Annotated in this window: 52 protein-coding genes and 1 tRNA gene (1 of these 53 running past the window's edge); 35 read left to right on the top strand and 18 right to left on the bottom strand. The window is 70.7% G+C overall.

Going from position 1 to position 57,671, the window contains the following annotated elements; translation table 11 throughout:
* Together topA and E1202_RS16670 are read left to right on the top strand one after the other, a co-directional pair.
* Positions 1-502: the end of a type I DNA topoisomerase gene (topA, locus tag E1202_RS16675; protein WP_456238809.1), read on the top strand. The gene continues 2,378 nt to the left of window position 1, outside the view; 502 of the gene's 2,880 nt are visible here — the last part of the coding sequence; its start codon lies off the left edge, out of view; it ends in the stop codon at positions 500-502.
* Between the two features lie 64 nt (positions 503-566).
* Complete coding sequence (locus tag E1202_RS16670) at positions 567-1,790, top strand: DNA polymerase III subunit delta' (protein WP_132684075.1); 1,224 nt, start codon at positions 567-569, stop codon at positions 1,788-1,790.
* 8 nt (positions 1,791-1,798) lie between these two features.
* On the opposite strand, the gene E1202_RS16665 is transcribed toward E1202_RS16670, so the two are convergent.
* The 6 genes from E1202_RS16665 to E1202_RS16640 all read right to left on the bottom strand — a co-directional run bounded on the left by E1202_RS16665 (position 1,799) and on the right by E1202_RS16640 (position 8,555).
* Positions 1,799-3,163: a hypothetical protein gene (locus tag E1202_RS16665; protein ID WP_132684074.1), complete on the bottom strand. Its 1,365-nt coding sequence runs from the start codon at positions 3,161-3,163 to the stop codon at positions 1,799-1,801.
* Between the two features lie 76 nt (positions 3,164-3,239).
* Positions 3,240-4,262 carry a LacI family DNA-binding transcriptional regulator gene (locus E1202_RS16660; RefSeq protein WP_132684073.1) on the bottom strand — a complete coding sequence of 341 codons (1,023 nt, stop codon included), beginning with the start codon at positions 4,260-4,262 and terminating at the stop codon, positions 3,240-3,242.
* Positions 4,211-4,798, bottom strand: coding sequence for an AAA family ATPase (locus E1202_RS16655; RefSeq protein WP_165943877.1), 588 nt, complete (start codon positions 4,796-4,798; stop codon positions 4,211-4,213). Before E1202_RS16655 ends, E1202_RS16660 begins: the two co-directional genes overlap by 52 nt.
* The gene (locus tag E1202_RS16650) at positions 4,795-6,171 is read right to left on the bottom strand and encodes a sugar porter family MFS transporter (RefSeq protein WP_132684071.1); all 1,377 of its coding nucleotides are present in this window, start codon (positions 6,169-6,171) and stop codon (positions 4,795-4,797) included. The genes E1202_RS16655 and E1202_RS16650 overlap by 4 nt, the downstream gene beginning before the upstream one ends.
* 66 nt (positions 6,172-6,237) lie before the next feature.
* The gene (locus tag E1202_RS16645) at positions 6,238-7,134 is read right to left on the bottom strand and encodes a hypothetical protein (protein ID WP_132684070.1); all 897 of its coding nucleotides are present in this window, start codon (positions 7,132-7,134) and stop codon (positions 6,238-6,240) included.
* On the bottom strand, positions 7,131-8,555 hold the full coding sequence (locus E1202_RS16640; RefSeq protein WP_165943876.1) for an FGGY-family carbohydrate kinase: 1,425 nt from the start codon (positions 8,553-8,555) through the stop codon (positions 7,131-7,133). Before E1202_RS16640 ends, E1202_RS16645 begins: the two co-directional genes overlap by 4 nt.
* A 176-nt stretch (positions 8,556-8,731) precedes the next feature.
* On the opposite strand from E1202_RS16640, the gene E1202_RS16635 reads away from it, so the two are divergent.
* From E1202_RS16635 to E1202_RS16615, 5 genes are all read left to right on the top strand, one after another.
* Positions 8,732-8,805 (top strand) — tRNA-Thr (locus E1202_RS16635).
* Between the two features lie 75 nt (positions 8,806-8,880).
* Positions 8,881-9,519 (top strand): LysE family translocator, encoded by a 639-nt coding sequence (locus E1202_RS16630; protein ID WP_235878487.1) that lies wholly within the window; start codon positions 8,881-8,883, stop codon positions 9,517-9,519.
* A gap of 375 nt (positions 9,520-9,894) precedes the next feature.
* Positions 9,895-10,851 (top strand): threo-3-hydroxy-L-aspartate ammonia-lyase, encoded by a 957-nt coding sequence (locus tag E1202_RS16625; RefSeq protein WP_132684068.1) that lies wholly within the window; start codon positions 9,895-9,897, stop codon positions 10,849-10,851.
* 30 nt (positions 10,852-10,881) lie between these two features.
* Entirely contained in the window at positions 10,882-11,508 is a 627-nt protein-coding gene (locus E1202_RS16620) for a TetR/AcrR family transcriptional regulator (protein WP_132684067.1), read from the top strand.
* 20 nt (positions 11,509-11,528) lie between these two features.
* A complete protein-coding gene (locus E1202_RS16615) occupies positions 11,529-12,695 on the top strand; it encodes an NAD(P)/FAD-dependent oxidoreductase (protein ID WP_207918689.1) in 1,167 nt (388 codons plus the stop codon).
* A 10-nt stretch (positions 12,696-12,705) separates the two neighbouring features.
* On the opposite strand, the gene E1202_RS16610 is transcribed toward E1202_RS16615, so the two are convergent.
* The 3 genes from E1202_RS16610 to E1202_RS16600 all read right to left on the bottom strand — a co-directional run bounded on the left by E1202_RS16610 (position 12,706) and on the right by E1202_RS16600 (position 16,529).
* Positions 12,706-13,821, bottom strand: a complete 1,116-nt coding sequence (locus E1202_RS16610) for a DUF2637 domain-containing protein (protein ID WP_132684065.1) — start codon at positions 13,819-13,821, stop codon at positions 12,706-12,708.
* A 182-nt stretch (positions 13,822-14,003) separates the two neighbouring features.
* Positions 14,004-15,296 carry a DUF1266 domain-containing protein gene (locus E1202_RS16605; protein ID WP_207918687.1) on the bottom strand — a complete coding sequence of 431 codons (1,293 nt, stop codon included), beginning with the start codon at positions 15,294-15,296 and terminating at the stop codon, positions 14,004-14,006.
* 78 nt (positions 15,297-15,374) lie between these two features.
* Entirely contained in the window at positions 15,375-16,529 is a 1,155-nt protein-coding gene (locus tag E1202_RS16600; RefSeq protein ID WP_132684063.1) for a trans-sulfuration enzyme family protein, read from the bottom strand.
* 227 nt (positions 16,530-16,756) lie between these two features.
* Here E1202_RS16600 and E1202_RS16595 point away from each other — a divergent pair, with 227 nt between their 5' ends.
* From E1202_RS16595 to E1202_RS16585, 3 genes are all read left to right on the top strand, one after another.
* A complete protein-coding gene (locus E1202_RS16595; RefSeq protein WP_207918685.1) occupies positions 16,757-17,602 on the top strand; it encodes a M23 family metallopeptidase in 846 nt (281 codons plus the stop codon).
* Between the two features lie 306 nt (positions 17,603-17,908).
* Positions 17,909-18,721 (top strand): SLATT domain-containing protein, encoded by an 813-nt coding sequence (locus E1202_RS16590; RefSeq protein WP_132684062.1) that lies wholly within the window; start codon positions 17,909-17,911, stop codon positions 18,719-18,721.
* A 164-nt stretch (positions 18,722-18,885) separates the two neighbouring features.
* A complete protein-coding gene (locus E1202_RS16585; RefSeq protein WP_132684061.1) occupies positions 18,886-19,770 on the top strand; it encodes a hypothetical protein in 885 nt (294 codons plus the stop codon).
* A gap of 194 nt (positions 19,771-19,964) precedes the next feature.
* On the opposite strand, the gene E1202_RS16580 is transcribed toward E1202_RS16585, so the two are convergent.
* Entirely contained in the window at positions 19,965-22,547 is a 2,583-nt protein-coding gene (locus E1202_RS16580; RefSeq protein WP_235878486.1) for a PEP/pyruvate-binding domain-containing protein, read from the bottom strand.
* Between the two features lie 105 nt (positions 22,548-22,652).
* Here E1202_RS16580 and E1202_RS16575 point away from each other — a divergent pair, with 105 nt between their 5' ends.
* Positions 22,653-22,910: a hypothetical protein gene (locus E1202_RS16575; RefSeq protein ID WP_132684060.1), complete on the top strand. Its 258-nt coding sequence runs from the start codon at positions 22,653-22,655 to the stop codon at positions 22,908-22,910.
* A gap of 136 nt (positions 22,911-23,046) precedes the next feature.
* Here the strand turns inward: E1202_RS16575 and E1202_RS16570 are convergent, their stop codons facing one another.
* Entirely contained in the window at positions 23,047-23,535 is a 489-nt protein-coding gene (locus E1202_RS16570) for an inorganic diphosphatase (protein WP_132674525.1), read from the bottom strand.
* Between the two features lie 147 nt (positions 23,536-23,682).
* On the opposite strand from E1202_RS16570, the gene dacB reads away from it, so the two are divergent.
* The 22 genes from dacB to E1202_RS16460 all read left to right on the top strand — a co-directional run bounded on the left by dacB (position 23,683) and on the right by E1202_RS16460 (position 48,972).
* Entirely contained in the window at positions 23,683-26,457 is a 2,775-nt protein-coding gene (dacB, locus tag E1202_RS16565; RefSeq protein ID WP_132684059.1) for a D-alanyl-D-alanine carboxypeptidase/D-alanyl-D-alanine endopeptidase, read from the top strand.
* 97 nt (positions 26,458-26,554) lie between these two features.
* Positions 26,555-27,661, top strand: coding sequence for a zinc-dependent metalloprotease (locus E1202_RS16560; RefSeq protein WP_132684058.1), 1,107 nt, complete (start codon positions 26,555-26,557; stop codon positions 27,659-27,661).
* A gap of 44 nt (positions 27,662-27,705) precedes the next feature.
* Complete coding sequence (gene tilS, locus E1202_RS16555) at positions 27,706-28,692, top strand: tRNA lysidine(34) synthetase TilS (protein WP_132684057.1); 987 nt, start codon at positions 27,706-27,708, stop codon at positions 28,690-28,692.
* A 76-nt stretch (positions 28,693-28,768) separates the two neighbouring features.
* On the top strand, positions 28,769-29,320 hold the full coding sequence (gene hpt, locus E1202_RS16550; RefSeq protein WP_132684056.1) for a hypoxanthine phosphoribosyltransferase: 552 nt from the start codon (positions 28,769-28,771) through the stop codon (positions 29,318-29,320).
* Between the two features lie 201 nt (positions 29,321-29,521).
* Positions 29,522-31,795: an ATP-dependent zinc metalloprotease FtsH gene (ftsH, locus tag E1202_RS16545; protein ID WP_132684055.1), complete on the top strand. Its 2,274-nt coding sequence runs from the start codon at positions 29,522-29,524 to the stop codon at positions 31,793-31,795.
* A gap of 81 nt (positions 31,796-31,876) precedes the next feature.
* Positions 31,877-32,488, top strand: coding sequence for a GTP cyclohydrolase I FolE (gene folE / locus E1202_RS16540; protein WP_235876739.1), 612 nt, complete (start codon positions 31,877-31,879; stop codon positions 32,486-32,488).
* The gene (folP, locus tag E1202_RS16535) at positions 32,488-33,336 is read left to right on the top strand and encodes a dihydropteroate synthase (RefSeq protein WP_132684054.1); all 849 of its coding nucleotides are present in this window, start codon (positions 32,488-32,490) and stop codon (positions 33,334-33,336) included. The genes folE and folP overlap by 1 nt, the downstream gene beginning before the upstream one ends.
* Positions 33,329-33,718 carry a dihydroneopterin aldolase gene (gene folB, locus E1202_RS16530; protein ID WP_132684053.1) on the top strand — a complete coding sequence of 130 codons (390 nt, stop codon included), beginning with the start codon at positions 33,329-33,331 and terminating at the stop codon, positions 33,716-33,718. The genes folP and folB overlap by 8 nt, the downstream gene beginning before the upstream one ends.
* On the top strand, positions 33,715-34,209 hold the full coding sequence (gene folK / locus E1202_RS16525; RefSeq protein WP_132684052.1) for a 2-amino-4-hydroxy-6-hydroxymethyldihydropteridine diphosphokinase: 495 nt from the start codon (positions 33,715-33,717) through the stop codon (positions 34,207-34,209). Before folB ends, folK begins: the two co-directional genes overlap by 4 nt.
* A 155-nt stretch (positions 34,210-34,364) precedes the next feature.
* Positions 34,365-34,826: a DUF3180 domain-containing protein gene (locus E1202_RS16520; protein WP_132684051.1), complete on the top strand. Its 462-nt coding sequence runs from the start codon at positions 34,365-34,367 to the stop codon at positions 34,824-34,826.
* Between the two features lie 118 nt (positions 34,827-34,944).
* Positions 34,945-35,766 (top strand): DUF6779 domain-containing protein, encoded by an 822-nt coding sequence (locus E1202_RS16515; protein ID WP_235878484.1) that lies wholly within the window; start codon positions 34,945-34,947, stop codon positions 35,764-35,766.
* Positions 35,767-35,847: 81 nt separating this feature from the next.
* Positions 35,848-37,080, top strand: coding sequence for a PrsW family intramembrane metalloprotease (locus tag E1202_RS16510; protein ID WP_132684049.1), 1,233 nt, complete (start codon positions 35,848-35,850; stop codon positions 37,078-37,080).
* 135 nt (positions 37,081-37,215) lie between these two features.
* Positions 37,216-38,109 carry a Rossmann-like and DUF2520 domain-containing protein gene (locus E1202_RS16505; RefSeq protein ID WP_132684048.1) on the top strand — a complete coding sequence of 298 codons (894 nt, stop codon included), beginning with the start codon at positions 37,216-37,218 and terminating at the stop codon, positions 38,107-38,109.
* A 23-nt stretch (positions 38,110-38,132) separates the two neighbouring features.
* On the top strand, positions 38,133-39,017 hold the full coding sequence (panC, locus tag E1202_RS16500; RefSeq protein WP_207918699.1) for a pantoate--beta-alanine ligase: 885 nt from the start codon (positions 38,133-38,135) through the stop codon (positions 39,015-39,017).
* 22 nt (positions 39,018-39,039) lie between these two features.
* A complete protein-coding gene (gene panD / locus E1202_RS16495) occupies positions 39,040-39,504 on the top strand; it encodes an aspartate 1-decarboxylase (protein WP_132684047.1) in 465 nt (154 codons plus the stop codon).
* Between the two features lie 219 nt (positions 39,505-39,723).
* Positions 39,724-40,521 carry a type III pantothenate kinase gene (locus E1202_RS16490; RefSeq protein WP_132674495.1) on the top strand — a complete coding sequence of 266 codons (798 nt, stop codon included), beginning with the start codon at positions 39,724-39,726 and terminating at the stop codon, positions 40,519-40,521.
* Positions 40,522-40,838: 317 nt separating this feature from the next.
* On the top strand, positions 40,839-42,293 hold the full coding sequence (gene lysS, locus E1202_RS16485) for a lysine--tRNA ligase (protein ID WP_132684091.1): 1,455 nt from the start codon (positions 40,839-40,841) through the stop codon (positions 42,291-42,293).
* 208 nt (positions 42,294-42,501) lie between these two features.
* Positions 42,502-42,855, top strand: a complete 354-nt coding sequence (locus E1202_RS16480; protein ID WP_132623387.1) for a histone-like nucleoid-structuring protein Lsr2 — start codon at positions 42,502-42,504, stop codon at positions 42,853-42,855.
* Between the two features lie 294 nt (positions 42,856-43,149).
* On the top strand, positions 43,150-44,223 hold the full coding sequence (locus E1202_RS16475) for a FecCD family ABC transporter permease (protein WP_132684046.1): 1,074 nt from the start codon (positions 43,150-43,152) through the stop codon (positions 44,221-44,223).
* Positions 44,220-45,314, top strand: a complete 1,095-nt coding sequence (locus E1202_RS16470) for a FecCD family ABC transporter permease (RefSeq protein ID WP_132684045.1) — start codon at positions 44,220-44,222, stop codon at positions 45,312-45,314. The genes E1202_RS16475 and E1202_RS16470 overlap by 4 nt, the downstream gene beginning before the upstream one ends.
* A complete protein-coding gene (locus tag E1202_RS16465; RefSeq protein WP_132684044.1) occupies positions 45,311-46,174 on the top strand; it encodes an ABC transporter ATP-binding protein in 864 nt (287 codons plus the stop codon). Before E1202_RS16470 ends, E1202_RS16465 begins: the two co-directional genes overlap by 4 nt.
* Positions 46,175-46,422: 248 nt before the next feature.
* Entirely contained in the window at positions 46,423-48,972 is a 2,550-nt protein-coding gene (locus E1202_RS16460) for an ATP-dependent Clp protease ATP-binding subunit (protein WP_132684043.1), read from the top strand.
* A gap of 85 nt (positions 48,973-49,057) precedes the next feature.
* Here E1202_RS16460 and E1202_RS16455 read toward each other — a convergent pair whose 3' ends face one another.
* Entirely contained in the window at positions 49,058-49,783 is a 726-nt protein-coding gene (locus E1202_RS16455; RefSeq protein WP_132684042.1) for a DedA family protein, read from the bottom strand.
* A 191-nt stretch (positions 49,784-49,974) separates the two neighbouring features.
* Between E1202_RS16455 and E1202_RS16450 the strand changes: the two genes are divergently transcribed.
* Positions 49,975-50,976 (top strand): endonuclease/exonuclease/phosphatase family protein, encoded by a 1,002-nt coding sequence (locus E1202_RS16450; protein ID WP_132684041.1) that lies wholly within the window; start codon positions 49,975-49,977, stop codon positions 50,974-50,976.
* 1 nt (position 50,977) lies between these two features.
* Here E1202_RS16450 and E1202_RS16445 read toward each other — a convergent pair whose 3' ends face one another.
* From E1202_RS16445 to E1202_RS16425, 5 genes are all read right to left on the bottom strand, one after another.
* Complete coding sequence (locus E1202_RS16445; protein ID WP_132623375.1) at positions 50,978-51,286, bottom strand: antibiotic biosynthesis monooxygenase family protein; 309 nt, start codon at positions 51,284-51,286, stop codon at positions 50,978-50,980.
* Positions 51,287-51,350: 64 nt separating this feature from the next.
* Positions 51,351-53,291, bottom strand: coding sequence for a YhgE/Pip family protein (locus tag E1202_RS16440; protein ID WP_132684040.1), 1,941 nt, complete (start codon positions 53,289-53,291; stop codon positions 51,351-51,353).
* Positions 53,288-53,968 carry an ATP-binding cassette domain-containing protein gene (locus E1202_RS16435; RefSeq protein ID WP_132684039.1) on the bottom strand — a complete coding sequence of 227 codons (681 nt, stop codon included), beginning with the start codon at positions 53,966-53,968 and terminating at the stop codon, positions 53,288-53,290. Before E1202_RS16435 ends, E1202_RS16440 begins: the two co-directional genes overlap by 4 nt.
* 85 nt (positions 53,969-54,053) lie before the next feature.
* Positions 54,054-54,566 (bottom strand): 2'-5' RNA ligase family protein, encoded by a 513-nt coding sequence (locus tag E1202_RS16430; protein ID WP_132684038.1) that lies wholly within the window; start codon positions 54,564-54,566, stop codon positions 54,054-54,056.
* A complete protein-coding gene (locus tag E1202_RS16425) occupies positions 54,566-55,468 on the bottom strand; it encodes an HhH-GPD family protein (RefSeq protein ID WP_132684037.1) in 903 nt (300 codons plus the stop codon). The genes E1202_RS16430 and E1202_RS16425 overlap by 1 nt, the downstream gene beginning before the upstream one ends.
* A 137-nt stretch (positions 55,469-55,605) precedes the next feature.
* Between E1202_RS16425 and E1202_RS16420 the strand changes: the two genes are divergently transcribed.
* Positions 55,606-56,205 (top strand): hypothetical protein, encoded by a 600-nt coding sequence (locus E1202_RS16420; RefSeq protein ID WP_132684036.1) that lies wholly within the window; start codon positions 55,606-55,608, stop codon positions 56,203-56,205.
* Here E1202_RS16420 and radA read toward each other — a convergent pair.
* Positions 56,202-57,590 carry a DNA repair protein RadA gene (gene radA / locus E1202_RS16415; RefSeq protein WP_132684035.1) on the bottom strand — a complete coding sequence of 463 codons (1,389 nt, stop codon included), beginning with the start codon at positions 57,588-57,590 and terminating at the stop codon, positions 56,202-56,204. The two genes, E1202_RS16420 and radA, sit on opposite strands and share 4 nt — an antisense overlap.
* Positions 57,591-57,671: the final 81 nt, after the last annotated feature.

The following is a 57,671-nucleotide window of genomic DNA, read 5'->3' as shown; positions in this document are numbered from 1 at the left end:
CGGCCCGTACCTGAAGAAGGGCACGGACTCGCGGTCGCTGGAGACCGAGGACCAGATCTTCTCGATCACCCTCGACGAGGCGCTCAAGATCTACGCGCAGCCCAAGCAGCGGGGCCGCCGTGCCGCCGTGCCGCCGCTGCGCGAGCTGGGCGAGGCCCCGGACACCGGCAAGGCCCTGGTGATCAAGGACGGCCGCTTCGGCCCGTACGTCACCGATGGCGAGACCAACGCGTCGCTGCGCAAGGGCGACGCGGTGGAGGAGCTGTCGATGGACCGCGCCGTGGAACTGCTGGCGGAGCGCAGGGCCAAGGCTCCGGCGAAGAAGAAGGCACCGGCGAAGAAGTCGACGTCGTCGAAGTCGACCGCGTCCAAGAGCACGACGGCGAAGAAGACCACCGCGTCGAAGTCCACCGGCACCAAGACCGCGGCGTCGAAGTCCACTGGCACCAAGACGGCGGCCAAGAAGTCGACGTCGTCGAAGTCGACCACCTCGAAGTCCTGACCGCGGCGTCGGTGCGGCATCGTAGAGTCGTGACCCGATAGCTCGGCACGAGGGAGTTGACGCGATGCGCACCGGCGCTCCGGAGGTACCCGCGACCGGGGTGTGGGCGGAGGTCGTCGGCCAGCCCGACGCCGTCGGCACCCTGCACGCGGCGGCCGACGCGGCGCGTCGGCAGGTCCGGGGTGAGCAGGTCCCGCCGGGTGCGATGACGCACGCGTGGTTGTTCACCGGCCCGCCGGGGTCCGGTCGTTCGATCGCGGCCCGTGCCTTCGCCGCAGCTCTGGAGTGCGAGGACCTCGCGACTCCCGGATGCGGGCAGTGCACCGCCTGCCGCACGGTCCTGCACGGCACCCACGCGGACGTGAAGCTCGTGGTGCCGGAGGGCCTGTCGATCTCGGTGGCGGAGATGCGCGCGCTGGTGCAGGCCGCCGCGCGGCGCCCGAGCACCGGGCAGTGGCGCGTGGTGCTCATCGAGGACTCCGACCGGCTCACCGAGGGCGCGGCGAACGCGCTGCTCAAGGCGGTCGAGGAGCCGCCGCCGCGCACGGTGTTCCTGCTGTGCGCCCCGTCGGACCACCCCGAGGACGTCTCGGTGACGATCCGCTCGCGGTGTCGCGTCCTGCAGCTGCGCACGCCGCTGTCCCGCGCGATCGCCGACGTGCTGCGCGAGCGCGACGACATCGAACCGCAGCTGGCGGAGTGGGCCGCGGAGGTCTGCGGCGGGCACATCGGCCGCGCCCGGCGGCTGGCCACCGACGAGCTGGCCCGCGAGCGCCGCGAGTCCGTCCTGCGCATCCCGCTCGGCCTGCAGCGCTTCGCCGACGTGTTCACCGCGGCGTCCGGGCTGGTCAAGCTGGCCGAGACCGAGGCGGTCACGGCCAACGAGGACCGCAACGAGTCCGAGCGCGAGGAGCTCAAGACCGCGATGGGCGCGGGCGGGACCGGCAAGGGCACGGCGTCGGCGACCCGGGGCGCCAACGCGGCGTTGAAGGAGCTGGAGAAGCGCCAGAAGTCCCGCGCCACCCGCTCCCAGCGGGACGCCCTGGACCTGGCGCTGGTGGACCTGGCCGGTTTCTACCGGGACGTCCTGGTGACCCGCACGGGTTCGCAGGCGGTCCTCAACCACCCGGATTTCGCCCGCGCTTCGGCGAAGGCGGCTGCGGAGTGGACGTCGGAGTCCACCTTGCGCCGCCTGGAAGCGGTCCTGGAATGCCGCACGGCCCTGACGCAGAACGTCAAACCGCTGATCGCCGTCGAGGCCATGCTCGCCACCCTGTTCACCGGGTGATCAGCTGATCAGTGCTTCGCGTGCCTGCGGGGAAGTGCGGCGACGAGGATCGAGCCGAGGAGCAGCAGTCCCGCGCCGGTCCAGAAGATCGGGACCGAGAAGTAGCTGCCGCTGGTCAGCGCGAGCGGTGCGGTGCGCGCCTGCTGGTAGCCGGCCGGTGTGGCCTCGGCTCCGCCCGCGGCGCCGGCGACCGGAGGATCGCAGCGGACGCCGCCCGCGGGAGCCGCGGCGCGCGCGACCTGCTCGCCGAAGGAGATCTGGGCCAGCGCGGTGGGCAGTCCCAGCTCGGTGCCGTCGAGCAGCTTCAGGTCGAAGAGCCTGGTGGTGCCGCGGATCTCGTTGCCCATCGCCTCCTGCTTGAGCTCGCCGAGGCTCAGCCGCAGCACGCCGAGGTCCAGGACCCGCTTGTCCAGGCCGGGAATCGCGGGGATCGGCACGTCCGCGGTCGGGTTCGCCGCGTCGAGCACGGCGATCTCCCGGCCGTCCTGGCTGATGCGCAGCACCGGGGCGGTGTGGTCGACGCGGGTGGTGGCGGGGTCGCCGGTCGCGGTGGCGACCACCACCGGCCGTCCGACGACGTCGACCGAGATCTCCTGCGGCGAACCGCTGAACAGCTTCACCTGCGAGATCTGCAGCTCCGACGTCGAGGTGACGGCCTTGCCGGTCTGCCCGGGGACGTCGGCGAGCCGCACGCTGGAGCGCGCCTCGGCGATCGACGGGACCTCCAGCACGGAACCGCCCAGCCCCGGGATCTGGTTGAGCGCCGAACCGGAGGCCATCGAGTAGCGCGCCTCGGACAGCGGAGCCACCCCGCACGGCCCGGTCTCCTGGTTCCACCGCGCGTGCACGGTGCCGTTCAGCCCGCTGAGCCTGACCAGCTGGTCGGCGGGGGACGACGGCGGCGCCAGTGCGCTGGTGGTGGGCGATTCGTGGTCGGACAGCGCGTTCTGCGAGAGACCGCCGGGGACCTGCGGGACGTGGCCCATGATGCCGACGCCGAACGGTGAGGCCTCGGCGACGGAGTGCTCGTGGGCGAGGTAGGCCTCGGAGTTCACCTGTGCCACGGCACGGCCCATGCCGGCTTCGAGCACGGCCTGCTTGGGCAGCTTGCTCTCGAACTCGGGGTCGTTGAAGAACGCGTCGCCGGGTGCGGTCGCGGGCAGCAGGCGCACGATCCCGAGCATCGTCCCCGCCTCGCCGATGACCGGCCGCGGGATGTCCTCCTGCACGCGCCCGGGAGGTTGGCCCGGGTTCTGCGGCTGCGGCGTCGGCGTCGTGGGGTACGCGCTCTGCGCGAGAGCTGCGGGCATCGACATCCCGGCGATCGCCGTGGTGACCGCCGCGCAGGCGCACAGCCGACGAAAGGCGCGCATCCGACATCCTCCGTGATAGGCGTCACTGCCTCGGTGGATGTATCAACGATCACGACGACGTTCGGTGACGCCTGGGTCACATCCGGCTGACCGCGGCGAGCGGGATCTCGCCGGAACCCCGCGGGACCAGCCGCAACGGCAGGGACAGCGGTGCCTCGGTGGCGGCGGATCCGTCGATCTGCTTGAACAGCTCCTCGGTCGCGGTCCGGGCGACCGCCGCCGGGTCCTGGTCGACTACCGTGACCGCCGGGTAGAGCGAGTCGGCCATCGGGAAGTCGCCGAAGCTGACGAACGCGATGTCGGTCCGGCCGCGAGCGTGCAGCGCGGGCACGACGCCGAGGGAGCAGCGGGCGTTGGAGGACAGCACCGCGGTCGGCGGGTGCTCGGAGCGCAGCAGCTCGTCCAGCGCGCTGCGCGCTTCCGCCGCGCTGGAAATGCCTGTTTTGACGAGGTCTTCGCGCACTCCGACGCGGGATTCGGCCATGGCGCTGCGATATCCGCGGACCCGCTCGGCGGTGGTGTAGACGTCGGGACGGTCGCCGATCAGCGCGATCTCGGTGTGGCCCGAGTGCAGCAGGTGCTTGGTCGCGGCCTGCGCGGCGCCGAAGTCGTTGCCGAGCACGGTGGCGCCGAGCCCGTCGGGCCGGGACGGGCGGTCGACGAACACGACCGGGGTCTGCCCCGCAGCCGCTCGCAGGTAGCTCTGGTCCCCGCTGACCGGAACCATGATCAGGCCGGACACCTGCCGCTGGAGCAGGCTCTGCACCAGCTTGTGCTCGCGTTCCGGGTCGCCGCCGACGCTGGAGGCCAGCACGACGTGGCCGCGCTGCAGGGCGTGCTCCTCGATGACGCTGGCCATCGTGGCGAAGAACGGGTCGGACAGCGATTCCAGCACCACACCGATGGCCTCGTCGCGTCCGACGCGCAGCGAGCGGGCGTGGAAGTTCGGTCGGTAGTTGAGCTCGTCGATGGCGGCCTGCACCTGTTCGCGGGTGGCCTCGGAGACCCCGGCGGCTCCGTTGATCACGCGGGAGACGGTCTTCGGGCTCACTCCGGCCGCAGCGGCCACGTCGTAGAGCGTGGCGTTGCCTGTGCGCACGCCTGCTCCCTTCCGCTCGGGCAGTGCCGGTCGAGCTCGGCGAGTTGTTCGGCCATCGGCGTTGTCGCATCGACTCTAACGTGCTGCGCGACCGGCTCGATCGGCCGCGTGGCCAGCAGTTTCGCCGGATCGTCCAGCTTGGCGCAGTCGCGCGCCGCGGCCCGCCCGCGCATCCTGGTCACGATCACCGCCGGCGGGCAGTCCACCCACACCAGCAGCGGTTCGGCACCTGCTGCGCGGAGCCGCCCGGCGACCGCGGACCACCGGTGCGGGTCGGCGCGCTCGGCGGTGAACGGGGCGACGAGCACCGCCGAGGTGCCGACCCGCAGCGTGTCGGCGGCGGTGCCGAGAAGCGCCGCGTAGCGGGCTTCCCGGACCTCCGGGTCGTCCAGGCGGGTGCCGAACCGCTCGGTCAGCGGGCCGGTGATCACGTCGAGGTCGAGCAGGGCGGCCGAGTACCGCTCGGCCGCCGCTGCGCCCAACGTGGTCTTGCCGCTGGCCGGTTCGCCGGAGATCAGGAGCGCGACCGGGGTCACTTCCGCGCCCTCGCCCGCAGGATCTCCTCGACCTCTTCCAGCGTGCGGTTGCGGGTCTCCGGCAGGTACTTCTTCAGGTAGAAGAAACCGATCAGGCCGAAGGCCGCGTAGAGCCAGAACAGACCGCTGGGGGTGAACGCCTCGAACGCGCTCAGCACCGTCAGCGAGATGATCAGGTTCAGGCCCCAGTGCGTGAACATCCCGAAGCTGCCCGCCTTGCCGCGCAGCGCGGTCGGGAAGATCTCGCTGTTGATCAGCCACATCGCCAGACCGATGCTGGCGGAGAACATCGCCTCGTAGATGATCAGGAAGGCCACCAGCGCCACCGCCCAGACACCGCTGAGGTCGGTGGCGGCGTAGAGCAGGCCGATGACGACCAGCGACACGACCACCCCGCCGAGGCCGACCAGCAGCAGCGGCCGCCGCCCGACCCGGTCGATCAGCAGCAGGCCGACCAGCGTGAACGCGACGTTGGCGACGCCGATGCCCACCGAGGACAGGATCGCCGCGGATTCCCCGAAACCGGCCTTGGTCAGCAGCGTCGGCGCGTAGTAGGTGATCGCGTTGACGCCGACCAGCTGGTTCACCGCGGCCACCCCGATGCCGAGGTAGATCGCCGGCCGCAGCGAGGGCCGGAGCACGTCTCGGTAGGTCACGTTCCGCTCGGCGGTGACCGCTGAGGACAGCGCGGTCAGCTCCGACTCGACGCGGTCGGCGCCGACCACCTTGCCGAGCACGGCTCTCGCCTCGTCCAGGCGGCCTCGGGAGACCAGCCAGCGCGGGCTCTCCGGCAGCCTCAGCAGACCGACGAACATCAGCAGCGACGGCACGGCCGCCAGCCCCAGCATCCACCGCCAGGCCGCGGCGTCGGCGAGCAGGAACCCCGCCAGGTAGGAGAACAGGATGCCGGAACTGATCATGATCTGGTTGATCGAGACCAGCCGGCCGCGGCTCTCCGGCGGCGCGATCTCCGCGATGTAGGCGGGCACCGACAGCGAGGCGGTGCCGATCGCGAAGCCGAGCAGCAACCGAGAACCCAGCAGCGTAGGCAGGTTCGGCGCCACCGCCGAGATCACCGCGCCCACGGTGAAGACCAGGCTGGTGATCGACAGCGTCCGGCGGCGGCCGAGGTTGTCCGCGACGATACCGCCGACCGCGACACCGACGATCGCACCGACGAGCAACGACGCCACCACGATCTGCTGCCACATCTCGGAGAGCTGGAACGCCGGGGCGATGTAGAGCAGCGCTGCGGAGATGACACCGGTGTCGTAGCCGAACAGCAGGCCGCCGAGCGCGGCGACCGCGGTGGCGCCGACGACGGCTCGTCTCGCGGTGGCGGGGGTGGGCGGGGTGACCGGTGTGGTGACCACGGTCGGACCTCATCTCTCCGGCTTCCTTGCCGGTGAAGTTCCTCTTCCTCTGGGTTTTCGGGGTGCTCAGTCGTCGGCGATGGCGGTCCAGGGCGTGGCCCTGCCGTCGATGGCGGCGGCGCAGGCGTCCAACCGGCGCCGGGCGGTGTCGGACAGGAAGGGGCGTCGCTCGGACGGCTCCAGCGCCACCGCGTCCTTCCAGAACGCGCGCCCCGCGATGAATCCCGAGGCACCGCCCTCGTCGCACGAGATGCGCAGCACTTGCTGGAACTCCTCGAACCCGACGCCGGCGGAGAGCACCACCCACGGCACGGTGACGGCTTCGGCGATCCGGCGGCACGCCTCGGCCGAGCCCGGGTACTCCAGCTTCAGCAGGTCGGGCTTGAGGTCGTTGAGCGCGCGAGCGGCCTCGATGATCGCGTCGGCGCGGGACTCGGGGGTGAGCTCGGTTTCGCCGGGCAGCCGGTAGATCAGGTTCTCCACCACCGAGGGGACCCCGTCCGCGCGGCAGTCGGCGACGACCTGCGCGGTGGCGTCCAGCGCCTCGGCGGACACGTCCCGCCCGCCGAGCGAGCGGTCCCGGTCGGCGCGCAGCTGGACGAGGAACTTCACCGCGTGGCCGCCCATGTCGCGCACCCACGCGGCGTTCTGCGCGGGTTCCCGCCGGGTGAGCGGTTCGTCGCCGAACTTGCCGCGCTCGGACGGTTCCGCGGCCACGGCCAGACCGGCGCCGGGGGCGAGGTTGCCGTCCGCGATCGCCGCGGGAACGCCGAAGTCGGGGTCGACGAGCAGGCCGCTGGCGCTCGGCGAGAGCCCGGCGATGACGTCTCCCTTGAAGGTGCGCAGCACGTCGTCGTCGACCGGCTGGCCGGCGGCGGTGAACATGCGGCGCAGGGTGTTGCGCTGGTCGAGGGCCACGATGGCGAAGGTGCCGTCGGATCGCGCGATGTCGGCGAGGGTCACAGCTGAACTCCTGCGGTTGTGAGGGTGTTTCCGGAGAATTGGCGGGCGATGTCCACTGCGGACACCCCGGTCTCGCCTGCGGCGGACCGGGCGGCCTGCGCGGCGAAGAGGGCGGCGCCGTAGGCGCTGGGCTGGTCGACCCGGGCGTACTCGACGGCGGGCAGGCTGCGCTGCTTGGCGGCGCGGAAGCTGCGCATCCGCGTCCACCCGCCTGCGGCGGTGACGTGCTCGTGCGGCCCGGCTTCTGCCGACATCAGCTCGATCACCGCGTCCGTCTCGGCCATCGCGTGGTCCAGGGCCGCCGACCAGGTCGTCAGGGGCGTGACGTCGGATCCGACGAGCTGGACCGAGACGTCCTCGCTGCGCGCGTGCGCACCGCTGATCACGACCGAGCCCGTCGAGCCGTGACTCGCGAGGGCCTGCTCGTCGAGCTCCGCTCGCGCTCGCTGGTCCTGGCGTCCCAGCAGCGCGAGGACGCGGTCCAGCAGGAGTCCGCCGCGGGTGCCGCCGAGCAGGATCCAGCGGTCCGGCAGCACGTGCGCGCCCTGCGCGACGCCGTTCGCCGTGAGCCGCCGGCGCTGGTCGTCGCGCAGCGGAGCGGACACGACGCGCAGCACGGCTTCGGAGGTGCCGCAGGAGTCGAAGAGGTGCTCCCCGTGCCAGACGCCGCTGGCGACCGAGGCGACCGGGTGGTCGTGCCCGGCGACGGTGATCACCGCTCCCCGGACGGCGTCGGGGACGCCCGGGTGGTCGACCCGGCCGATCGGGGTGCCCGCGGTGGTCAGCGGCGGGAGCGCGGAGGTCGGCAGGCCGAGCTGCTGGAACGCCGGTTCCCACGGTCCGCGGGTGCCCTGGTCGAGCAGACCGGTCCGGGAGGCCAGCGAGGGTTCGGTGACGGCCTCGCCGCCCAGCGCCGCGGCCACGAGCTCGGGCACGTTGAGCCACTTCTCGGTGAGATGCGGCGAAATCCCTTGCGCGGCGAGCCAGTTCAGCTTCGCGAACGAGCACAGCGGGCTCAGCGGCAGACCGGTGTGCCCGCTGAAGGAGTCGACGAGTTCGTCGGGCAGCAGCGCCAGCTCCTCGACGCCGCGCTGGTCGAACCACGCGATGACGGGGTGCAGCGGGTCCCGGTTGCGGTCGAGCAGCACGCCGGACTCGGCCATGCCGGTGATGGCGACGCCCACGACGGTCAGCCGCCGCGCGGATTCCTCGGCCACTCGCACGGCCCCCGACAGCGCGGACAGCACGCGGTCGAGGAGCGCGTCGACGGGCAGTTCGCTGCCGCCGCCCGCGCATCGGTGCCAGTCGGTGGCCGTTCGTCGGACGCTCAGCGTCACACCGCTCAGATCGGCGACGAGCGCCTTGATCTCGGTGCTTCCCACGTCGATGCCCACGACCGCCTCGGTCGTCGCGAAGCCCACCACGGCACCTCCTCGCTGCTCGCGCGGCCGCTCCGCCGCTCTCGGAGGCCACTGAACAGGGTGGTGGACATCGATGTCAAAGCTTTTTCGATACAGTTCGGACATCGATGTCAAACGCGAAGGCCGGGGGGTCGCGAGGGGCTCCGGATCAGGCCAGCTACACTTGTCCGCGCACTGCCGCCTTAGCTCAGTCGGCCAGAGCGACGCACTCGTAATGCGTAGGTCAAGGGTTCGATTCCCTTAGGCGGCTCAGCGGTGACCGGCCACCTCCCGAGAAATCGGGAGGTGGCCGGTTTCGTTTCGCCCCGCCCGGTAGGTTCGGCGGGTGGAATTCGTGCCGCTCGCCTCGCTGCTCGGTGTCGTGATCGTGGAGTTGGGCATGGTGCTGACTCCCGGGCCCAACATGGTCTACCTCGCATCCCGAGCGACCTCGCAGGGTCGGCGTGCCGGGCTCGTGTCGTTGGCCGGGGTGGGGCTTGGGTTCCTCGTCTACCTGGTCGCCGCCGCTGCCGGGCTGTCGGCGCTGTTCGTGGCGGTGCCGGAGGCGTACCACGTGGTGAAGCTGCTGGGAGCGGCCTACCTCGCGTGGATGGCGTGGCAGGTCCTGCGACCCGGCGGCGGATCGCCGTTCGAGCTGCGCGATCTGGTGGCGCGTTCGACTGCCCGCCTGTTCGGCACGGGTCTGCTGACGAACCTCCTGAACCCCAAGATCGCGCTGCTGTACACCGCGCTGATCCCGCAGTTCGTCGATCCCGCGCTGGGTGCGACGTGGTGGCAGTTCCTCCAGCTCGGCATGGCGCAGATCGTCGTCGCCGTGACCGTCAACGGCCTCATCGTCCTCACCGCCGCCGCGCTCGCCGGGTACCTGGCCCGGCATCCCCGCGTGCTCCGCGCGCAGCGCATCACCTCTGGCACCCTGTTGGGCTTCTTCGCGGTCAAGATGGCCACCAACCGCCCCGGCTGAGCCAGACCCGCGCGGGAGCCGCTCCGACGGCGAAGACCGCAGGCCACCCCCAGTGACCTGCGGTTCTTCTCCGTGCGGGACCTGCGGATCGTTGATCCCGAAGTCCTGGGCGACATGACGGCGTGCTCGTGCCCGGCGTCGTCGGGGCTCAGCCGCCGGTGAGAACCGGCGCCTGCGACGGTCTTCGTCCGTAGGACGCAGCGGCCACGACGAAGGTTGTTCGCGCGCCTCCATCTTTCTCCTGCCGGTCTGCGGTGCTGCTGAGCGGCCCGCGCCTGGTGTTGGGGCGGCTATCGTGTGGCGGCCGGGCGTGCGAGGGTGCTCCGTGCGGGGCGCGCCCGGGAGGGTTCGACAGCGGCATCCGTGGAGGTCGGGATGGTTGTGCGGTTCGAGGACGTCGTCGCCGCAGCCGAGCGGTTGGAGGGGGTCGCCCACCGGACTCCCGTGCTGCGGTCCCGGTTGATCGATGAGCAGCTCGGGGCGGAGGTCTTCTTCAAGGCCGAGAACTTCCAGCGGATGGGGGCTTTCAAGTTCCGAGGGGCCTTCAACGCCGTGTCGAAGCTGTCGGAGGAGCAGCGCCGGGCCGGGGTGGTGACCTACTCGTCCGGGAACCACGCCCAGGCGATCTCGTTGGCCGCTGGGCTGCTGGGCGTGCCCGCGACGATCGTGATGCCGCACGACGCTCCGGCGTCGAAGGTGGCCGCCACCAGCGGTTATGGCGGCAAGATCGTGCGCTACGACCGCTACTCCGAGGACCGCGAGGAGATCGGGAACGCCCTGTCCCGCGAGCAGGGGCTGACGCTCATCCCGCCCTACGACCATCCGGACGTGATCGCCGGGCAGGGGACCGCGGCCAAGGAGCTCTTCGAGGACGTCGGGGAGCTCGACGTCTTGTTCGTGCCGCTCGGCGGGGGAGGGCTGCTGTCCGGGACGGCCTTGGCCACCAGGGCTTCGTCGGCGAACTGCCTGCTGCACGGGGTCGAGCCGGAGGCCGGCGACGACGGGCTGCGCTCGCTGCGCAGCGGCGAGATCGTGCACATCGACACGCCCCGGACCATCGCCGACGGGGCGCAGACGCAGCACCTCGGCGCGCACACCTTCGAGATCATCCGGCGGGACGTCGACGACATCCGGACCGCGAGCGATGCCCAGCTCGTCGAGGCGATGAAGCTGTTCGCGACCTACCTGAAGATCGTCGTCGAACCCACCGGGTGCCTCGGGTTCGCCGCCGCCCGACAGGCCGCGCCGGAGTTCGAGGGCAAGCGGATCGGTGTGATCATCAGTGGCGGCAACGTCGACCTGGAGCGCTATGCGAGTCTGCTGGGTAGCTAAGAATCAGTCACGTGACTTAAGCTGGCGCGCATGAGTGCCGCGACATCCCGGGCGAGTGCCACCAAGGAGCGCATCCTCGACGTCGCTGAACGGCTCTTCGCCGAGCAGGGCGTCTTCGCCGTGTCCAACAGGCAGATCAGCGAAGCCGCAGGTCAGGGTAACAACGCCGCCGTGGGTTACCACTTCGGCACCAAGGCCGACCTGCTGCGCGCCATCGTGCGCAGGCACGCCGAGCCCGTCGAGGCCGTCCGCGAGCGGCTGCTCGGCGAGATCGGTGACTCCCGCGACGTGCGCGACTGGCTGACCTGCCTGGTGCTGCCCTCGGTCGAGCACCACGCCTCGCTGCGCGGTTCGACGCTCGCGCGCTTCACCGCCCAGCTGATGAGCGACCCGGGGCTGCGCGAACTCGTCGTCGCCGAGTCGCTGTCCGGGCCGACGCTCATGCGCATCATGGACGGTCTCAACAACTGCCAGCCCGACCTCCCGCTGCGCGCCAAGATCGTGCGCAACGACATGACCAGGCACGTGCTGGTGCACATGATGGCCGAGCAGGAACGCGCCCTCGCCGAGGGGGCAGCCCGCCTGACCTGGGAAGAAACCGCCCAGAACGTGATCGACGCGCTCACCGGCCTCTGGCTGGCGCCCGTCACCGAGTGAACCTGAAGAGGACGCCGAGCGTGAGCGGAGTGCTGGTCGTGGGTGCCGCGGCAGCCGGGTTGACCACAGCGGACGCCTTGCGGCGCAAGGGTTTCGACGGACCGATGACGGTGCTGGGCGCCGAGTCCCACCCGCCCTACGACCGGCCGCCGCTGTCCAAGCAGGTGCTGGCGGGGCAGTGGGAAGCGGAGCGGACGAGCCTGCGCAGCCAGGAGGCGCTGGGCAAGCTCGACGCGGAGTTCCTGCTGGGCGATCCGGCCGCGGCGCTGGACGTCGCCACCCGCACCGTGCGCACGCAGTCCGGTCGTGAGCTGCGCGCCGATTCGATCGTGGTGGCCACCGGGGTGCGCCCGCGTCGGCTGCCCGGTCAGGACGGGCTCGCCGGGGTGCACGTGCTGCGCACGCTGGACGACAGCGTCGCGCTGCGCGCCGACCTGCTGGCAGCGAAGCGGCTGGTCGTGGTCGGGGAGGGCGTGCTCGGCAGCGAGATCGCCGCGACCGCGAGCGGGATGGGGCTGGAGGTGACGCTCACCGGCCCGCTCGCCGCGCCGATGGCGGCCCAGCTCGGCCCGGAAGCCGCTGCCGCGCTGGGAGAACTGCACGCCGATCAGGGAGTCCGGCTGAGGCTGGGCGCCGCCGTCGACGGCCTGGTCGGCGACGGCGGTCAGGTCAGCGGGGTCCGGCTGGCCGGCGGCGAGGTGCTGCCCGCGGACGTCGTGGTGGTGGCCATCGGCGCTGATCCGGTGACCGGCTGGCTGGAGGGCAGCGGACTGCGCCTCGACCGCGGGGTGGTCTGCGATTCCCGGTGCCGCGCGGCCGACGGGGTCTACGCCGTCGGTGACGTGGCCCGGTGGGAGCACCCGGAGTTCGGGCAGATCAGGTTGGAGAACCGGACCAACGCCGGCGAGCAGGCGATGGCCGTCGCCGACAACATCCTCGGCGAGGACCGCGTCTACCGGCCGGTCCCGTACTTCTGGACCGACCAGTTCGACGCGAAGATCCACGTCTACGGGGTGCTCTCGCCCGACGACGCGGTGACCGTGGTGGAAGGCGACCGCGCCGAGCGGCGTTTCGTCCAGGTGCACCACCGCGACGGCCGGGCCGTCGGCGTTCTGGGCTGGAACATGCCCAAGCAGACCCGGCAGCACCGCAAGGCGCTGGTGGAGGCGCTCACCGCCGGGGCGTGAGCGCCACGGCTCAGTGGGCCGCGACGAGGTCGCGTGCGTCCTCGTCCTGCTCCATCTCGACCCGGACCGCGGCGATCTGCCGGCGTCCCCAGCGTTCGGAGAAGCCGTAGCGGTTGCCGAGCTGGGCACCGGTGATCGGCTCGCCGATCTCCAGCGAGAGCCGGTAGTCGCGGCGCGCGAAGGTCCGCTTGTCCTCGTCGCTGAGCGGGTCCGCGGGAACCGGTGGCAGCGTGAGCGTCTGTTCCGAGAGGTTCGGGCGCTCGTCGTGCTCCTCGGTGGAAGTCGTCTCCTCCGAGCGGTTCTCGTCGGCCGCTTCGTCGCGCTCGGTCGTCTCCGGTTCCGCTGCGGCCGTTGCGCGCTCCTCGGTTGCCGGCTCGAGGTCGCGGACGGCGGTCTCGCGCGCGGCGTTCTCGCGGACGACGGGTTCCACGGCGGGCTCGGGTTCCGGGCGCTTCTCGACGGTCTGCGGCGGGAGCTCCTGCGTCGGTCGAGGCGGCGCGGGCGTGCGTTCCGCCGGAACCGGTTCGGGTTCCGGGGAAGTGGGGGCGATCGCCGCGGGCCGGAAGACCTCGTCCTGCTTGCCGAGGCCGGCGATCTCCGAGACCGGGATGTCGGTGACCTGGCGGCGGAAGGCGCCGGAGGTGCCGTCGCGGTCGACCAGCCAGCGCAGCACGAGCAGTCCCGGGCGCAGCCGCAGGCGGCGCTTGCCGTGGCGCTCCTCGAAGTCCGCGCGCAGCTCGGCGAGCACCACGTCGAAGACCGCGACCGCGGCGACCGGCAGACCTGCGGCGACGATGCGCGCTTCCGGGGTGAGCTGGTGGATCCAGTTGATCCACGACGAGATCGCCGTGAAGGTCCACATCAGCAGCCGGCCGCGCACGGCGCTGCGGCCGTAGATCGAGGCGCGGTAGGTGATCAGCGTGGCGCCGAAGGCGGCGCCGTCGAAGGTCGCCGGGATCAGCCATGCGGTCCAGTAGCTGAAGCCGACCATCTGGTCCTGGCCGTAGGCGTGCAGGCCGACGAAGCTCGCACCCCAGCCCATGAGCGCGGCGAGGGCGACGAACCCCAGGGCGGCGCGGGAAAGCCAGAGCCCGTGGCCGGATCTCGTACTCGGTTGCTCGCTCAACGTCGGTCCAATGCAGCCGGGTCATCGCGGGACCCGCTGATGGTAGACAAACTCCACTCGATCAGGTGACACCACGAACGCGTTCGGCATGCATTTCTATTGGCGACTTCTCGCCAGGACCACGAACGTCCCAGTTCAGGGCGATCAGATCGCAGTGGTGAAGAGGGGGAGTGATCCGGAGCTCATCTCTCCGTTTGGAACGGGACGGTGAGCCACGGGCTGCTGTGCTCGGTCAGCAGCGCGCGGTGCGCCTCCAGCACGTCGGTGTAGGTGGCGCCGAACGCCTCGTCGTCGAAGTGCAGGCAGCGGCCCAGGATGTAGGCCACCGAGAACTCCGCCCACGACGAGTAGCGGGACCGCACCTCCTGCCCGACCAGGTCCAGCGCCTCGTACATCTCGGCCTGCGTGGCGTACCGGGCACCGCGCCCCCAGCGGGCCATCTTCGACGCCCGGCCCAGGTCCCAGGCGGCGACCGTGCGCACGTAGCCGTTCGGCGGCAGCAGCTCGTCGGCGCGGAACCGCGCCTCGTACCGGATGATCTTGCCGACCAGCCCGCACAGGAAGTCCGCGTAGGAGTCCACCTCCGGGCTGCCGCCGCGCTCGGCCGACGCGCCCGGGACGTTCGCCGCGATGTTGTTGCGGATCGTGGCGTCCACGCACTCCCGCCACCGCTGCGGGTCCACCTGCGGGCCCTCCGTGCTGACCAGGAAGGTGCGCGCGCCCAGCACGAAATCCCAGTCCGAGGTGCTGACATCGCAGTTGAGCAGCCGGTTCTGCAGGTTGACCCAGTCCTGGCGGACCTTCACGCCCCAGCCCTCGGACAGCCGCTCCACCTCGCCGCTGTAGCCGAGCCCGTGCCAGTCCAGGTTGTTCCACGCCTCGCCGTTGAGGAAGCACAGGTGCGCACCGCAGGCCAGGCCGTGCAGCAGCTCGGTCGGCTCCGCGCCCCCGCTCAACCGGGTCACCAGCCGGTTGCCGCTGAAACCCGGTGCGCCGAACCGCTCGTGGGCGGTCTGCCAGCGCTCCCGCTCCTCGTCGGTGACCTCCAGGTACAGCTCGCACGGCGTGTTCGCGTTGACCGCCAGCACCTCGACCTCGTCCGGGATGATCTGCGACAGCGCGCGCAGCGAGACGAACTCGTACACCAGGTAGGGATGTGGCCGCGGCAGCACGTCCTGGGTGTAGACGAAGGTCGCGATGCGACCGTCGCCCAGCGTCGAGGTCACCATCTGCCGCTTCGCCGGGTTGCTGTGCGCGTGCACCAGCGCCACCGGGTGGTAGACGCCGGTCGCGGCCACCACGCACAGGTAGGACCAGGGGTCCTCGTCGAGGACGGCTGAGCAGAGCTCTCTTTCGACTGCGGTCGGCGGAACGAACGGTTGGTCCCTGGGGATGATCGGGACGATCTCGTCGTGATCGTCGACCTCACCCACGGTGTAGTACGGGCCGAAAGCCCCGCCGAGCGGAGGAGTCACGCGAACGAACTTACCCAGCGCCATCGGGCGAAGCCGCCATCTGCGACAACTTGCCAACGGGGCTGATCAAGCGATCCTTCACGACGCCGCGAGGGCTCGGTCGAAGTCGTCGATGAGGTCTTCGGGTGCTTCCACGCCGACGCTGATGCGGATCAGGTCGTCGGTGACTCCCAGCGCGAGCCGGTCCTGCGGGCTCATGCCCGCGTGGGAGGTCGCGGCCGGTCGCGTGATCAGCGATTCCACCCCGCCGAGGCTGGGCGCGTCGAACGGCAGCCGCAGCGCGTCGATGAGCTTCTGCGCCGCCGCGACCCCGCCTGCCGGGCGGATGCTGAGCATTCCGCCGAAGCCGTCGAAGAGCTCCGAGGCGTGGGCGTGGTCGGGGTGGGAGTCCAGGCCCGGGTGGTTGACCTGCTCGATCTCGGGCCGCGCTGCGAGGAACTCGGCCAGCCGCAGCGCGTTCTCGTTCTGCGCGCGCACCCGCAGCGCCAGCGTCTTCAAGCCCCTGGCCAGCAGGAACCCGGCGTGCGGGTCGAGGCTGCCGCCGAAGTGGTTGGCGGTGGTGCGGGCCCGCTCGACGTGCTCGGCACCACCGATGATCGCGCCGGCCACGATGTCGGAGTGCCCGTTGAGGTACTTCGTCGCGCTGTGCAGCACCAGGTCGAAACCGGCGGTGAGCGGGCGGAAGTTCACCGGTGTGGCGAAGGTGTTGTCGATGAGGCTGATCAGCCCGTTCGCCCGCGCGAACTCCGCGACCTCGGGCAGGTGGCCGACCCTGACCAGCGGATTGGTGATGCTCTCGACCAGCACCGCCTTGGTCCGCGGCGTGCGCGCGGCCTCCCAGGTGTCCGGGCGGTGCGGGTCGATGAAGGTGTAGCTCCAGCCGAAATCGGCGGCGTGGTGGGTCAGGAAGTCGTGGGTGCCGCCGTAGAGGCAGTCGCCGACCAGCAGGTGGTCGCCGCTGCGCAGGACGCTGTGCAGCGCGGTGGAGATCGCGGCCATCCCGGACGCGGTGGCCAGGCCCGCTTCGGCGCCCTCCAGGGCGGCCAGCTTGTCGTGCAGGTAGGACTGCGACGGGGTCGAGTTCAGCCGGATGTAGCGCAGGTCGTGGTACTCGGTTCCGCTCGGCACCGAGTACACCGTCCCCTGGTAGATCGGGTACACCACCGATCCCTCGGGGCCCGGACGGCGTTCGCCGCCGTGCACCGCCAGCGTCTCGATGCGGTCCTCGTCCATGTGACCCCTCCCGTGCTCGGCCTGCTCGTCAGCCTAGGAACGCGTCGACGCGCCGGAAAGCCCACCGAGTTTGACCTGATCGGGTGACTCTCGGTCGGGTGGTATGGCGTTCCGGGCGCTGAACCGGAAATTCATTCACCGCCGTGCACCCTCCGTGGCCCCTCCCCGGACCGGGCGGGGCGGGTGTCGCACCGTTCACCGGGAATCGCGACCACAGTGGACTCTGGGTGCTCGGATCGATTCTTGTGGTGGATGCGCGGAGCGGTCCACCCATTGCCGATGAACACAAGTCGAGGACCGGAGATCGATTATTTGGGAATGCGCTGAATGCGGCGCTCGGCTCCAATCTTTTTCGGGCTGCCCCGGCGCCGGATGAATTCGTCCGGCGTATGCCAACAGGATTCACCGAGCCGGAAGCGCAGAGCGCCGACGGTGCCAGGAGTGAAAACACAATGGCATTGCGAAAAAGACCCGTCTTCAATGATGTTGTCGGTTTCCTGCTCACCGCCGGGCTCTGCGCCGGTGGAATAACCGCAGCGACGGTCGCTGTGCAGGATGCCCACCCCGAGCGGAATATCCCAGCCGTGCGCGAGGTCGCGCACACCACGGCCACACCCCCGATCGAATCCGGACCACCAGCTCGCCGACCCGCCCCCTGGGTGGCCCCGACGCGCGGCGTGATCACCAGCGGGTTCGAGATGCGGTGGGGCGAGATGCACAAGGGCGTCGACATCGCCAACGACGTCGGCACGCCCATCAGGGCCGCATCCGCGGGCACGGTCATCGATTCCGGCCCTGCCAGCGGGTACGGGCTGTGGATCAGGATCGCGCATGCCAACGACACCGTTTCCACCTACGGCCACATCGATTCGGCCTACGTGCCGGTGGGCCGAAAGGTGCAATCCGGTGATCTCATCGCCGCGATGGGCAACCGCGGTCAATCCACCGGGCCGCACTTGCACTTCCAGATCGAGATCAAAGGCCAAGCGGTCGACCCGGTCCCGTTCTACGGAGAGCCGCGGTTGCTGACCGATTGGCCCGCGGAACAAAAGCGGGAGCAGTCAGCGCGTTGACCCCATCGACGTAGCTCCAGCGCATCGGCGCGCCGCCGGAACACCGTTCTGCCACCCGGTTGAACGGTGATCCGGCGGCGCTGCCACAGTGTCCTGACCCGGAACCGCCCAGCACTCTCCGGCATCGCGCCACTCACTGTTATCACTGCCGGGTATTGCGAGGTTCGCGGCGTTCGAGGCCAGCGGTGATCACTCGGCGCAGTCGATGATGGACCTAAAGGACCAGTCGAGAGTCACCCTCCTGGCCGATTGTCGTGGAACTCCGGGAGCTACTTCGATCGCACTAACGCGCTGGAAGGACATGTGATGGAGCGAGTGGATACGGCCGGGATCGTCGGCGGTGGGGTGCTCGCCGAGGACCGCCAGCAGGGGGACTGGGAGCGTCGGATCGCCCAGCGCTCCGAGGAGCTCTACCGGGAGCGCATCGTGCAGCGTCTGCTGCTCGCGTGGGCCGTCCCGGGAAACCTGCTGCTCGCGGCGGTGGGGGCCACGCTGCTGGCGTTATCGACCTCGGTGGTGCCCGCCGCGGTGACGTTCGTGATCGTCGCCGCGTCCGCGGGCGTGGCGGCGGTCTACGTCTACCGGCAGCACTTTAAGGTTCGCGCGGTGGACACCGACCTGCGCGCGCTCGAAGGCGCGCACCGCGACATGCTGTTGGACGAACTGGGGACCGGCGACCTGCTGGACGCGCACCGGCGCTACCGGGCGCAGCTGCCGGAGCTGATCGAGCGCTACCGGCACGAGGCGCGCAGCGACCGCTGGAAGGACAGCGCGCTGCAGGCCGTCGTCATCGGCGGATCGATCGTCGCCGCCACGGCGACCGCGACCGCCGCCGCGGTCCCGGAGATCCGCTGGTTCGCCATCGGGCTGAGCCTGCTGGTGGCGGTCTCCGCGGCGTACGCGGGCTACACCAAGCACCGCGACCGCGCGGCCGCCTGGCAGGAGACCGCTGACGCGCTGGAGCGCGAGTACGAGTCCGTGGAACTGCGGGTGGGGCGCTACCGCCGATTCGGCTCGGAGCGCGAGGCGTACGCCGAATTCGCCGAAGCCGTCGAGGCTTTGCGCGCCGAACGTGCGCGACGGTTGCCGTCAGGAGTCAACGACGGGCTCATGCAGTAATCAAGATCGGTGAGCCATCCCTCGATCGTGAAAAGAATGCCGCGTTCGTCGATCACTGGTTGTTGATATTTCCTACTGACGTGATCGCTGAATAGTGTCAGGTGGTTCTTCCGTAATCTCCGCCGGGCGCACAGGACTCGGCCTGTGCAGAGAGGAGCATTGCGATGAAGCGCACCTTTACCGCGGCGGCCGCCGTACTGGTCGGTGGCGCCGGCGCCGTCGGCTTCGCGGCCACGGCCACAGCTGCCGAGACCCCGCAGCTGCCGGCATCGCTGCCCACCGACAACGGCGTGGCGAACACCGCGTTCCACGCCGCCGGAACCCTCGCCTCGGCGCAGAAGACCGTCGGTGACGTGGTTCCGCTCGAAGAGCACCTCACCGGCCGCTCCGGCGACCCGGTCAGCCAGGTCGTCGGCGGCACCCCCGCCGCGGGCCTGCTCAAGCCGGTCGTCGAGGCGGTGCAGAACGCCAGCACCGGCCACACCCACAACCTCGACCCGGCCTCCGCGCTCGACGAGGCCCCGCTCCCGGTCGGTTCCACGCTGCCCGTCGGCAAGAGCGGTCTGCCGGGTCTCGACGCCCTCGGCCCGGTGAGCGACGTCGTCGGTGGCCTTCCGGTCGGTTCCACGCTGCCCGTCGGCAAGAGCGGTCTGCCGGGTCTCGACGCCCTCGGCCCGGTGAGCGACGTCGTCGGTGGCCTTCCGGTCGCCGATGCGCTGCCCGTCGGCAAGACCGGTGCGACCGACGCCCTGCCCACCACCCTGACCGGCACGCTGCACCAGGTCACCCAGGCCCCGCAGACCAAGCCCGGCCAGCTCCCCACCAACGTCGTCGGCGACACGGTCAGCAACGTGACGCAGAGCAACACCGAGCTCGGTGGCGCTCCGCTGCCGACCGGCAAGAGCGACCCGATCAGCGGCCTGGCCGGCGGGGTTCCCGTCGTCAGCGACGTCCAGGGCCTGACCGGCAAGACCGGTTCTCCGCTGGACAAGGTCAACGACGTCGTCTCCCACGGCCCGCTCGGCTCCGCGACTCAGCTCGGCAACTGACATCCCCGCCCCTGACCGTCCGTCGACGAGCCGGCACAACCCCTACCCGCCGGCCGGACCGGGCGAAAGGCCCCCGACGCAACCAGATTCACGCCTCGCCACACCCCTCCCGGCGAGGGCGTGACCAAAAGGGCGGTGCGCGCTTCCCAGCGCGCACCGCCCTTTTCGCACGAATACCCACGTGGCAGCGGGTTTCACAGCTCGACGACGCCCGCCGAGCCGTTGACGGTGATGGTCCGGCCGTCGGTGATGCGCGTGGTGGCGTCGGGAACCCCGACCACCGCGGGGATCCCGTACTCGCGGGCGACGGTGGCGCCGTGGGAGTTGGGTCCGCCCATCTCCATGACGAGTCCGGAGGTGGTCAGGAACAGCGGGGTCCAGCCCGGGTCGGTGGACGGGGCGACGAGGACGTCGCCCGGGGAGAGCCGGGCGTTCGCGGGGTCGCGGACGACCCTGGCGATCCCGGTGACGGTGCCCGCCGAAGCGGACGTTCCGCGCAGCGCGTTCCCGCTCTCGGTCGTGGGCAGCAGGGTTTCGGGCTCGGTGCCGTCGGAGAGCAGCAGCCTGGGCAGGTGCTTGCGGCGCAGCTCGCGCTCGTGGGTCGCCCGCCGGGTGGCGATCAGCTCGCGGTGGTCGAGGCCGTCGATCAGCTCCGAGAGCTCCTCGTAGTCCAGGAAGAACACGTCCGACGGATCTGAAAGACGGTCATCGGACGCGAGTTCGTCGCCGATCGCCCGAAGATGCCTCCGCGCGGCGGCGATTCCGAGGACGGCGCAGTACTTCGGCAGCTCGCGCATCCCCGCCAGCTGCCGGACCCGGTCCAGCAGGAAGTTCGCGAGCCCGGCGTGCACCCGGTTGGGCAGTCGGGACACGATCTCGCTCGCCTGCACCGCGGCCTCTTCGGCGCGCTGCCGGAAGCGCTGCGCCGCGTCGTGCCCGGCTTCGCCGGTCCGCGCGTAGTTCTCGACCAGCGCCAGCACCTGGCCGGGTTCCTCCGACCAGCGAGGCACTCCCGCGTCGATCTCACCCGCCGTGCGATGTCCGTGCGCGGCCAGGAAGTCGTCGAGCGCGCGGAGCACCTCGGAGGGCAGCGCCCGGTCCCGGTAGCGGGCGGGGAGGTCGGCGACCTCGGGCCCGATGCGCTGCGCGATGGCCCACAGCTGCAGGTCCATCTCGGTGGTCACGTTGTGCGGGATCCCCGACAGGACCACGTGGATCTCCGCCTCGGTCGCGCGGACCAGCTTCGGCAGCAGCCGGCTGAGCAGCAGGATCGGCATCATCCGGGGAGCCACCCACGCCATGCGCGGGGCGGTGCCCCGCAGCAGCGCGTGCCTGGCCGTGTCCAGTCGTTCTCGCGCGGTCCTCGGTACGGGCGAGGAGAGCTCGGCGCGGAGCTCGTCGACCCGGCGGAACGCCTCGGCGCGTGCGCGGGCGGGATCGCGCAGGACCCCGGCGACCAGCAGCGGAATCCGGTTGCGCGCGAGCAGCAGGCCGAACGCGCGCAGCGTTCGCGCCGTCGCGCCGGGCTTGCGCGGCAGCCGGGGATCGTCGAGCAGGGACTCGTAGACGCGACCGGTGCGCGCCTCGGCGGCCGCCAGCAACCGGGGCAGCAGGGCGCGGCCGACGCGGTTGCCGGTGGTGCCGGTGATGTCGAGGAACAGCCACCCGTCGACGGGCCGGAACGGCGCGGGTCGCGCACCCGGCGCGGGCAGGCCGAGTTCGCGCAGCACGCCCGTGGCCAGCAGCCCCAGCGTCGCCACGCCCATCGGGGTCAGCGGCCGGTAGACGCCCTGCGCGACGTTGACCGACAGGTAGACCCGCAGCCCGTCCTCGGTCTCGGCGGGTAGCGGAAACAGCGTGGTGATCGGCCGCGACTGGGTCAGCCACACGCCGTCGGCGCCGATCGCCCACTCCAGGTCCTGCGGCGCGCCGTAGTGCCGCGCCACCTCCCGGCCGAGCTCGGCGAGTTCGCGGGCCTGCTCATCGCTGATCGATGCGGCCCCCGGGTCCTGGGCGACGGTCTCCACCCCGCCGCTCGCGATCGCGCGCACGCTGGTGGTCTTGTCGCCAAGTCGCTCGGTGACCCGGTCGCCGGACACCACGAAGTGGTCCGGGGTGACCGCGCCGGAGACGACGGATTCGCCGAGACCGGTGTTGGCGTCGATCGCGCAGTCCGCCCGGTTCCCGGTGACCGGGTCGGCGGTGAACAGCACCCCGGCGGCGCTGGCGTCGACCATCTCCTGCACGACGACGGCGAGTCGCACCGTGGAGTGGTCGATCCCGTTCGCCTCGCGGTAGGAGACGGCGCGGTCGGTCCACAGCGAGGCCCAGCAGCGGCGGACCGCGTCCAGCAGCGCTTCGGCGCCGACGACGTTGAGGTAGGTGTCCTGCTGGCCCGCGAAGCTCGCGTCGGGCAGGTCCTCGGCGGTCGCCGAGGAGCGCACCGCCACCGGTCCCGAGCCGAGCTCGGCGTAGGCCTCGGTGATCGCGGTGGCCAGTTCCGGTGGGAGAGCGGTGGCGGTGATCCGGTCGCGGATCTTCGGCGCTGACGCCGGCAGCCCGTCGAGCAGGTCCGCGACGCGGCAGACCTCCTCGTAGGCGGCGGTGGTGATCACGAAGCCGGGCGGCACCCGGAACCCGGCGCCGATCAGCTCGCCGAGGTTGGCGGCCTTGCCACCGACCACCTCGCCCGTTCCCGCGCGGACCTCGTCGAGTCGCAGCACCGGCACGGCGACCACCCCCTCGTGCGTCAGCTCGAAGGTAACCCCGTCGTGCACGTGAAATCAACATACGTTGAATTTGGGGCCATCAGGGTGATCTCCCGCCGCGGCGTCATCATGATCTCGCCGGGCGGGCATCCCTTCCTCGGAGGAAGGAGTGCGATGACGTGGCTGGTGGTGGCCGTGGCGGGAGTCGCGGCCGTGGGAGTGGCGCGGTGGCTGCGACGGCACCTGGCGCGCCGGCGCGCGGTGGCGCGCGCGAAGGTCGAGATGAGCTGGTTCTACCAACCGCAGGAGCGACGGCCCTACGTCCGGGGCTGTGGAAAACACGCATCGCCCGACCCCGTGGTGCTGCTGCGGCGGATCGACGGCTCACCCCTGGGGAGTGTGCCCCGACCTGCGAGAACCCGGCACCGATGAGCGTTCTTCCCCAGGTTGTCCCCAGTTGTCCACAGGGGTGGGGAGAACTGTCCACAGCTGTGGAGAACTCCTCTGGCACGAAAAGACCCTCCACGCGTCCGCGAGGAGGGTCTTCCGGTGTTGTCCAGGAACGGCGTCAGTGGCCGGCTTCCTTGGCGCGCTCGTACGACTTCTTGATCTCGGCTTGTGCCTCGGCACGGCCGACCCACGTGGCGCCCTCCACGCTCTTGCCCGGCTCCAGGTCCTTGTACACCTCGAAGAAGTGCTGGATCTCCAGCCTGTAGAACTCGGACAGGTGGTGGATGTCCTGCAGGTGCTCCTGACGCGGGTCGTCCGAAGGAACGCAGATGACCTTGTCGTCGCCGCCCTTCTCGTCGCGCATGCGGAACATGCCGATGGCGCGCGACTTGATCAGACAACCCGGGAAGGTCGGCTCCTGGACCAGCACCAGCGCGTCCAACGGGTCGCCGTCCTCACCCAGGGTGTCGTCGACGAACCCGTAGTCGGCCGGGTACTGCGTGGCGGTGAACAACGTCCGGTCGAGACGGATACGGCCCGTCTCGTGGTCCACCTCGTACTTGTTCCGGTTCCCCTTGGGGATCTCGATCGTGACGTCGAAGTCCACGCGGTTCCTCACTCGTCTTGCGTCGGATGCAGTCCGCACGCTCGCGCGCGCGACCACGTCTAGTGTGGACCACGCTCGGCGCCCTGGCCCCACCGCAGTGCGAGAGCTCGCAATCTGGCAGTCTGACCGCCAGTCGAGGAGGAGCACGTGCCCGAACCCCAGAACACCCGGGGTGAGGTGTCCGAAACCGACGTCCAAGCGGCCTCGCCGGGCGAGGATGACCGGCTGCGCACCGCTGCGCCGTCCCCGGATCGAGCTGCTGAGACGTCGGAGAACACCCCGCCCGCAAGCAACCCGGCGGAGCGCCAGGTGAGCACCGAAGTCGGCGACGCCGCCGGAGCCGACGCAGCCGAACCCGATGCGGGCAAGACCGGTTCGAGCGCGCCCAATTCTGGGACCAAGACCACATCCGCCGACGCGCCCACCGCCACCGTCCGGGTCGCGGGAAGCCTCTTCGGCGACGACTCCGAGGGCAACGGCGCCGGCCGCACCGCGAAGCTCGCCAAGGCCGACGTGACGAGCTCCGTCGCCGAGACGCAGAAGCTCACCAAGCTGGCGGCCGCCGATGCCGGAAACGGCGAGGAAGCCGGGGTCGCAGCGGATTCCGAGGACGAAACCGCTGATCAGGAAGGTTCTGACGAGGCTTCCGCCGTGGAGGCGTCCGAGGAACCGACCGCCCAGGACCAGTCGTCGGACGCGGCTGCCGAGGACGAGCCCTCGGAGGCGACGGCCGAGGACGCGAACTCCCAGGACGAGGCGTCGGACGGCGGGAGCTCCGAGACCGAGGCGCCTGCGGACGAGACGTCCCAGGACGACGCCACCGACGAGCCCACCGAGCCGGAGTCGGCGCAGGTCGACGAGTCCGCCGAGGACGAGTCGGAACCGGAATCGGCAGCTGAGACCTCCGCTTCGCAGGGCGAGGACGAGCCCGCGCCCGCTGACTCCCCGGACGCCGTCGAGGACGAGAAGGCCGAGGAGCCCGCGTCCGAAGTGGAGCCCGAGTGGCCCGCCGAGCAGACGCAGATCTTCGCCGCCGTCCCAGCGGAAGCGCCCGAGGCCGAGGCGAAGCCGGCGGTCGAGCCGGAGGAGCGTCCGGCGGAGAAGACGCAGCAGATCTCGCGGGCCGCGCTCGACGAGGCGCTGGCCGAGCCCGGTGGCAAGCAGGAGCCGCCGGAATCCGCCGCCGAGCGGACCAGCCGCATCGACCTCAAGGACCTGCGGGCATCGGCTCCGCCGGAGTCCTCGGCCGAGCAGACCCAGTGGATCGACCGGATCGACGTCGATGCCGCGCGCACGGCTTCCGCCTCGGACTTCGCGGGCCTCGCCGTCCCGCAAGCCGACCCGGCGGTCGGCATCGCGCCGCCCCCGCCGGGTCCGCAGGCCCAGCAACCGCCGCAGGCCCAGCAGTCCTACGCGCGGCCGGAGGACTTCGCGGGGATCGCGACGCCGCAGGCGCCGTACCAGCCCGAGGACACCACCGACCCGTTCGCCTCGCGCGCCGTGCCGCAGCACATCCCGTCGCAGGAGCAGCCGGTCGGGACGAAGACCGCCCGCGGGGGACGCGGCCCGCTGATCGGCATCGCGATCGCCCTGGTCGTGCTGCTGGGAGCCGGGGTCGCGTTCGGCCCGTCGCTGGTCGACGCGCTGAGCAAGGCGCAGATCGCCGAGCCGCCGGACCCCGTCCGGCTCGACCCCGAGATCAAGCCGCTCGGGCAGAACGCACCCGCTCCGTCGCAGTCCGGGATCAGCGCCGCGCTGGCCGGTCCGGCGGCCGACCCGGCGCTGGGCACGCTCGGTGGCGTCGTCATGGACGCCCGAACCGGCGACGTGCTCTGGCAGCAGAACCCCGCTCAGCCGCTGATGCCGGCCTCGACCGGAAAGCTGCTGGCGATGAGCGCCGCCCTGCTGACGCTCGACCACGACGCCCGCCTGACGACCAAGGTCGTGCGCGGGAACCAGCCGGGCACGGTGGTCCTCGTCGGCGGCGGTGACCTGACGCTGTCCTCGCTGTCCGGCGACGAGGAGTCGGTGTACCCGGGCGCGGCGAAGCTCGACGACCTGGTGTCGCAGGTCAAGGCCGCTTCCGGCGGGAACGTCAACACGGTGCTGGTCGACACGAGCCGCTACCGGGGACCGGCGTCGGCCTCCGGGTGGCTGCCGCAGGACGTGGCCGCCGGGTTCCACGCGCCGATGGAGCCGGTGATGCTCGACGGCGGCCGGGCGGACCCGAAGAAGGACTACAGCCCGCGCACCTCCACTCCCGCGCTGCAGGCCGCTCAGGAGCTGGCGAAGCGGCTGGGCGGCGCGACCGCGGCGCAGGGCACCGCCCCGGCCCACGCGCAGGTGCTCGGTCAGGTCCATTCGGCGCCGGTGAGCGAGCTGGTCGAGAACGTCCTGCTGCACTCCGACAACCTCCTGGCCGAGGCGTTGACCCGCGAGGTCGCCATCGCCACCGGCAAGGAGCCGTCGTTCGCCGGTGGGACGAAGGCGGTCTTCGAGGTGTTGCAGCGCAACGGCTTCGACATCACCGGAACCTCGATGGCCGACGCCAGCGGTCTGTCCCTGGACGACCGCATCCCCCCGAGGCTGCTCGGGCAGCTGATGCTCAGGGCGACCGCACCGCCCGGGCCGGACGGCGTGCTGCCGGAGTCCTCGGCGAAGCTGCGGGACCTGCTCCCGGGCATGCCCGTCGCGGGCGGCAGCGGCAGCCTCGCCGACCGCTACCAGGGCACTCCCGGCCAGGGATGGGTGCGCGCCAAGACCGGCACGCTCGACGGGGCGAACAGCCTGGCCGGGTCCGTGGTCACCCAGGACGGTCGACTTCTGGTCTTCGCGATGATGTCCAACGGCACTCCGTCGGGGATCGCCCGCCCGGCTCTCGACGAGCTGGTGGACGCCCTGCGCGGCTGCGGCTGCCGCTAGGTCGCCGTGCCTGCCCGGGGAAGAGCCCCCTCACCTTCCGGTACCTGACCAGTTCCGCAAGGTGACCACCGGCCATTTTGGAAGTACGGTCGGTGATGTGAACGCCCGACTCGCCACCCTGCCGTCGTCCGCCGAGGCGCCTCGGGCGCTGGACTGGAACGTCGCCGTGGGCACCGCCGTCCGGTTGATGAAGCCGGGGCCTGAGGTCCCGCGGGCCGAAGCGGGGCGGGCGGTCCGCTCGCTGCGGCGCTTCAGCGTCGACGCCGAAACGCACGTCCGCGAGACGACCGGCCTGGGGCTGGACCTGCCGATCGCCGAAGGCGACGTGGTGGACCGGCCGGACTGGGTGCGCGGTGCGGCCTTCGGCCTGGCCGAGCTGACCGGTGCCGCGCTGTCGGCCGCGGATTCGGTGCCGCCGCGCGGTGGCGAACTGCTGGGCGAGATCAGCGCGCGCAGCGCGGGCGTGCAGGCCGGGGTGGTGCTGGCCTACCTGGGCGGCAAGGTCCTCGGCCAGTTCGACCCCTACGGCGAGTCCCGCGTCGAGGGCCAGCGCGGGCGGTTGCTGCTGGTGGCGCCGAACATCGTGGCCGCGCAGCAGTCGCTGGGCGTGCCGGCGGACGACTTCCTGATGTGGGTGTGCCTGCACGAGTCCACGCACCGGGTGCAGTTCAACGCCGTGCCGTGGCTGCGCGAGCACTTCGCGGCGAGCCTCGGACAGCTCCTCTCGCAGATGGAGGGCGGCTCCGCCGAGCTGCTGACCAGGCTGCCGAACGTGGTGCGCGAGGCCCGCACGGCTCGCCGCGCCGAATCCAGCCCGGGGATGCTCGGCGTCCTCGAACTCCTGCAATCCCCGGAGCAGCGCGCCGCGCTGGACCGGATCATCGCGATCTCCACGCTGCTGGAGGGCCACGCCGACCACGTGATGGACGCCGTCGGCCCGCAGGTCGTGCCCAGCGTCGGCACCATCCGCCAGCGCTTCACCGACCGCCGCAACGGCGGCGGTCTGCTCGACCGCATCCTGCGCAGCCTGCTCGGCGTGGACGCCAAGATCCGCCAGTACGCCCAGGGCGCGGCGTTCACCGACCACGTCGTGGACCGGATCGGGATGGCCGACTTCAACGCCGTCTGGGCGCACCCGGACAACCTCCCGACCAGGGCGGAGATCACCGCACCGGACACCTGGATCCGCCGGGTCCACGGCTGACGGGCCTCCCGCGCGGATCCGGGCCGGGTGGGGAGAATCGGAGGATGCCGCCTGAGCCCGTTGTGAGCGAGACCCGGACCGCCGTGCGGCGACTGCTCGAATCCCCGGAGGCGGCTCCGTTCAAGGGCGCGCCGCTGGTGGTGGCCTGCTCCGGCGGGGCGGATTCCCTGGCCTTGGCCGCTGCCGTGGCGCACGTGTCCCGCTGGACCGGGGCGAGCGCGCAGGCGATCGTGGTGAACCACGGCTTGCAGGTGGGCTCCGACGCGGTCGCCGAGCGGGCCGTGGAGCAGCTGGCCGGACTCGGTCTTCCCGCGCAGGTCGTGGAGGTCGACGTGGACGGCATGGGCGGCCTGGAGGCGGCGGCGCGCAAGGCGCGCTACGCGGCGCTGCGGGCCGAGCGCCCGAGCGATTCGCTGGTGCTGCTCGGCCACACCCTCGACGACCAGGCGGAAACGGTGCTGCTGGGGCTCGGCCGCGGTTCCGGACCGCGCTCGATCGCCGGGATGCGCCCGCTGGACCCGCCGTGGGCCCGCCCGTTCCTCACCATCCGCCGGACGAGCACCGAGGCCGCCTGCCGGGCTCAGGGCCTCGAACCCTGGCACGACCCGCACAACGCCGATTCCCGCTTCGCCCGTGTGCGGTTGCGCACAGAGGTGCTCCCGCTGCTGGAAGACGCGTTGCAGGGCGGGGTCGCGGAAGCGCTGGCCCGCACCGCCCGCCAGCTGCGCGAGGACTCCGACGCGCTGGAGGCCGTCGCCGTCGCCGAGCTCTCCCGCGTCCGCGCCGATCACGGCCTGGATTGCGAGCGGTTGCGGCTGCTCCCCGCGGCGGTCCGGCGGCGCGTGCTGCGGGACTGGCTCCGATCCGAGGGTGTGCCCGAAATGACTGATGCGCACCTGCGCTCCGCCGATGCGCTCATCGCCGAGTGGCGGGGCCAAGGCGGCCCTGCGCTGCCGGGCGACTTTGTGCTGCGCCGGGCGCATGGCAGGCTGCGGGTGGAGACGGCGGACCGCAAGCCGCCGAATGGCTGAGGGTGCACCGGCACGATCGTCGGGGCGGGTCTCCGGCTTGGGGAATTGTTGATCCGACAAGAGGGGAAGCCGAGCCGTGTACGACGGCGATATCGCTTCTGTGCTCATCACCGAGCAGCAGATCAAGGACAAGGTCGCGGAGCTGACCAAGCAGGTCGACGAGGACTACCAGCAGGGCGGTGATCTGCTGCTGGTCGGAGTGCTCAAGGGCGCGGTGATGTTCATGACCGACTTCGCCCGAGCGCTGCCGCAGCCCGCGCAGCTGGAGTTCATGGCGGTCAGCTCGTACGGCTCGTCGACGTCCTCGTCCGGCGTGGTGCGCATTCTCAAGGACCTCGACCGCGACATCGCGGGCAAGCACGTGCTGATCGTCGAGGACATCATCGACTCAGGCCTGACGCTGTCCTGGCTGCTCAAGAACCTGCGGTCGCGCAACCCCGCGTCGCTGGAGGTCTGCACGCTGCTCCGCAAGCCCGACGCCGTGCAGGTGGACGTGCCCGTGCGCTACGTCGGTTTCGACATCCCGAACGAGTTCGTCGTGGGCTACGGTCTCGACTACGCAGAGCGCTATCGTGATCTGCCTTATATCGGAACGCTCGACCCCAAGGTCTACACCTCAGGCGTGTGAGGCGGGGATTTCGATCGTCCCGCCCGCTCCGGGCGGGGCGATCCTAGTAGGCTGGGCGCCCTGTGCTGGGCGCGGCATGGTCGTGCCCGCGCATCGGCCGGTACGCTGGTCTGAAGGGGTTGATGGCGGGTGTTCGCATCGGGCGCCGTCACCCGAAGTAACAGTCAGGGAGGGTCGAGGCCGCCCGTCGGCCGCAAGTGAATGGACCGAAAGCGCCTGCTCCGCAACCCGCTGCTGTGGATCCTGACAGCGTTTCTGTTGATCTACGCGTTCAGCGTGCTCTTCGACGAGACTCGTGCCTACCGCGAAGTCTCCACCTCGCAGGCCCTGGAACAGATCGCCCAGGGCAAGGTCAAAGAAGCGACCATCGAGGACAAGGAGCAGCGGGTCCGGCTGACCCTCAACGACGGCCAGAACTTCCAGGGCAGCAACCAGCTGATCGCGAACTACCCCGCCGGTGCCACCGAGCAGGTGGTCGGCGAGATTCGCAACTCCCAGGTGCCCACCTGGAACACCAAGGTCACCCAGGACTCGTTCTGGGTGCAGATGCTCTTCTACCTCGTCCCCATCGGCCTGCTCGTGCTGCTGCTGATGTGGATGATGAACAACGTGCAGGGCGGCGGGAACCGCGTCCTGAACTTCGGCAAGTCCAAGGCCAAGCAGCTCACCAAGGACATGCCCAAGACGCTGTTCGGCGATGTCGCCGGCGCCGATGAGGCCGTCGAAGAACTGCACGAGATCAAGGACTTCCTGCAGAACCCGGGCCGCTACCAGGCCCTGGGCGCGAAGATCCCCAAGGGCGTGCTGCTCTACGGCCCGCCCGGTACCGGTAAGACGCTGCTGGCCCGCGCGGTCGCAGGTGAGGCCGGGGTGCCGTTCTACTCGATCTCCGGTTCGGACTTCGTCGAGATGTTCGTCGGTGTCGGTGCCTCCCGCGTCCGCGACCTGTTCGAGCAGGCCAAGCAGAACGCGCCGTGCATCATCTTCGTCGACGAGATCGACGCGGTCGGCCGCCAGCGCGGCGCCGGCCTCGGCGGCGGTCACGACGAGCGCGAGCAGACGCTGAACCAGCTGCTCGTCGAGATGGACGGCTTCGACTCGCGCGGCGGCATCATCCTGATCGCCGCCACCAACCGCCCGGACATCCTGGACCCGGCGCTGCTGCGCCCCGGCCGCTTCGACCGGCAGATCCCGGTCTCGGCACCGGACCTGCGGGGCCGCAAGGCGATCCTGGGCGTGCACTCCAAGGGCAAGCCGCTGGCCCAGGACGTCGACATGGACGGACTCGCCAAGCGCACTGTCGGCTTCTCCGGTGCGGACCTGGAGAACGTGGTCAACGAGGCCGCGCTGCTCACCGCCCGCGAGAACGGCCAGCTGATCAACGCCGCCGCGATGGAAGAGGCGGTGGACCGCGTCGTCGGCGGCCCGCGCCGCAAGAGCAAGATCATCTCGGAGCGGGACAAGAAGATCACCGCCTACCACGAGGGCGGACACGCCCTCGCCGCGTGGGCGATGCCCGATCTGGAGCCGGTCTACAAGCTCACGATCCTGCCGCGCGGCCGCACCGGTGGTCACGCGCTCGTCGTCCCCGAGGACGACAAGGAGATGATGACCCGCTCGGAGATGATCGGTCGCCTGGTGTTCGCGCTCGGTGGCCGCTCCGCGGAGGAGCTCGTGTTCCACGAGCCGACCACCGGCGCCTCCAGCGACATCGAGCAGGCGACCAAGATCGCCCGCGCGATGGTCACCGAGTACGGCATGACCGCCCGGCTGGGCGCGGTCAAGTACGGCAAGGAGGAGGGCGACCCGTTCCTGGGTCGCACCGCCGGCCAGCAGCCGAACTACTCGCTGGAGGTCGCGCACGAGATCGACGAGGAGGTGCGCCGCCTGATCGAGGCCGCGCACACCGAGGCGTGGGAGGTGCTCAACACTTACCGCGACGTGCTCGACGACCTCGTGCTGGAGCTCATCGAGAAGGAGACGCTCAACCGCAAGGACCTGGAGCGGGTCTTCTCGCGGGTCGAGAAGCGGCCGCGGATCACCGCGTTCAACGACTTCGGCGGGCGCACCCCGTCGGAGAAGCCGCCGGTCAAGACCCCGGGTGAGCTGGCCAAGGAGCGCGGTGAGCCGTGGCCCCCGGTCGTGGAGGAGCCGACCCCGGCGCCCTCGCAGAACGCCCAGAACGGGACCCCCGCTCCGGCTCAGGAGCAGACCCCGGCGGGCGCGGGCGCCAACCAGGGCACGGTGCAGATCCAGCAGCCGCAGTCGGGCCAGCAGGTTCCCTCCGCGGTGCCGCCGAACTACGGTGCACCACCTGGATGGACCCCGGCGACCAACCCGTCCGGTTCGAACTACAACTGGACGCCCTCGTGGGAGCGCGGTCAGCAGTCGTCCGAGCAGGGTGAATCGCAGTCCGAGCGGCCCGAGGGCCAGGACTCGGGCAGGGAGAACGGCAGCGGCAACAACGGCCGCTGATACTGGCGGGCGCAGCGCCCGCCAGGGCGCTGCCAAAGCCAGTGGAGGAAAGCAACAGTGACCAGTGCGGTCGACGAGCCGATCGGGGCGGGGGACTCCCGCCCCGACGGCTCTTCCCACCTTCCACAGTTCGACCAGGCGCGCGCCGAGGCCGCGATCCGGGAACTGCTCATCGCAGCCGGTGAGGACCCCGAGCGCGACGGCCTGAGGGAGACGCCGCAGCGCGTCGCCCGCGCCTACCAGGAACTGTTCGCGGGGCTCTACACCGACCCGGACGAGGTCTTGGACAAGACCTTCGACGAGGCCCACGAAGAGCTCGTCCTGGTGCGCGACATCCCGGTGTACTCGCAGTGCGAGCACCACCTGCTGCCGTTCCACGGCACCGCGCACATCGGCTACATCCCCAACTCGCAGGGCCGGGTGACCGGGCTGTCCAAACTGGCACGCCTGGTCGACCTCTACGCCAAGCGCCCGCAGGTGCAGGAGCGGCTGACCTCGCAGGTCGCCGACGCCCTGGTGCGCAGGCTGGAGCCGCGCGGCGTGATCGTGGTGATCGACGCCGAGCACCTGTGCATGGGCATGCGCGGGGTGCGCAAGGCCGGTTCCACGACCACGACGTCGGCGGTGCGCGGCATCTTCCGCAGTTCGGCGTCGTCCCGCTCCGAGGCGTTGTCGCTGATCAGGGGGCGTTGATGCACCCGAAGCTGCCGAACCCGGCGCGCTGCGCGGTGATGGGCATCCTCAACGTCACGCCGGACTCGTTCTCCGACGGCGGGCGCTACCTGGACCGCGCGGCGGCGGTGGCGCACGGCGTCGAGATGCACCGGCTGGGTGCGGACATCATCGACGTGGGCGGTGAGTCCACCCGGCCCGGTTCGGAGCGGGTGGACGCGGCCACCGAGATCGACCGTGTGCTGCCGGTGGTGCGCGAGCTGGTCGCGGCGGGCGTGCCGGTCAGCGTGGACACCACGCGCGCCAAGGTCGCCGAGGCGACCGCGGGAGCGGGTGCCGCGGTGATCAACGACGTCTCCGGCGGCCTCGCCGACCCGGAGATGGCGCACGTCGCCGCCGACACCGGGCTGCCGTGGGTGCTGATGCACTGGCGGGGTCACAGCAAGAACATGAACTCCCTCGCCGAGTACGGCGACGTGGTCGCCGACGTGCGCGAGGAGCTGCTGCGGCAGGTCGACGTGGCGGTGCGCGCGGGTGTCGCCGAGGAGGCGATCGTGCTGGACCCGGGCTTGGGCTTCGCCAAGACCGGCAGGCACGACTGGCAGCTGCTGCAGAACCTCGACGGCCTCGTGGACGTGGGCTTCCCGGTTCTGGTGGGCGCCTCCCGCAAGCGGTTCCTGGGCGCGCTGCTGGCCGACGACGACGGCACGCCGCGCCCGCCGGAAGGCCGCGAGACGGCCACGGCCGTGGTCTCGGCGCTGTCCGCCGACAGGGGAGCGTGGGGTGTGCGGGTGCACGACGTGCGGCGCTCGCTGGACGCGGTGGCGGTGACCGCCGCCTGGCGAAGCGGAGGCGAGTGCGTTGGCTGACCGGATCACCTTGACGGGCCTGCAGGTCCGCGGCAACCACGGCGTGTTCGACCACGAGAAGCGGGACGGCCAGGACTTCGTGGTCGACATCACCGTCTGGCTCGACCTGGGCGACGCCGCGGCGACCGACGACCTCACCAAGACGCTGCACTACGGCGAGCTCGCCGAGATGGCGGCCGGGGTCGTCGGCGGCGAGCCGCGCGACCTCATCGAGACGGTGGCCGGTGAGATCGCCGACGAGGTGATGAAGGACGAGCGCGCCTACGCCGTCGAGGTCACGCTGCACAAACCGCACGCGCCGATCCCGCTGTCCTTCGCCGACGTCGCGGTCACGATCCGCCGCTCGCGCCGCGGTGGCCGCGGCAACGTGGTGCCGGCGTGAGCCGAGCGGTCCTGTCCCTCGGCTCGAACCTCGGTGACCGGCTGCGCTACCTGCGGCTGGCCGTCGAGGGCTTCGCCGACGAGCTGGTGGCCGCCTCTCCGGTCTACGAGACCGCGCCGTGGGGCGTCACCGATCAGCCGGACTTCCTCAACGCGGTCCTCATCGTCGAGTCCCCGGACATCGACGAGTGGGGCTGGCTCCGCCGGGCCCAGGCCCTGGAGCAGCAGGCCGAACGCATCCGGGAGCAGCGCTGGGGCCCGCGGACCCTCGACGTCGACGTGGTCGTGGTCGACGAGGTCCGCAGCGATCACCCCGACCTCCTGCTCCCGCACCCGGGAACCCCCGACCGTGCCACGGTCCTCATCCCCTGGCTCGCGCTGGACCCCGAAGCCCACCTCCCAGGCCACGGCCCCGTGTCCGACCTCCTCGCCGCCCTGCCCGAGTCGGACCGCGACGACGTCCACCTGAGACAAGACCTGACCCTCCACTAGGGACGCACCTCCCACGCCCCTCACCCCACCTGCTGTTCCTGATTCCAGTGGAAGTCCGGGTCCCGACTTCCACTGAAATCCGTCTCCAGGGGAGCCGACCACCGGGTTGGGTGAGGTGGGATGCTGGTGGGGTGTCGCCGCGAAGCACTGAGCAGATGACGTTCACCAAGCCCGGGCAGTTGGTGGCCGCGGGGTTGGTGGCCGCCGTGGTGGTGTTCCTGCTCTCCCAGCTGATGTACGGGGAGCTGCCGCCGTTGCCGCTGCTGGCGGGGGCGACGTTGCTGCTGATCGCCGTGGTCGACGTGGTGCTGGCGGCGGTGTTGCGGCCTCGCGTGCAGCGCAAGCCCGGCGTGGAGCCGGTCGAGTCGCTGACGGCGGCGCGGGCCGTGGCGCTGGCGAAGGCGTCATCGCTGGCCGGCGCGATCATGGCCGGTGTCTGGATCGGACTCCTGGCGCACCTGCTGCCGATGATGAGCTCGGTGGACGCCGCGCGGTCGGACACCTTCGCCGCCGTCGTCGGCTTGGTCAGCGCCGCAGCCCTGATCGGTGCGGGACTGTGGCTGGAGCACTGCCTGCGCAATCCCGATGAGCCGGATGATCCTCACGAGGACGAGTGAAACCGCCCACCCCATGGGCTGTTCGGAGCAGTCACCGTTCCTCTGCTGCGAGCAATGTGCGAACGGTTTGGCGCACCTTCAGATCTCGAACTGATAACCGCCTTGTACGGTGGGCGCCATGTCCGAGCGCGGCACTACCGAGACCGACCCCGGCAACGGGCGATCCACCCTCCTGTGGGGCGGTGCGCTCGTGCTCGCGGCGGCCGCCACGTCGCTGCTGGTCCTCAGCAACGACGCCCGGATGCTCCGCCTCGGCCTGATCGCCGCGCTGTGGGCCGCGCTGCTGGGAGCGTTCGCGGTGGCGCGGTTGCGGCACCGGGTCCTGGAGAGCGAGCAGGCCGCCGCCGATCGGCAGCGGATCTACGAGCTGGAGCTGGAGCGCGAGATCGCCGCGCGGCGCGAGTACGAGCTCGAAGCCCAGGCGGAGGCCCGGCGCAAGGCGTCGGAGGAGTCCGACGGTCAGATCCGCGCGTTGCAGGCCGAGCTGGCCAAGCTGCGCACCACGCTGGAGCAGGTGATCGGCGGTGACGTGCTCTTCGAGCGGGTCGCGTTGCGCGCCGAGTCCACTCGGGTGCGTTCGCTGGGCGAGCGCCCGCAGGGCGAGACGCAGCTCGTCCAGCACCGCCCGCAGCGGCCGAAGACGATCCAGCAGCCGGTCCAGCAGCAGCCCGCCCCGGCTCCGGCCGCGGCCAAGACGGACGTGATGGCCCGGCTCTCCGGCGAGGTCCCGCTCGACCAGCCGACGCCGCAGGCTCCGAAACCGCAGATGTCCCAGGCCTTTCCGAGTCGTCCGGGGCCGCAGCGCCCGGACCGCACGGCCTACGAGACGCCGAGCCCCGACCCGGCGGGCGCGCACACGGCGGGCACGTCGGTCAACGACCTCCTCGCCGCCTACGGCGGCAGCACCGACGGCCAGCCCCGCCGCCGTCGCCGTTCGTGAGTTCCCCGGCCGACAACGGTCAGGGGAGCAAAAGCAGAACCATTCGGTCAGTCGCGAATCGGGTTCTCTAGGGTCTGGGGCGTGTCGAGTCATGATCACGCGGAGCCGATCGCTGACGTCTCCCGCGCGCGCCGGTTGCAGAGCCGCAAGCACCACGCCGTCGGCTGGCCGATCGCCGGCTTGATCCTGCTCGGCATGATCGGGCTGATCATGCTGGGGATCACGACGTCCAAGGTCGGTGCGCTGCCGGCCGTGTTCGGCGCGGCCGCCGCGCTGCTGCCGGTCGGTGTCGTGGTGGCCGCGACGGTCTGGATCGATCGCTGGGAGCCCGAGCCGCCGATGCTGATGGTCGGCGCGTTCCTGTGGGGAGCGGGCGGTGCGACGGCCTGCTCGCTGCTGCTCAACAACACCTCGCAGTCGGTGGCGAACCTGCTGCTGGGCCAGGCCGATCACAAGTTCTTCCTGACCGCGGTGATCGGGCCGCTGGTGGAGGAGGCCGCCAAGGCCGTGTTCGTGGTGGGTCTGTGGATCCGCCGCCGCGCCGAGTTCAACGGCCTGGTCGACGGCATCGTCTACGCGTCGCTGACCGCGGCCGGCTTCGCCTTCACCGAGAACATCCTCTACTTCGGCAAGGCCTTCGCCGACGGCGGTGTGACCGGGGGAGCGGTCGTGGCCCTGTTCGTGCTGCGCGGTGTGCTGGCGCCGTTCTCGCACCCGCTGTTCACCGCGATGTTCGGCATCGCCGTCGGTTTCGCGTGGGGCGCTCGCACCCGGAGCCAGCAGCTGGGCTGGCTGGTCGCCGGCTACCTGGTGGCGGTGCTGCTGCACGCGGTGTGGAACTCGGCGACGTTCCTCGGCGGGGCCGGTTTCATCAACGTCTACTTCTTGATCATGGTGCCGGTCTTCCTCGGCACGTTCGCGCTGATCGTGTGGCAGCGCAAGCGGGAGCAGCGCATCGTCATCGCGCAGCTGCCGAAGCTGGAGCGGGCCGGGCTGGTCGCGCGCAGCGAGATCGACCTGCTCGCGAGCCTGACCGGAAGGCAGGGCTGGTTGCGCAAGGTCAAGCGGCACGCGGGCAGCCAGGCCGCGAAGTCGGTGCGCGACTACCAGATCGCGGTCACCGAGCTGGCGTTCCTGCAGCACCGCTCGGAGGCGGGGCGCACCACCAGCGCCGCCCGCCGCGCACGCCGGGAGAAGCTGATCGCCGACCTCAAGCAGGCCCGCCGCTCGGCCGCAGGGCGCCAGGAGGCCATCCAGACCGCCCGGATCAACATCGACGAGCTGACCCGCCGAGTCCCGAAGCCACGTGGGTGAGCGGGCTCGTTCGCGTGGTTCTCGCCACCTTTGACCGTCGTGGAGTAGCCCCGGCACCGGGTGTTGGGGCTACTCTCGCGGCGCTGTCTGGTACCCGGTAGCGGGACTGGAACGGTATGGGAGGAACACGTGGCGATGTCTGCTGAACCCACGGGCCCACGGCTGCGCGTAGGAGTGATCTCCGCTGGTCGGGTGGGTGCCGTGCTGGGCGCCGCACTGCAGCGGGTCGGGCACGAGGTCGTCGCGGTCTCCGCCGTCTCGGACGCCTCGCTGCGTCGCGCGGAGGAGCTGCTTCCCGGTGTGCCGGTCGAGCCGCCGGACGCGGTCGCGGGCAAGGCCGAACTGCTGGTCCTGGCGATCCCGGACGACGCGATCCCGGGCATGGTGCAGGGCCTGGTCACCGCCGACGCGCTGCACGGATCGCAGCTGATCATGCACACCTCGGGCTCGCAGGGCGTGACCGCGCTGGAGCCGGCCGCCGCCATCGGCGCGCTGCCGATGGCCATGCACCCCGCGATGACCTTCACCGGCCGCGCCGAGGACGTCCAGCGCCTGTCCGACGCATGCATGGTCATCACCGCCGACGAGCTCACCGGCTGGAGCGTCGCGGAGAGCATCGCGATCGAGCTGGGCATGGAGCCGGTGCGCCTGCCAGAAGAGGCCCGTCCGCTGTACCACGCGGCCCTCACCCACGGCGCGAACCACCTGATCACGCTGGTCAACGAGTGCCAGCAGCTGCTGCGCGACGCCGGGGTGGAGGTGCCGGGCCGGGTGATGGCGCCGCTGCTGTCGGCGTCGCTGGACAACGCGCTGCGCCTGGGCGACCGGGCCTACACGGGTCCGGTGGTGCGCGGCGATTCCGGAACCGTGCGCGGGCACCTGCGCGCGCTGTCCGACGCCGACCCGGACGTCGTTCCCGGCTACCGGGAACTGGCTCGCCGCACGGCGGTCCGGGCCGAGCGGAGCGGTCTGCTGCGCGGTGACGTCGCCGCGCGGGTGCACGAGGCCCTCGACGAGGAACAGGCTTGACCCGCGATCTTCGCGGCGGAGACATGGAGTCGACGATGACCAACAACCCCGGCTACCAGCGCGGTGAGCTGACCGTGCACGCCGACCCTGCGGAGCTCGCGCGCGTCACCCGCGCCCTGCGGGCCACCGGCCGCAAGGTGCACCTGGTGCCCACGATGGGCGCGCTGCACCGCGGTCACCTGGAGCTGATCAAGCGGGCGAAGCAGGACATCAACGCCGTCGTGGTGGTGTCGATCTTCGTCAACCCGCTCCAGTTCGGCCCGAACGAGGACTTCGACCGCTACCCGCGCACCTTCGACGCCGACGTCGAGGCGTGCCGCGAGGCCGGTGTGGGCCTGGTCTTCGCGCCGACCGTGGACGCGATGTACGGCGGCGGGCGTGAGCTGTCGGTGCACGCCGGGCCGCTGGGCGAGGAGCTGGAGGGCGCGACCCGCAAGGGGCACTTCGACGGGATGCTGACCGTGGTGCTCAAGCTGCTCAACATCGTGCGCCCCGACCTGGCCTTCTTCGGCGAGAAGGACTACCAGCAGCTGGTCCTGATCCGGAAGATGGCGCGGCAGTTCGACCTGGACTCCAAGATCCAGGGCATCCCCACCGTCCGCGAGTCCGACGGCCTGGCGCTGTCCAGCCGCAATCTCTACCTCGACTCCGACCAGCGGCGTGCCGCCCTGGCGATCTCGGCGTCGCTGACCGCGGGAGCGCACGCGGCAGCCGGCGGCCCGGAGGCGGTGCTCAAGGCCGCGCACGAGGTGCTGGCCACCGAGCCCCTGGTGCAGCCGGACTACCTGGAGCTGCGGGATCCCGAGCTGGGCCCGGCTCCGGCCTCGGGTGAGGCACGACTGCTGGTGGCCGCGAAGGTCGGCGCCACCAGGCTGATCGACAACGCGATGGTCCTGCTCGGCGAGTGAACCGGCCCCTAGGAGGTCAGCGATGTTCCGCACGATGTTGAAGTCCAAGATCCACCGGGCCACCGTCACCCAGGCCGACCTGCACTACGTCGGCTCGGTGACCGTCGACGAGGACCTGATGGAGGCCGCGGACCTGCTCGAAGGCGAGCAGGTCGCGATCGTCGACGTCACCAACGGCGCCCGGCTGGAGACCTACGTGATCACCGGCGAGCGGGGTTCCGGGGTGATCGGGATCAACGGCGCCGCCGCGCACCTGATCGAGCCCGGTGACATCGTCATCCTCATCGCCTACGGCGTGATGGGCGAGCTCGAAGCCCGCAACTTCAAGCCCAAGGTGATCTTCGTCGATGCCGACAACAAGGCAGTTGATCTCGGGGCCGATCCCGGTCATGCGCCGGAGGGGTCGGGGCTTCTTTCCTCCCAAGCCGACGCTGAGACGGACGATGCCGCGAAGCTCGATGCCTTGCTCCAGCAGCCGGAGAACTGATCGAGAACTCCGTGGTCCCCGTGCTTGTCGGTGCCAGAAGCGGAACCTCAGACGCCCTCTGGCTCCGGGATCCGAGACGTCCACTACACGGCGCTACGGCTGTCCTCCCCGGAGGACGTCTGAGAACCCGCGGCGGTGCGGGTTGCTCGGGTGGGGTGAGGAGAAACCGGCTTCGCCGGTTGCCTGACGTGTCCTTTTCGTGCGAAGGGATCATTTTCCGTGCTGCTGGCCATTGACGTCGGGAACACCAACATCGTCCTCGGGCTGTACGACGACGTCGATGACCCGCCGGATCTCGCCGCGACGCTGGTCCGGGACTGGCGGATGCGCACCGAGCCGCGGATGACGGCCGACGAGATGGCGCTGACCATGCGGGGGCTGATCGGGGACTACGCCGAGCGGATCACCGGCATCGCCGCGCTGTCCACGGTTCCGGCGCTGCTGCGCGAGCTGCGGGTGATGCTGGAGCGCTACTGGACCGACGTGCCGCGCGTGGTGGTCGAGCCCGGCGTGCGCACGGGCGTTCCGCTGCTGGTGGACAACCCGAAGGAGGTCGGCGCGGACCGGGTGATCAACACCTTGGCCGCGCACCACCTGCACGCCACGAACTGCGTGGTCGTGGACTTCGGCACCTCGACGAACATCGACGTCATCTCCGCCAAGGGCGAATTCCTCGGCGGCGCCTTCGCGCCAGGCGTGGAGATCTCGCTCGACGCGTTGGCCTCGCGGGCGGCGCAGTTGCGCAAGGTGGAGTTGGTCCGGCCGCGCTCGGTCATCGGAAAGAACACGGTTGAATGCCTTCAATCCGGAATTCTTTTCGGATTCGCGGGTCAAGTCGACGGACTCGTCCGCCGAATCGTGGATGAACTCGAAGCCACCCACGGAGGCCCCACCACGGTGCTGGCCACCGGAGGTCTGGCCCCGCTGGTCTTCTCCGAATCCACGACGATCACCCACCACGTCCCGGACCTCACCCTCCTGGGCCTGCGCCTGGTCTACGACCGAAACTTCCGCTGATCAGAGAAGTAGGCGAGCGGCAAGGCCCGCACCGTCAGGCAAGCACCGAAGGTGCTTTCTCCTGGCCCCGCCTGAGCAACTTCCACCGCCGGGGGTTCTCCAGCGGCTTCGTGGCGAGCACGCCGCGACGCCGCGTATCGACATACTCAAGGAGTGGCGCGCGAGTCCACGGAGCCGCTCAGGTTCCCCCACCCGCACCGCTAAGCAGGCCGCCGGAAACAGAAAACACACCACTACGTACCCTGTTTTGCGTGACTGACCAGGACACTTCCAATCCCCCGGCAAGCGCTGACGGCGTCGAAGACCTGCCGGAACAGATGCGGATCCGGCGGGAGAAGCGGGAGCGCCTGCTCGACGCCGGAGTCGACCCGTACCCGGTGACGCTGCCCATCACGCACGGGCTGGCCGAAATCCGCTCCGCCCACGAGGGCCTGGAGCCGGACACCGCGACCGGCGAGCAGGTCGGCGTGGCAGGCCGCGTGATGTTCCTGCGCAACACCGGCAAGCTCTGCTTCGCCACGCTGCGCGCCGGCGACGGGACGGAGCTGCAGGCGATGCTGAGCCTCAAGCAGGTCGGCGAGGAGTCGCTGACGTCCTGGAAGGGCGAGGTGGATCTCGGCGACCACGTCTTCGTGCACGGTGAGGTCATCACCTCCCGGCGCGGTGAGCTTTCGGTGATGGCCGATGAATGGCGGATGGCGGCGAAGTCGCTGCGCCCGCTTCCGGTCATGCACAAGGAACTCGGCGAGGAAATGCGAGTCCGCCAGCGCTACGTCGACCTGATCGTGCGCAAGCAGGCCGCGGAAACGGTGCGCACCCGGGCCGCGGTGCAGCGCTCGCTGCGTGATTCCTTCGAACAGCGCGGATACATCGAGGTGGAAACCCCGATGCTGCAGACGTTGCAGGGCGGTGCCGCCGCTCGCCCGTTCACCACGCATTCCAACGCCTTCGACATCGACCTGTTCCTGCGCATCGCGCCGGAGTTGTATCTGAAGCGCTGCGTTGTCGGTGGGATCGAGAAGGTTTTCGAGATCAACCGAAACTTCCGGAACGAAGGCAGTGATTCTTCCCACTCGCCCGAGTTCGCAATGCTCGAGTTCTACCAGGCCTACGCCGATTACAACGACATGGCCGATCTGACCAGGTCGCTCATCCAGGAAGCGGCAGAACGGGTCTCCGGTTCTCAGGTCGTCACGTGGTTCGACGGAACCGAGTACGACCTCTCCGGTGAGTGGGCGACGCTGACGATGTACGAGTCGTTGTCGGAAGCGCTGGAATCCGAGGTGACGCCGGAAACGCCGGTTGAAGCGTTGCGCAAGCACGCGGACGCGCTCGGTGTGCAGGTCGATCCGAAGATGGGTCACGGCAAGCTGGTGGAAGAGCTGTGGGAGCACACCGTCGGTGACCATTTGGCGGCCCCCACCTTCGTCCGCGACTTCCCGGTGGAGACCTCGCCGTTGACCCGTCAGCACCGCGAGAAGGCGGGTGTTGCGGAAAAGTGGGATCTCTACGTTCGCGGGTTCGAGCTGGCGACCGGTTACTCGGAACTCGTGGATCCGGTTGTGGAACGGCAGCGGCTGGAGGAGCAGGCCGCGCTCGCGGCGGCTGGAGATGACGAGGCCATGCCGGTCGACGAGGACTTTTTGCGCGCTCTGGAGTACGGAATGCCTCCCAGCGGTGGCGTGGGAATGGGTATCGACAGGTTGTTGATGGCGTTGACCGGTCTCGGTATCCGGGAGACGATCCTGTTCCCGTTGGTCCGCCCGGAATGACCCGATCAGGGTGGCTCAACAGAATTTTGTGGACCGGATGAGTGCATTATCGGAGTCCCTGCGCTAACCTGACCCCAGAATGTGTCGGCGACGGCTTTTGGCGTACTTGCCCAAGTGCGGCTGGCGTTCTGGCGAGGGGGTTTCCGCTCCCGGCAGATGGTTGCTGTCCCGCTAAAGCACAATTTTTTGCTCGGGGAGGACTTCGAAGATGGCGCAGAAGGTCACTGTCACCCTTGTCGACGATCTGGATGGTGGGCAGGCCGACGAAACCGTTGAGTTCGGATTGGACGGCGTGTCGTACCAGATCGACCTTTCCGCCGACAATGCCGGAGATCTGCGGGAGGCGCTGGCCAACTACGTGTCCAACGCGCGGCGCGCCGGCGGCCGCAAGAAGCCTGGTCCGCGCCCGGGTGCGGCCGCGCGTTCCACCGGTGGTTCCACCAGTGCGGACCGCGAGCAGAACCAGGCCATTCGCGAATGGGCGCGCAAGCGCGGCCTGAAGGTGTCGGACCGCGGTCGTATCCCGGCCGACATCGTGGAGCAGTACCACCAGGCGAACTGAAACTCGCGTTCAAGAGGCGTTTGCCGGGTCGTCGGGGCCCGGTGAACGCCTTTTGTTGCGTTCGGGTAACTCATTTGCGCGGTTTCCCCCCGATTGATCAACTTTCCCGGAAAACCGCTGGCATAACGGCCCGGGCCGCACGTCCGCTACAGCTCTTCCACTTTTCGTCCGGAGTCTCGAACAACTCCCGCCGCTCGCGGCTGTGATGGCGAACATCCGAACCCGCTCTGTCGGTGCGGCTTAGGTTGTCCTAACCTGGGCAACGTCCGGGTGAACACCGAAGGGGAGTGGGACGTGGCTCGAACGGAGGCTCTCACCGAGCCGCCCACGTCGGAAACCGCGTCCGCCGCACCTGGTGAGCGCCTGAAGCGCAGACGCTCCCGCCGCCTCACCGGCATCGGGATCCTGCTGCTCGTGCTGCTGGCCAGCGTCGTGCTGAGCATCGCGGTCGGCGCCAAGACGATTCCGCTCGCCGAGGTCTGGAGCGGCCTGGTCGCGCCCGGCGGCACCGAGAACGACCTGATCATCCGGGAGCTGCGGATCCCGCGCACCGTCGCCGGCGTGCTGGCCGGTGCCGCGCTCGGACTGGCCGGTGCGCTGATGCAGGGTCACACCCGCAACCCGCTCGCCGATCCCGGCATCCTCGGCATCACCCAGGGCGCGGGACTCGGCGTCGTGCTCGCCGTCTACACCTTCGGCATCACCACGCTGTTCGGCTTCATCTGGTTCGGCTTCGCCGGCTCGCTGATCGGTGCTCTGGCGGTGTTCGCGATCGGCTCGATGGGCCGCGGCGGCGCCACTCCGGTGACGCTGGCGCTGGCGGGCATGGCGATCAGCTCGCTGCTGCACGCGATCACCTCGGCCCTGGTGCTCACCGACCAGCAGACGATGGACACCTACCGCTTCTGGAAGGTCGGCTCGATCGCCATCACCGATCCGTCGGTGCTGCCGCAGGTCGCGCCCTTCGTGGTGGTCGGTCTCGTGCTGGGGCTGGCCAACGCGACCAGCCTCAACGCGCTGTCGCTGGGCGAGGACGTGGCCAGCGCGCTGGGCCACCGGGTGGTCTGGGCGCGCCGCGCCGGGATCGCCGCGGTGAGCGTTCTGGTCGGCGGGGCCGTCGCGATCTGCGGGCCGATCGGCTTCGTCGGGCTGGTCGTGCCGCACGTCGCCCGCTACTTCACCGGTGCCGACTACCGCTGGCTGCTGCCCTTCGCCGCGCTGCTCGGCTGCTCGCTGGTGCTGCTGGCCGACGTGCTCGGCCGCATCGTCGCCCGGCCCGCCGAGGTGCAGGTGGGCGTGATGCTGGCGATGGTCGGCGCCCCGTTCTTCATCGCTCTCGTGCGACGCCGGAAGTTGGTGCGGCTATGACGGCGACCGTTCAGGACCGGCCGGTCGAGGAGGTCACCGGGCGGCGGCCGCTGCGGGTCGGCCCGGTCTCCGGCGTGTTCCGGCTCCGGCCGCTGCTGGCGCTGGTCGGCGGGCTCGTGGTGCTGCTGGCGGTGTTCGTCCTCGACGTCGGGATCGGTGAGTACCCGATCAGCCCGGCCGAGGTGCTCAGCACGCTGTTCGGCGGCGGCGACCGCGCGCAGTCGATCATCATCTGGGAGCTGCGGATGCCGCGCGGCCTGACCGCGCTGCTCGTGGGTGCTGCGCTGGGCCTGGCGGGCGCGATCATGCAGGCGCTGGCCCGCAACCCGCTGGCCAGCCCGGACATGCTCGGCATCACCTGGGGCGCCGGGTGCGCGGCCGTCGGGGTGATCGTGTTCGCCGGGACCGCGGGCAGCCTGTCCGGTGCGCTGTCCGACTACGGGCTGCCGGTGGTGGCGCTGGTCGGCGGCCTGGTCACCGGCATCGCGGTGTACCTGCTGGCCTATCGGCGAGGAGTGGACTCCTACCGGTTGGTGCTGGTCGGCGTGGGCGTCAGCGCGCTGGCGGGCAACGCCGTCTACTGGCTGCTGACCGTCGGCGACGTCAACGACGCCGGTCGCGCCATGGTGTGGTTGACCGGCAGCCTCAACGCGCGCGGCTGGGAGCACGTGGTGCCGACCGCCATCGCGCTGGCCGTGCTGGTCCCGCTCGCCCTCGTCGGCGCCCACGTGCTGGGTGCGCTCCAGTTCGACGACGACACGGTGCGGGGTCTCGGCGTGCGGATGGACCTCGCGCGCGGCTTCCTGCTGTTCGCCTCGGTCGTGCTGGCCTCGATCGCCACCGCGGCGGCCGGCCCGATCCAGTTCGTCGCGCTGGCCACCCCGCAGATCGCGCTGCGGGTCTCGCGCACCTCGCGCCCACCGCTGCTGACCTCGGCCGTGCTCGGCGCCGCGCTGGTGGTCGGTTCGGACGTGATCGCCCGGACCGCGTTCGGCACCCTGGAGCTCCCGGTCGGCATCGTGACCGCGATCCTGGGCGCCCCGTACCTGATCTACCTGCTCATCCGTCGGTACCGGGAGGTCCGAGCATGACCGCGTCCGCCTCTACCCGCCCCGAGCAGGACCAGGCCCGGGCGGTCACCGACCGCCTCCGGGCCCGGGACCTGAAGCTGGCCTACGGGGAGCGCGTCGTCGTCGACGGCCTCGACTTCGAGGTCGCCGGCGGCACGATCACGGCGGTGATCGGCCCCAACGGCTGCGGCAAGTCGACGCTGCTGCGCGCCCTCGGCCGCCTGCTGGCGCCGCAGCGCGGCGAGGTGCTGCTGGACGGCAAGAGGATCCACACGATGTCGACCAAGGAGGTCGCCCGGGTCCTCGGCGTGCTGCCGCAGTCGCCCGCGGCCCCCGAGGGCCTGACGGTGGCCGACCTGGTCGCGCGCGGACGTCACCCGCACCAGTCCTGGTACCGGCAGTGGTCCAGCGACGACGAGTCGGCGGTGGCCGAGGCGCTGGCCATGACGGGCATCGGTGACCTGGCCGAACGCACCCTCGACGAGCTCTCCGGCGGTCAGCGGCAACGCGCGTGGCTGTCCATGGCGCTGGCGCAGGGCACCGACCTGCTGCTGCTCGACGAGCCCACGACCTACCTCGACCTCTCGCACCAGGTGGACGTGCTGGAGCTGGTCGGCAGGCTGCACGACGAGAGCGGCCGGACCGTGGTGATGGTGCTGCACGACCTCAACCTGGCCGCCCGCTACGCCGACCGGCTGGTCGCGATGAAGGAGGGCGCGGTCGTCGCCTCGGGCGAGCCGGGTGAGGTGCTCACCGAGGAACTCCTGGCCGACGTCTTCGACCTCCGAGCCCGTGTGATTCCCGATCCGGTCGCGGGTACTCCCATGGTGGTCCCGATCGGGGGAAGGCGGGCCGGAGAAGGGTCCGGCGCTCAGGCGTGAACACGGTGCGTCACGGTCCGACGCGCGCTGTTCGCGCTCAGCGGAACGGCGCCGAGATCAGGAATCCTGCAGGCCAACGCGCCGTTGGGCACAGTGCCGGACAAGAATGTGGCGTAGCGGGCACGGACCGCGACCGGGGTTGGCTACTACAGTGGTCCCCAAGAGTGCTGAACCCGTCGTGGATCGCGGCGTAGCGCTAAAGCCGTGTCCCGGAACTAGACCGCCGGCGCAGCAGTCAGGGAGTGCGAATGTTCGAGAGGTTCACCGACCGCGCGAGGCGGGTGGTTGTCCTGGCCCAAGAAGAGGCCCGGATGCTCAACCACAACTACATCGGCACCGAGCACATTCTCCTGGGCTTGATCCACGAGGGTGAGGGTGTCGCCGCCAAGGCGCTGGAGTCGCTGGGTATCGCGCTTGAGGGTGTGCGCCAGCAGGTCGAGGAGATCATCGGCCAGGGGCAGCAGGCCCCCAGCGGACACATCCCGTTCACCCCACGGGCCAAGAAGGTGCTGGAGCTGTCGCTGCGGGAGGCGCTGCAGCTCGGCCACAACTACATCGGCACCGAGCACATCCTGCTCGGGCTGATCCGCGAGGGCGAGGGCGTCGCCGCCCAGGTGCTCGTCAAGCTCGGTGCGGACCTCAACCGGGTGCGCCAGCAGGTGCTGCAGCTGCTGTCCGGTTACCAGGGCAAGGAGCCGGCGGAGGCCGGTGGCCGCGGCGAGGGCACGCCGTCGTCGTCGCTGGTGCTGGACCAGTTCGGCCGCAACCTGACGCAGGCAGCGCGCGAGGGCAAGCTCGACCCGGTCATCGGCCGGGACAAGGAGATCGAGCGGATCATGCAGGTCCTCTCGCGCCGCACCAAGAACAACCCGGTGCTCATCGGTGAAGCCGGTGTCGGCAAGACCGCGGTCGTGGAGGGCCTCGCCTCGCAGGTCGTCAAGGGCGAGGTGCCCGAGACGCTCAAGGACAAGCAGCTCTACACCCTCGACCTGGGTTCGCTGGTCGCCGGTTCCCGCTACCGCGGTGACTTCGAGGAGCGCCTGAAGAAGGTGCTCAAGGAGATCAAGACCCGCGGCGACATCATCCTGTTCATCGACGAGATCCACACGCTGGTCGGTGCCGGTGCCGCCGAGGGCGCGATCGACGCCGCCAGCATCCTCAAGCCGATGCTGGCCCGCGGTGAGCTGCAGACCATCGGTGCCACCACGCTCGAGGAGTACCGCAAGTACGTCGAGAAGGACCCGGCTCTGGAGCGCCGCTTCCAGCCGATCCAGGTCGGCGAGCCGTCGCTGGAGCACACCGTCGAGATCCTCAAGGGTCTGCGGGACCGCTACGAGGCGCACCACCGCGTGTCGATCACCGATGGCGCGCTGGTGTCGGCGGCCAACCTGGCCGACCGCTACATCAACGACCGGTACCTGCCGGACAAGGCGATCGACCTGATCGACGAGGCCGGCGCCCGGATGCGCATCCGCCGCATGACCGCTCCGCCGGACCTGCGCGAGTTCGACGAGAAGATCGCCGAGGTCCGCCGCGAGAAGGAGTCCGCGATCGACGCGCAGGACTTCGAGCGGGCCGCCCGCCTGCGGGACGAGGAGAAGCAGCTCCTCGGCCAGAAGGAGGAGCGCGAGAAGCAGTGGAAGGCCGGTGACCTGGACGTCGTCGCGGAGGTCGACGACGAGCAGATCGCCGAGGTGCTGGCCAACTGGACCGGCATCCCCGTCTTCAAGCTCACCGAGGAGGAGACCACCCGTCTGCTCCGCATGGAGGACGAGCTGCACAAGCGGATCATCGGCCAGAACGACGCGGTCAAGGCCGTGTCCCAGGCGATCCGCCGCACCCGCGCCGGCCTGAAGGACCCGAAGCGCCCGTCCGGTTCGTTCATCTTCGCCGGTCCGTCCGGTGTCGGTAAGACCGAGCTGTCCAAGGCGCTCGCGGAGTTCCTCTTCGGCGACGACGACGCGCTCGTGCAGATCGACATGGGTGAGTTCCACGACCGCTACACCGCCTCGCGGCTGTTCGGCGCCCCGCCCGGGTACGTCGGCTACGAGGAGGGCGGCCAGCTCACCGAGAAGGTCCGCCGCAAGCCGTTCTCCGTGGTCCTGTTCGACGAGATCGAGAAGGCCCACCAGGAGATCTACAACACCCTGCTGCAGGTGTTGGAGGACGGTCGTCTCACCGACGGCCAGGGCCGCACGGTGGACTTCAAGAACACGGTGCTGATCTTCACCTCCAACCTCGGCACGCAGGACATCTCCAAGGCCGTCGGCCTGGGCTTCTCCAGTGGTCAGGGCGCTGAGTCCAACTACGAGCGGATGAAGTCCAAGGTCAACGAGGAGATGAAGAAGCACTTCCGGCCGGAGTTCCTCAACCGGATCGACGACGTGATCGTCTTCCACCAGCTCACGGAGTCCGAGATCGTCCAGATGGTCGACCTGCTCTCCAACCGCGTGGAGAAGGCGCTCAAGGGCAAGGACATGGCCCTGGAGCTCACGGACACGGCGAAGAAGCTGCTGGCCAAGCGCGGGTTCGACCCGGTGCTGGGTGCGCGGCCGCTGCGCCGGACGATCCAGCGCGAGATCGAGGACAAGCTGTCCGAGAAGATCCTGTTCGGCGAGGTCGAGCCGGGTCAGATCGTCATCGTCGACGTCGAGGGCTGGGAAGGCGAAGGGCCGGACGACAAGGCCACCTTCACCTTCCGCGGTGAGCCCAAGCCGTCGGCGGTGCCGGACGCCCCGCCGGTCGGCGTCTCCGCCCACGGCGAGGACAAGCAGGACAACGGCAACACCGAGTCCTGATCCAGGACGCGAAACGGCCCCCGCACCCACTCGGTGCGGGGGCCGTTTCGCCGTCCGGGGCCCGGGCTTCACCGGGCCTCGGCACTCATCGGATCCGGCGGATCTCCTCGGTGGGGTGGTCGGCCTGGACGCGGGCGAACTGGACCGTGGGGGCCTCCGCGATCGCCTGGTCCCGGCGGTTGTTGCGGATGCGCAGGACCACGAACACCACGACGGTCAGCGCGGCGGTGATCACCACGGCCCGGGACAGCAGTCCCGCGTACTGCTCGACGAGGTACCAGTGCTGGCCGAGAAGGTAGCCGGCGAGCACGAAGATCGTGTTCCACACCAGGCTGCCCAGCGTCGTGAACAGCGCGAACGTGCTCAGCCGCATCTGCTCGACGCCGGCGGGCAGCGAGATGAAGCTGCGGAACAGCGGGATCATCCGGCCGAAGAACACGGCCTTCACGCCGTGCTTGGCGAACCACGCCTCGGTCTTGTCGACGTCGGAGAGCTTCACCAGCGGCAGCTTCGCCGCGACCGCGCGCGTCCGCTCCCGGCCCAGCTTCGCGCCGAGCCAGTACAGCGCGAGGGCGCCGACCAGCGAGCCCAGCGTGGTCCACAGGACCGCTCCGAGCAGCGACATGTCGCCGCGGCTCGCGGTGAACCCGGCCAGCGGCAGGATCAGCTCGGACGGGATCGGCGGGAACAGGTTCTCCAGGGCGATGATCATGCCGGCGCCCGGGCCGCCGAGGGTTTCCATCACCCCGATGACCCAGGCTGTGAAGCCGGTGGGCTGGGCGGACGTGGCGGCTGTCGTCGTCAGATCCATGCGGGGCGAACTCCGGTGGTCGTTTGTCCGTTTATTCCATGATTCCAGCGGATTCCGGGGTTTCGCCCTGATCGCGTGTGACCTGTGGCACTCCTCGGCGTGTCCGGTGATCTTTGGCAGGCTGGGACGCAACCATCCGGGGGCGTCGGACGTCCGGATGGCCGGGGGCTGGGGAGCAGACGGAGGCAGGGATGACGCGCACGGCGCACGAGGCGGTCGACGAGCCGGTGGACGACGACGTCGCCCGCAAACCCGGCGGTGGCTGCATGACGGCGCTGCTGTCGCTGCTCACGCTGGCCTTCCTGGGCTGGGCGGCGCTGCCGATCGTCGAGCTCGACGTCGAGCGCTACACCGTGGCGTTGACCGCGCTCACCCCGTACGCGGTGGTCGCCGGGGCGGTCCTGGTGCTGCTGGGGTTGCTGCTGCGGCGCTGGCTCAACGTGCTCTTCGCGCTGCTGGCGACGGTCGCGCTGATCTACACCGTCGTCCCGCGCGTGCTGCCGGACCAGGTGGCCGCCGGGGGCGAGCCGCTGCGGGTGCTGTCGGTCAACACCTACTTCGGCGGCGCCGATGCCGCCAAGATCGTCGAGGAGGTCCGGGGCAGGCGCGTGGACGTGCTCAGCCTCCAGGAGCTCACCCCGGAGATGGTCGCCGCGCTCGACCGGGCGGGCCTGTTCGCGGAGCTGCCGAACCGGGTCCTGCAGCCGGGCCCGAAGGCCGACGGCACCGGGATCGTCTCCCGCTACCCGCTGCGCGAGCTGGCGCTGGTGCCTCCCACGACCCTGGCGCAACCGTCAGCGCTGGTGGACGTGCCGGTGGGCCGGGACGTGGAGTTCGTCGCGGTGCACCCGATCTACCCGATGGGGGCCGACACCGCGCAGGTCTGGGCGCGCGACCTGGTCGCGCTGCCCGAGCCCTCGCGGACCGGGCGGCCGCGGGTGATGGCGGGTGACTTCAACGCGACCCTCGACCACACCCGGCTCAAGGACCTCATCGGCCGCGGTTATCTCGACGCCGCCGCCGCGGTGGGCGCGGGTCTGACGCCGACGTGGCCCGCGGACTGGACCGCGCCACCGGTGGCCATCGACCACGTGCTGTCCTCGGGCGGCGTGCGCGCGCAGGATTACGAGGTCATCGACATCCCAGGCAGCGACCACAGGGCCGTGTTCACGACCCTGCGCGTCGCCGGCTGATTCACTTCTCCGGGTGGGAGCCCAGCACGACCTCGAACTCCAGCAGGCTGGAGCCGGAGGCGACGGGGTTCTTCCGCTCGCCCGCGTGGGCTTCCTTGGCCGGGCCGTTGGCCCAGTTCTGGAAGTCCTCCTCGGTCTCCCACTTCGTGTAGACGAAGTACCGGTTGTCGCCCTTCACCGGGCGCAGCAGCTCGAAGCCCAGGAAGCCGGGCGCGTCGTCGACCGAGCCGTGGCGGGAGGCGAAGCGCTTCTCCAGCTCCGGACCGGAACCTTCGGGGACCTCGATCGCGTTGATCTTCACAACAGCCATGGCTCAACCCTACGAGCGTTTCCCGCCGAGCACCGTGTCTCGTCGATCTCACCCGCGGTAGCACTCACAGCTCGATCTGCGGGTGCAGGCGCCCCAGCGTCCACGTGCGCTGCCGGTGCACCACGAGCGTCGTCAGCAGGACCACGGCCAGCAGCACGCTGCCCAGCACGGCCACGTCCCGGTACAGGTGCATCGCCAGGCCGCCGGAGATCGTCACCCGAAGCCCGTCGACCAGGTAGGTCATCGGCAGGAACGGGTGGATCGCCTGGAACGGGGCCGGTGTCGTCTCCATCGGGTACAGGCCGCCGCACGCGGTGAGCTGCACGATCAGCAGCACCAGCGACAGCAGGTCGCCGATCGCGCCGAACGCGGTGCGCAGCAGGTGGTCGATGGCGACGAACGTCACCGCGGCCAGCGACAGGATCCCGAGCGTCCAGGGCACGTGCACCGGGTTGAGCCCGAGCCCGAAGTTGACCACCGCGAACAGCACCAGGCCGCCGATCACGCCGAGCGCCGCGGCGGGCAGCAACCCGGCGACGGCGATCGAGAACGGGTTGATCCGGTCCGCCAGCGCCCGCAGGTTCACCGGCTTGAGCAGCAGGTACGCGAACAGCCCGAACACCCACAGCGCGATCGCGAAGAAGAACGGGGCCAGACCGCGTCCGTAGACGTACGCGGGGTTGAGGTTGGCCGTGCGGATCTCGGTGGGCGAGCCCAGGACGTCGGCCGCGTGCGCGACCTGCGTCGGGTTGGTCGGCGGGATCCGGTGCAGCGCGTCGTTGATCATCTTCTGCAGGTCCTTCGAGCTCCCGTTGAGCTGACCCGCGCCCGTCTGCAGCACGTTGCTGCCCGCCACCAGCGAGTTCAAGCCGCCGGTGATGCCCTGCGACCCGGCCGCCACCTGCGTCGTCCCGGCGTGCAGCGTGTCCACCGGTGCGGTGATCGACCGGACCCGCTCCTGCAGCGGCCCCATGCTGGCCTGCAGCGCCCGCGCCCGGCGGCTGGCCTCCTCCGCGGTCCGCAGCGACTCCCGCGCCCGGGCATCGGCCGCCGACGCGCCACCGGCGAGTCGGTGGGAGGTGTCCAGGGCCTGCTGGTAGGCCGGATCACCGCGCAGCTCGGGGTGCGCGGAACCGAGCCGCTGCACCGCGGAGAGCCCGTCGGCGGCCTGCTGCTCCAGCATCGCCGTCGCGGTGGAGATCGACGTGAGCCCGCTGACCGCGACACCGCTGGCGTTGACCAGCGAGTTGACCGCACCGGGAAGCTGATCGGCGGTGAAGTCGGCGATGCTGTTCAGCTGCCCGTCCAGCCGGGCCGTCGCCTCCGAGATGTCCCGCACGCCGTTGGAGACCAGGCTCGTGCCGTCCCGCACCCCGCCGAGCCCCCTGGTGAGAGCGGCCGTGCCCTGCATGCTCAGACCGGTGCCGTCGACGAGCTTCTTCGACGCCTCCGACGCGGCGTGCAGCTTCTCCCGCATGTGGCCGAGCTCGCCGTAGAGGGCGCGGGCGTAGCTGGCGTGCGCGGCGGCGTTGATCTGGTTCTGCAGCTCGGTCTCGACGGTGTCGGCCATGATCCCGGCGATGTAGCCGTTGGCGTCGTTCTTCGTCAGCCGCACCGCCGCCCGCTTCGGGTTGCCGTCGGCGGCCGCCGCGAGCTTGGCGCTGAAATCGGACGGGACCTCGATGACGAAGTAGTAGTGCCCCTCGGCGAGCCCCCGCCGCGCCTCGGTGCCGCGCACGAAGCGCCAGTCGAAGACGTCGTTGACCTTGAGCTGCCTGATGAACTGCACGCCCGCATCGAGGTGCTCCCCGTTGCGGTCCACCGCCCGGTCGTTGTTGACCACCGCCACCGGAACCCGGTTGAGCTTGCCGTAGGGGTCCCAGTTCGACCACAGGTACAGCGCCCCGTACAGCAGCGGCACCAGGATCAGGACGAGCGGGACCAGCCGGAGCAGGCGGCCTCGGAAGCGCCGCAGCTCCAGCCAGGCGAGCCGAACGGCCCTCACCTGCCGGCCTTTCCCACCAGCTCGATCTCCGCGGTCGGCTCGTAGAACCGGCCCGCGGGCAGGCGCACCACGTTGACGTCCCCGGGCGGGCGGTCGGTGGAGCTGGCGATCACCGTCATCCCGATCCGGGTGACCTCGTGCAGCGCCGCCCACACCCGCGCCCGGCCGGACTGGGTCAGGCCCGCGTCGACGTCGTCCACCACGATCCCGGCGGGTGCCGGGGCGGCGGCGAGGGCGACCGCGAGCAGCAGCTGCTCCTCCGCGGGCAGCTCGCCGATCAGCAGCGACCGGTCCACGTCCAGCCCGACGAGCTCCAGACCCAATTCGAGGGAGGCCTTGTTGGTGCCGCTGATGATCCTGCGCTCGGTGATCGCCTCCCGGACCCGGTGCCGCGGCTCGAGCTCGCAGCCCGGCCGCAGCCGGGCCGGCCGGATCAGCTTGCGCACCTTGCGAGCCTTGCGCGGCAGCGGGAACCCGTCGACGTCCAGCTCGCCGGTGATGATCCGCAGCCGTCCGCACAGCACCAGCAGCAGCGCCGTGCGCCCGGAACCGCTCGGCCCGGTCACCACGGTCAGCGAACCGGGCTCGACGCGAAGGTCCAGGTTGGCGAACACGACGCCTTCCGGCCCCTTCGCGGCGATCCCGTGCGCGAGGATTCCCGCGCCGAGGACGTACATGAGCTCTCCTCCCGCACTAGTGGAGGTCGTGCACGTCCAAAGTGGCCGTTCAGCCCAAGGTCGGCAACTCGTGACGATCTGCGTCTCAGGTGGTTTTCAGGAGCGTTTCCGCTTCGGCGGTGCGGGTGTCGACGACGGCGATCTCCTCGACCGCTGCGCGCACGGGTTCGGGCGGGAGCAGCGCGGCGAAGGCGGTGGTCAGCTGATCGGTGTCGAGGCCCTTGGCGAGCACGCAGCACGGGATCCAGGCGCCCGGGAAGTAGTAGGCCGACGGGTTTTTCACCTTGCCCGCCAGCAGGTCGTGCACGGCCGAGTGCACCGCCAGCAGCTCGGTGTCGACGACCGCTCCCAGCAGCAGCATCCGCTCGTCACCGGGCAGCGTGCCCAGCGTGTGCAACCACAGGTCGGGGATCGACAGCAGCTCCAGCTCGCCGCGCAGCGCCTTGCGCGCCGGGGGAGGGATGCTGCCCGCGACGGCGAGCGTCACCTGCGGACGGTCGCCCGCGCCGGGGATTCCGGCTTCACCGAGGCGTTTCCAGAGGTCGCGGATCCGCGCCTCGGTCTCGTCGTCGAAGTGGAACACCAGCGCATCGGCCATCAGCGCTCTCCGGGGAGCGCGAAGCGGCCGTCGTCGGTCTGCTCGACGAGCCCGTCCACCAGCAGGGAATCGAGGCAGCGATCGCGCTGACCGGCCTCGTCCCACGCCGCGTCGAGCTGATCGCGGGTGACCGGGCCGGTCGAACCGCGCAGCACGTCCAGCAGCCTGCCGCGCACCTGCCGGTCGGTGCCCGCGAACTTCTGCACCTTCTTCGGCGGGCCCGCGTAGGCCGGTCGGCCGTTGTGCTGCCAGGCGCAGTCGGCGGCGATCGGGCACCGCTCGCAGCTCGGCGAGCGGACCGTGCACACGACCTGCCCGAGCTCCATCAACGCCGCCGACAGCGTCGCCGCGGGAGCGTCCTCGGCGGGCAGCAGGGCGTCCACGTCGGCGAGATCGCGGTTGGTCGACGGCGGTCCGGCATCCCCGGCACCGTGCACCGCGCGGGCCACGACCCGGCGGACGTTGGTGTCGACGACCGGAGCGCGCCTGCCGTAGGCGAAGGCCGCCACGGCGCGAGCGGTGTAAGCGCCGATGCCGGGCAGCGCGAGCAGGGTGTCCACGTCGGAGGGCACCACGTCGTCGTGCTCGGCGGCGATCCTCGCGGCGGCCTCGTGCAGGCGCAGCGCGCGACGCGGGTAGCCGAGCTTGCCCCACGCGCGCAGCACTTCGCCCTGCGATTCGGCGGCGAGGTCGGAGGGACGCGGCCAGCGGTGCATCCACTCCTCCCAGATCGGTTGGACGCGGTTGACCGGCGTCTGCTGCAGCATCGTCTCGCTGACCAGCACGCCCCAGCCCGTCACGCCGGCGGCGCGCCAGGGCAGCGGGCGGGCGGTGGCGGTGAACCAGTCGGCCAGGGCGTCGAGGTCGAGCCGGGGGTCGGCTCCGGTGGCGGGAGTGTTCATGGCGTCTTCAGATACTGCCAGGCGATCGGTGGTCGCCCGAAAGAAGCCCGTTGATCACGTTCCGCAGCAGCGGATACGCCCCATCGGGCGATCATCGAAGGGTCCATTCAGCGTAGTCGCCGGGTTACGGTCGGTTCGTGCTTGATCCGAACGGTCCGTTGCCCCCTGCGGTGTACTGGCGTCGCCGCGCCGTGGCGATCTCCGTCTCCGCGTTGGTCGTGGCACTGCTCGGATGGGGCGTGGTCGCCCTGATCACCGGCACCGGTGAACCGTCGGCCACGACGCCGCAGCACGTGGCCAGACCACCGGGGCAGCCCGTGGCGGTGGCCGCCGACCACGGGCCGGAAGCGTGCCCGGACCAGATGCTGCGGGTGGCCTCCGAAGTCGGGCAGCCGGCGTACCGGACGGGCGAGCGGATCGGGCTCGCCGTCGTCGTCACCAACACCGGTCCTCGCCCCTGCGTGCGCGACCTCAACCGGATGCTCCGCGAGATCGAGGTGACCACCCCGGCCGGACGCCACGTGTGGTCCAGCAACGACTGCTACGCGGAATCGACCAACGAGCGGCCGGTCCTCGAACCCGGCGAACCCGTCCGCAACGACGTGCTGTGGCAGGGCCTGACCTCGGCTCCGGGCTGCACCGCCCGTCAGGAGCGCGTGCCGCCCGGCGACTACCTGGCGGTCGCCCGGCTCACCTCGATCGCCAGCGCGCCCACGCCGTTCCGGGTGGTTCCCTAGTCCGACTCCTGCTTGCGGCGGCGGACCAGCTTCAGCGCATCCTTGATGGTCGCGACCTCGGTGACCTTGATGCCCTTGGGCAGCGGACCCGGATCCGGCGGCACCAGCGCGCGGTCGAACCCCAGCCGCGCGGCCTCCGCCAAGCGCCGTCCCACGCCGTTGACCCGGCGGATCTCACCCGCGAGCCCGACCTCGCCGATCACGACCAGGTTCGGCGGCAGTGGACGTCCCGTCTGGGAGGACGCGACGGCCATCGCGATCGCCAGATCGGCGGCCGGCTCACCGATCTTGGTGCCGCCGACCGTCGCGGCGAACACGTCGTGCGAGCCGGTCGGGATGTGCCCGTGCTTGCCCAGCACCGCGAGCATCATCGACACCCGCGCCGAGTCCAGCCCGCTCACCGATCGCCGCGGCATGGCCATCTCGGTCTTCATCAGCAGTGCCTGGATCTCCACCAGCAGCGGGCGCTTGCCCTCGACCATGACCGTCACCGCCGTCCCGTCGACGGCCGCTTCCTGCCGGTTGATGAACAGGCCCGACGGGTCCAGCACCTCGGCGATGCCGTCGTCGCGCTGCTCGAAGCAGCCGACCTCGTCGGATGGGCCGAAGCGGTTCTTCACGCCGCGCAGCATCCGCAGCGAGGAGTGCCGGTCGCCCTCGAACTGCAGGACCACGTCCACCAGGTGCTCCAGCACGCGAGGCCCGGCGACCGCGCCGTCCTTGGTGACGTGCCCGACCAGCACGACCGGGAGGCCGCGCTCCTTGGCCAGCGCCACCAGCGCCGTGGTCACCGCGCGCACCTGCGTCACGCCACCGGGACTGCCGTCGGCGTCGGGCGACTGGACGGTCTGCACGGAGTCGACGATCAGCAGGCCGGGCTTGACCGCGTCGACGTGCCCCAGCACGGCTGACAGGTCGCTCTCGGCGCCCAGGAACAGCTCGGGGTGCACCGAGTCGGTCCGCTCGGCGCGGAGCCGGACCTGGCCCGCTGATTCCTCGCCGGTGACGTACAGAGATGCGCCCGGCGAGGACCCGGAGGCCCATCGGTGCGCGACCTCCAGCAGAAGTGTGCTCTTCCCCACACCCGGCTCTCCGGCGAGCAGCACGACGGCTCCGGGCACGATCCCGCCGCCGAGCACCCGGTCCAGCTCGCCGATCCCGGTCGACACCGACCGCGCCGAGTCCAGGTCGACCTCGGCGATCGGCCGTGCCGGGGTGCTCGGCGCACCGGCCGAGACCTTCGCCAGCGCAGGCCGGGCGGGAGCGGCCTCCTCGATGGTTCCCCACGCCTGACACCCGGGGCACCGCCCGACCCACTTGGCGACCTCATGGCCGCAATCGGCGCAGCGGAACGCAGGACGAGGAGGACGAGTCTTGGGCGGCACGCGCTGAGGCTATCCACCCACCCCGACGATCACCCCACCCGACTCACGGACACCAACCTCCAACGGGCGATGCCCCTGACC

The sequence above is a fragment of the Saccharopolyspora karakumensis genome, from assembly GCF_004349225.1.
Taxonomy (GTDB): Bacteria; Actinomycetota; Actinomycetes; order Mycobacteriales; family Pseudonocardiaceae; genus Saccharopolyspora; species Saccharopolyspora endophytica.
This window is presented reverse-complemented; position numbering and strand designations above follow the sequence as displayed.

What these genes read in the sequence shown, in the direction of transcription:
- E1202_RS16600 (WP_132684063.1), bottom strand. Translation starts at nt 16,529, where the DNA reads ATGGACGAGGACCGCATCGAGACGCTGGCGGTGCACGGCGGCGAACGC.
- E1202_RS16670 (WP_132684075.1), top strand. Translation starts at nt 567, where the DNA reads ATGCGCACCGGCGCTCCGGAGGTACCCGCGACCGGGGTGTGGGCGGAG.
- panD (WP_132684047.1), top strand. Translation starts at nt 39,040, where the DNA reads ATGTTCCGCACGATGTTGAAGTCCAAGATCCACCGGGCCACCGTCACC.
- E1202_RS16445 (WP_132623375.1), bottom strand. Translation starts at nt 51,286, where the DNA reads ATGGCTGTTGTGAAGATCAACGCGATCGAGGTCCCCGAAGGTTCCGGT.
- E1202_RS16425 (WP_132684037.1), bottom strand. Translation starts at nt 55,468, where the DNA reads ATGAACACTCCCGCCACCGGAGCCGACCCCCGGCTCGACCTCGACGCC.
- E1202_RS16625 (WP_132684068.1), top strand. Translation starts at nt 9,895, where the DNA reads ATGGTTGTGCGGTTCGAGGACGTCGTCGCCGCAGCCGAGCGGTTGGAG.
- E1202_RS16450 (WP_132684041.1), top strand. Translation starts at nt 49,975, where the DNA reads ATGACGCGCACGGCGCACGAGGCGGTCGACGAGCCGGTGGACGACGAC.
- folP (WP_132684054.1), top strand. Translation starts at nt 32,488, where the DNA reads ATGCACCCGAAGCTGCCGAACCCGGCGCGCTGCGCGGTGATGGGCATC.
- E1202_RS16455 (WP_132684042.1), bottom strand. Translation starts at nt 49,783, where the DNA reads ATGGATCTGACGACGACAGCCGCCACGTCCGCCCAGCCCACCGGCTTC.
- E1202_RS16520 (WP_132684051.1), top strand. Translation starts at nt 34,365, where the DNA reads ATGACGTTCACCAAGCCCGGGCAGTTGGTGGCCGCGGGGTTGGTGGCC.
- E1202_RS16480 (WP_132623387.1), top strand. Translation starts at nt 42,502, where the DNA reads ATGGCGCAGAAGGTCACTGTCACCCTTGTCGACGATCTGGATGGTGGG.
- E1202_RS16515 (WP_235878484.1), top strand. Translation starts at nt 34,945, where the DNA reads ATGTCCGAGCGCGGCACTACCGAGACCGACCCCGGCAACGGGCGATCC.
- tilS (WP_132684057.1), top strand. Translation starts at nt 27,706, where the DNA reads ATGCCGCCTGAGCCCGTTGTGAGCGAGACCCGGACCGCCGTGCGGCGA.
- E1202_RS16465 (WP_132684044.1), top strand. Translation starts at nt 45,311, where the DNA reads ATGACCGCGTCCGCCTCTACCCGCCCCGAGCAGGACCAGGCCCGGGCG.
- E1202_RS16470 (WP_132684045.1), top strand. Translation starts at nt 44,220, where the DNA reads ATGACGGCGACCGTTCAGGACCGGCCGGTCGAGGAGGTCACCGGGCGG.
- E1202_RS16575 (WP_132684060.1), top strand. Translation starts at nt 22,653, where the DNA reads ATGACGTGGCTGGTGGTGGCCGTGGCGGGAGTCGCGGCCGTGGGAGTG.
- E1202_RS16435 (WP_132684039.1), bottom strand. Translation starts at nt 53,968, where the DNA reads ATGTACGTCCTCGGCGCGGGAATCCTCGCGCACGGGATCGCCGCGAAG.
- E1202_RS16590 (WP_132684062.1), top strand. Translation starts at nt 17,909, where the DNA reads ATGGAGCGAGTGGATACGGCCGGGATCGTCGGCGGTGGGGTGCTCGCC.
- lysS (WP_132684091.1), top strand. Translation starts at nt 40,839, where the DNA reads ATGCGGATCCGGCGGGAGAAGCGGGAGCGCCTGCTCGACGCCGGAGTC.
- panC (WP_207918699.1), top strand. Translation starts at nt 38,133, where the DNA reads ATGGAGTCGACGATGACCAACAACCCCGGCTACCAGCGCGGTGAGCTG.
- E1202_RS16665 (WP_132684074.1), bottom strand. Translation starts at nt 3,163, where the DNA reads ATGCGCGCCTTTCGTCGGCTGTGCGCCTGCGCGGCGGTCACCACGGCG.
- E1202_RS16620 (WP_132684067.1), top strand. Translation starts at nt 10,882, where the DNA reads ATGAGTGCCGCGACATCCCGGGCGAGTGCCACCAAGGAGCGCATCCTC.
- ftsH (WP_132684055.1), top strand. Translation starts at nt 29,522, where the DNA reads ATGGACCGAAAGCGCCTGCTCCGCAACCCGCTGCTGTGGATCCTGACA.
- E1202_RS16460 (WP_132684043.1), top strand. Translation starts at nt 46,423, where the DNA reads ATGTTCGAGAGGTTCACCGACCGCGCGAGGCGGGTGGTTGTCCTGGCC.
- E1202_RS16505 (WP_132684048.1), top strand. Translation starts at nt 37,216, where the DNA reads ATGTCTGCTGAACCCACGGGCCCACGGCTGCGCGTAGGAGTGATCTCC.
- E1202_RS16430 (WP_132684038.1), bottom strand. Translation starts at nt 54,566, where the DNA reads ATGGCCGATGCGCTGGTGTTCCACTTCGACGACGAGACCGAGGCGCGG.
- E1202_RS16585 (WP_132684061.1), top strand. Translation starts at nt 18,886, where the DNA reads ATGAAGCGCACCTTTACCGCGGCGGCCGCCGTACTGGTCGGTGGCGCC.